Below are 54,341 nucleotides of genomic sequence, written 5' to 3'. Positions count from 1 at the left end.
ACCGACAGCCCAACCCATTGCGTTTGCGCCTAATGCTGATTAATCTCGCATAAACACGCATCAACGAGCAAAAACATGCATAACACCCATGCTGCCATCGACCTGCCCTCCCTGCGCAAACAGAAAATCCTGTTGCTGCTGGAGCGCGACGGTAAAGTCACTGCCTCGGAGTTGGTGGAGCATTTCGCCGTTTCCCAGGACACCATTCGCCGCGACCTTGGCGAACTCGCCTCCGCCGGTCTGCTGCAACGCGTGCATGGAGGTGCGCTGCCACGGCCCAAGGACACCGGCAAGGATTTCTTCACCCGGTTTGGCGAAACCACCGCGACCAAACGCCACCTGGCGCAACTCGCCGCCGATCGCGTGGAGGACGGCCAGATCGTGCTGTTCGACTCCGGTACCACCACCCTGCAAATCGCCCAGTCACTACCGCATTCCATCAAGCTGACCGCCGTCACGCACTCACCGATGATTGCCATCGCGTTGTCCGAACATCCCAATGTGACGGTGATCCTTGCCGGTGGCCAACTCAACCCGGTGACCATGGCCGCCAGCGGGCATGAAGCATTGCGGCTGATCCAGGGCATCAAGGCCGACCTGCTGTTCACGGGCGTGTGCGCACTGCATCCACAGGTCGGTATCAGCTCGTTGCACTTCGAGGAAGTGGCGGTGAAACAGGCTATGCTCGACAGCGCCTCCCACGTGGTGGCAGTCACCCTGGCCGACAAGCTGGGCGCCGTGGAGCCATTCGTAGTGGCACCGTGCAGCCGCATTCATACCCTGATTACCGAGTGGCACGTGCCGCCGGGCAGCGTCGAGGCTTATGAATGCCTGGGGCTGGAGGTGATGCAAGTGGATGCCTGAGGGGCAAGCATCGCTTGAAGGGCAAGCGCATCGACCAGCGCATGACCGCTGGCCGTATTATCGAAAATACACCAGGTCGGAATGCCCTCCTCCAGGGAGGCTCTCAATACCTCGGCCAGCGCGCACAAACGCTCGGTTTCGTAAGCGCTGTGATAGATACGCGGCGAACCATGCAGGCGCCAATAACGCACACCTTGCCAGCCTTTCGGTGCATCCCCATCAGCGATCACCGGCGGGTCGGCGGCGACCCGTCCTATCTGGTAATCCCGCAATAGCCCGTCGGCCTGCGCCCAACTGGCGTGCCGCGGCTCAAGCACCACAGGGCCAGCGAAGCGTTGACGCAAGGCTGTGAAAAAGCCGCCGGCAATGATCGGGTCGTAGCTTAAAGAAGGCGGCAATTGCACCAGCAGGCAGCCCAGGCGGTCGCCCAATTGCAGGCACTGTGCAAGGAACTCATCCAATGCCGTATCGCAGTCACGCAGACGTAATTCATGGGTGATGTGCCGTGGCACCTTGACCGAAAAACCAAAGCCCGACGGCACTGACTGCGCCCATCGTGCGTAGGTCTGCGGGCGATGGGGGCGGTAGAAGGAACTGTTGATTTCAACCGCATTCAAGCACGCGGCATAACGTTGCAGATGAGTGCCCTGCCGGGGAAATCTTGGCCATTGCTCACGAGGCAAGCTCCAACCTGCACAACCGAGAAAAATCGGCATCAGAACAACACCGACGCCGCATCCCTCATGAAAATCTCCACCGTCTTCGGCCCGACGCCCTCGAACGCATTCAAGCGTTTTTCAAACTCCCCACGGTCGGCACTGGCATCGTGGATATGGCTGATCCTGCCCGCGTACTCCGCATTCAACTTGCTGCTGAGGTCGAGCAGGCGTTGCGCGGTGCTTTCGTCGTAACGCACGTAATGCGCCTCACCGAGCATGGCCACCAGTTCGCGGGAGGTGCAGTGTTGCAGTTTGCGCGGGGTGTCCCGGCCATGCTTCACCACAATCACCTGATAGGCCTGCGCCGCGATCTGCGCCTGAATGCGCTTGCCCATCAGGAAGCTGGCGACAAACCACTTGAACAGTGCGTTGTCATCACCGGGCTTGAGCTCAATACCCAGTTCCCCGGCGCTGATGGATCGCCCCATGACTGCCTCCGTTCTTCACTGACCCAGCTTGCGCTCGGCCTTGGCGGCTTGCTCGTTGATCTGCTCGGTTTGCCGTTGTGTGTCCTTGATGGACGTCGGCGTGATCACCTTATCGATGGTTTCTGTCTTGGGATTGGGACGTTGTAAAGAGCTGTCCTGGTCGGCAGCCTGGCGACCTTTCTGCGCCTGTTCAGAGCTGATCGCATCAGGGGTTTTGTCGGCGGTTTTTTCAGTGCCCATGGGGATTCTCCTGCGGTTCAAAGGTCAGGCTCCAGCGCGGAGCCGTTATGCAGCAGAGCCCAAGGTTTTTCGATAGTTCAAGGAAATTGCCTCGGGTGCATGCGCCGAAAAATGGGGCAAATTAATTTAAACCTTTTGCGCTGCCCCCCCTCAACAGTCAGGTAACGGCATCGCGCCACTCTTCAGGAGAAGCATCATGAAGCACTTGCTGATGAAACAAATGGGACTGACCTTCGCGCTGGCCGCGGGCTCGATGGGTGTGGCCATGGCCGCCACTTCCAATGACTTCGTTGACGCCGCAGCCCAGGGCGGCATCACCGAAGTAGAAGCCGGCAAACTGGCGCTGGAAAAGAGCGGTGCCGCTGATATCAAGGCGTTTGCCCAACACATGATCACCGACCACACCAAGGCCAACCAGGAGCTGACGGCCCTGGCGACGAAGCTCGACATCAAGGTGCCCGACGATGCCAGCCTCACCGACAAGGCCAAGAAAATGATCCTGGAAATCCGTGAAGAGTCCTTTGACAAGGCTTACGCCGACAACCAGGTAAAGGCCCACGAAGACACCGTGGCCCTGTTCAAAAAAGAAGCCGCCTCCTCGGATAACGCCGAACTGAAGGCCTTTGCCGAGAAGACCCTGCCGACTCTCGAAACCCATCTGAAGATGGCCAAGGAGTTGCAGTCCCAGCACGCCAATTAATCATTGACCCACTCAGGAGACACTCGACCATGAGTTCGCAACTGCACGGCAAGAAGATTCTGATCATCACCTCCAACACCGGTATCGAGCGCGACGAGTTGCTCAAGCCGCTGGAAGCCCTGCGTGGTTTCGGCGCCACGGTGACCCACGGCTCCAGCAAAGGTGGCAGCACCCAGACCTTTCTCAAGGACACCGAGAAAGACAGGACGGTAGAGTCCGACGCCAAGCTCTCGGACCTGCACGGCAGTGACTTCGATGCACTGGTCATCCCCGGGGGCACCGTCAATGCCGACACCCTGCGCCAGGACGCCGATGCACTGCGGCTGATCAACGACTTCGTCAAGGCCGGGAAAACCGTAGCAGCCATCTGCCATGGCCCTTGGGCCCTGATTGATGCCGGCGTGATCGGCGGCAAGACCCTCACCTCCTACAAAAGCGTGCGCACTGACCTGGTCAATGCCGGCGCAACAAACTGGGTGGATACGCAGGTGAAGGAATGCCCGGCCAATGGCTGGACCCTGATTACCTCGCGCACGCCCGACGACTTGCCGGCGTTCAATGAGGCCATTGCCAAGACACTGGCGGCTTGACGCCCGCCAATGCAAACAGGCGCCCTCGGGCGCCTGTTTTTTTTCGATTCTGTCTTAGCCTTTGCCATGCTCAGTGGCATGTGTCGCCCGGTTCACACCCTTGGGTCCAAACAGCGCCCAGAGGATCAGCCCCAACAGCGGCATGAAGATCAGTACCACCAGCCATAAACCCTTGGTCTCCCAGCCACTGCCACTGCGCAGAACGCTGTTGATCGCCCACAGTTCCAGCAGTACCAGAATCACCGCCAAGCCAATCCAGACATATTCGATTTGCATGATTCATCCTCCTGAGGTCGTATGCGTTAGGTCAAGCAACGCGCCCGAGGGTTCATTAAAATTGCAACGGATGGCTCTCGCCCGACGGTTGCGGCACACGGGCCGTAACCTTCTAGACTCAAATGGACACTACCTTTTACCCCTCGGAGGCCCGGGATGACCGAGCACATCATCCACTTTCACTGCCAGATCGATCAGGGCACCACCGAGCGCTTTCGGGATTGCTGCCTGGACGCCATCGATCAAGGCGCCAGTTCGTTGCTGTTGAACCTGTCGACCACCGGCGGCAGCACCAATTTCGGTTTTACCCTCTACACCTTCCTCAAGTCCCTGCCGGTGCCGCTGTGTGCGATCAATGCGGGCAATATCGAGTCCATGGGCATCATCATGTTCCTGGCGGCAAACCGCCGGATCACCACGCCACACTCGCGCTTCCTGATCCATCCGATGAACTGGTATTTCAACCAGAACTCGGTAGACCACCAGCGCCTGCGGGAATACCTGTCGAGCCTGGACAACGACCTGGCGCGCTACGTGAAAATCTACGAACTGGAAACCGCCAGCGCCGAAACCCACCTGGATATTTTCAAGTGCCTCTCGGCCGAGGAAAAAGTCATCGCCGCCCACGAGTCACTGGCCTACGGGATTGCCCATGAGGTCGAGCAGATCGTGTTTGCCGACGACATCAAGCACTGGAAAGTCAGCGGCGGCTAGGCATGGTTTAATGCATGCCAGCCGCCACTGGACCGTGCAACCTGCACGACCAGCGTCGATATTTATTCGATATAAACTATTGATTTATAAGCCAATAAATATTCCGTTCAACTTGGTACAACTCATGCTGTAGAGGTCTGCACAGGCGGGCAATTCGACCCGCCCTTTCGCTACCCGTGAGGTGTCACCCATGAATGCCATTGATCTTCTCAAGGCCGACCACGAACGCGTCAAAGCCATCCTGAATCAACTCAGTGAATCGACCGAGCGCGGCGTAAAGAAGCGCACTGAGCTCCTGGCCAAGCTGGAAATGGAAATCAGCCTCCACACCCGCCTTGAGGAAGAAATCCTCTACCCGGCTTTTCGCAAGGCCGGCGGCAAGGATCAGGAAATCATGTACCACGAGGCCAAGGAAGAACATCGCACTGTCGACTCCCTCGTCCTTCCGGACCTGAAGCAGACTTCGCCCTCCACCACCGAGTTTTCCGGCCGGGTGAAAGTCGTCAAGGAACTGTTGGAACACCACATCGAGGAAGAAGAAAGCGAGATGTTCCCGCAGGCCAGGAAGCTGCTGGGCAAGGCCTTGCTGGAAGAGCTGGGCGCGGAGATGGAAGCGATGAAAGCCGCGCACAAGAAAGCACCCGGCGCGAAGCCAATGGCGGCTTGATGTCCATTCGTCGCATGCCTGGAAACTATTTCAAACTTTGAATTGGCTGGAGGATTCCCAATTAGGCAACACCATTGATTCGCTCATCATTGAGGGTTTTCAAAATGGCAAATAGTGGAAAAACTACCCCAGGTGCTGGTCACAAAGACCAGAAAGACCCAAACCGTAAAAGCGGCGGCCAGGGTTCAGGCGGCAACTTCGCCAATGACCGCGAGAAGGCTTCTGAAGCGGGCAAAAAAGGCGGGGCTCATAGCCACGCCCCAGGCTCCAGGAAGTCTTGATTGAGGCGTCGCCGAAGCCTGGATGTGCTCCGGGCTTCGGTCCCCATCGCCAAGAGGGATTGAGTCATGAAGACCAGCATTTCCCAAAGGATCGTACTTGTCGCCAGCCTGGCGCTCGTTCTGTATGCCCCCGCCTACGCAGCCTTCGGCGACAACACCGCCCCCGAGGTGCCCGCCCTGAGCGGCAACAGCGCTCCTGGCTCGGCACTGCCGCCCGGCACCTATCCCAGCAGCCCGTCCGGGGCTGACAGCAGTGGCAACAAGGACGCTGAAACGAAAGCACCTGCACCGTCTAAAACCGTGAAGAGCACGCGCCATAAAGGCACCTCGACCCAGCATCCCGGTACCAAGACCGGCAAAAAGGCCGTGCCAGAATCGGGCAGTTGACCGATTAGTTCTCGCTGGGGCCGCCGATAAAGTCCAGGCGCAGGTTCATCCACTGCCGAACGATTTCCCGGGCTGCTTGCCTGGCATCAGCAGCAGAGAAGCCGCGCTCGCGTTGCAGCCAGTCACTCGTCGCTTGCCGTGCGGGCTCAATGGCGGCCAGCGCTTGCTGGCGTTGCCTGGCAGGCCACTGTTTATCCGCGCCCCAGTTGCGCAGGGCTGATTCCGGGTCCTGGGACTGCGCTGCGGTGCCTGGCTGGAGAAACAGCCGAGGCGAAGCGGTGGCCTTGAGGGAAAGCGTGTTCCAGTCGGCGTAGCTGGCAAAGCGGATGGTGCCTTCGTTCTGCGATGCAGTGGACAAAGGCGCGGTAAACGAATCGTCCAGCCGCTTCCAGGCCGGCTGTGCAAACAGATCACCCTGTGGGGCACAAATCGGCGCAAAGCTGTCGCGGGTGGAGCCGTACAACGACCCGAACGACTCATACCCGACCTCACCCTGCCGGCTGAAAACGAAACAGTGCACATACGGGCGTTGGTCGGCGTACATCTCATACTGTTGGCGCTCGATCATCATGCGCAGCAAGGTCAACATCACCCGGTCACGGCTGACAGCAGGATCATTCTGCAGGTCCTGCCAGATCGACCAGGGAAAACTGTCTTCCTTGAGTGCTATGAGAACCTGCTTGCGATTCTCCTCGGCCTCATTCTCCGTAACGCCACTGTCAGGTTCAAAACGCTGCAGGTAGACCAGCCAGGCGGCGGCCAGATCGTTCATCGGGTAGCGCCGAAGCCCTTCAGCTGCCTGGGCCGGATGGTACGGAATACTGGCAATGATTGCGTCAAGGGCTGCGGTGTCTTTGTGAGTGATGGTTCCCACCTCGACCACTCTCTGGCTCAGTTGGGATTGCAGGCAGCCGGGCAATTGTTCGGGGGTACCGGCACACGCGTTGCGAGTCTGCAACCACGTGCGCTGGCCACGGCGCAATTCGTCGCGCTGGTCGGGTGCCAGTTTGGCCATTGCCTGGCTGTAGTACAGGCCCAGCGTAGTGTCGAGTTCGCTTAATTCAGGGCTGGCGCAAATGGCCTTTTCCACCGTGGTGGAGGCCTTTTTACAATCGAAGGACGCGCCACTGGCAGGCATCCCCGCGCCCATCAGCACGCCAGTGAGCAACAACATTGGGTAGGCAGAATGAATACGGCGGGCCATGGCTTTCCTTGGGTGAGTTCCTTTCAAGGCGCTCATTGTGCCGACGCGATTGCCAATGTCCAGTCTGTCGGCACTGTCCTACGAAGCACTCGCCATGGAAGGGCGATCACTTGCCAGTTCACGTTCAATCTGTTCGATGCTGGGCAGGCTGGTTTGCAGCTCTGCCGGCAGGGATTCCACCAGCTGATACTCGGCAACCCCAATAGGACGGGAGCTGTCACGCAGAGCGTATTCGGCCACTACTTCGTTCTTGCTCTTGCACAGCAGCAGGCCGATGGTGGGGCTGTCCTGCGGGTGCTTGAGCTGGGCGTCTACCGCAGCGAGGTAAAAGCCCAACTGCCCCAGATGATCGGGTTTGAATTTACCGGCCTTGAGTTCGATCACCACGTAGCACCTCAGCTTGAGGTGATAAAACAGCAGGTCGACGAAAAACTCCTCGCCCCCTACGTCCAGCAATACTTGCCGTCCCACGAAGGCAAAACCGGCGCCCAGCTCCAGCAGAAAATCGGTGACATGTTTGACCAGGGCGTTTTCGATTTCACGCTCCTGCGCGTCAAGGGACAGGCCCAGGAAGTCGAAACGGTAAGGATCTTTAAGTGATTCGCGAGCCAGGTCGGATTGCGCCTTGGGCAGCAGTCCGTCAAAGTTGCTGACCGCGTTGCCGCTGCGTTCCAGCAGGCGACCTTCGATTTGCATCACCAGGATGTTGCGCGACCAGTTGTGTTCGATGGCCTGTGCAATGTACCAGCGACGGGTTTCGGGGCCGGGCAACCTGTCCAGCAACACCAGATTATGGCCCCAAGGCAATTGTGCAGCAGCCTGTTGCACAAATTCGGAATCCGGCCACGCCTCCGCAAATGCACGCATGTACTTCAGGTTACGCGGCGAAAAACCTTTCATCTCCGGAAACGCTGAACGCAAATCCTGCGCCAGCCGCTCAATCACCTTGGTCCCCCAGCCCTGCCGTGCCTGCCGGGTCAGAATATCCTGGCCGATTTGCCAATACAGCAACACCAACTCGCGGTTTACCGCCAGGGTGGCACGTTGCTGGGCGCAGTGGATTCGACTCTTGAGATCAGTCAGCCAGTCGCTGTATCCCTCGGGTGGTGTGTTCAGGCTATCGGGGGTCTCACTCATTCCTTTTCCCTCGTGGGTTGGGCAGGCGGCCGATAGTAGCGAGGGAAAAATGCGTAATGGGCCAGCAGAATGCTTTCGATACAAATCAACTGGAACCGTACCTTCAGGCGCATCAAGGGGTGCCTCAACATGCGTGCTGTGGTCAAATGAGCCGGTCACTTCCATGGTTATTCCCGATCTATGAACGCCACACCCACCGACGACAGCCAGGCATCCACCGGGGACCGCATCCTGTTCCTGCTCAAGACCCGTGGCCCGCTGAAAACCACGGACCTGGCTGCACTGCTGGAAATCACCTCCGAAGCCGCCCGCCAGCAAATCCAGAAGTTGCAGGTCGCGCAGTTGATCGTCGGTGTATCGGCCCCCATCTCGGGTGCCGGCCGGCCCTCGTTGAAGTGGACATTGACCGAAACCGCCCAAAGCAAATTCCCCGATTCCCACAGCGTACTGACGTTGCACCTGATCGAGTCCATTGAAGGAATTTTTGGCAGCGAAGGCGTGGAAAAAGTCATCGCCAGCATGGAAGCGACGGCCAGGCACGAATACACCCAGGCCTGCTCCGCCGCGTCGACCTTGCGGGAGAAAGTCGAGATCCTGGTACAGATTCGCGAACGCGCCGGGTACATGGCGCAGATGGAGCCGCTGGACGATGGCTGGCTGCTGGTGGAGAACCACTGCCCGATCTGCGTCGCCGCCCGTAAATGCCAGGGGTTCTGCCGCTCGGAACTGCAGATCTTCCAGGCAGCCCTGGGCGATGAGAATGTGGTGGAGCGGCGCGAGCATTTGATTTCCGGGGACCGGCGCTGCGCCTACAGCATCCAGCCCCGCCGCCTGTAAGAAAGAGGCTGCGATGGGCTGCGCAGCAACCGCAATTCCAGCGCCGCAGTGTCCCGGATACACCAACGGTTCAGGATTCACGACCGCTGCGCAGTCCATCGCAGCCTAAGCCTCACGCCGTACTCAAGCCCATTGCAGGAAGGACAGATTCCGGTGTAGTGGCGCAATGCCCACCAATCATATAACCAAGAGAGATCTTGGATAATACGTTGAGCGCTTTGAATTACACAAGCCAATACTTTTTACGGTGCCGTAAACAGCCTAAACCCTGACCCCCAGCATGCCGCTGGTAATGATGATCGTGACTATGGCGCCCATGCCAATCAACAGCCAGGTCAACAGCGAACTGCGTGACTCGCTGACATTGTGATTACGCAATACACCTCGCAAACCACAACCCAGATGCCCAATCAGCAGGAACACCGCCAGCGAGTAATGCGGCAGCAGCCGAATGCTCCATGGATCCGCCAATAACCCTACGGGCTCGGCCACGGCCCAGGCGTAATCGGTGTCGGTGCCGAAGTAACGCGCCAGGGTAAACACCGAGTTGATATGGGACGCGATAAACAGCGAGAGATAGGCGCCGGAGGCGGTTTGTAACGCGTCCAGCAGGTCGGCACGCGTGACGGTCTTCGGGCGAATCAACACCAGCCCGCTGAGAATCTGAAAGAAAAACGTGACAATGATCACCGGCTCCAGCCAGCCATTGCGATACACCCGTCGCAGCACGTCCATCACCGACTTATGCACATCGGTACCCAGTACACCCAGGAGGTGGTTGAACAGGTGCGGCGCGAGAAACACCAACAGGATCGCCACCGAGGCGATGCCGTGGGCGACACGCAGCTTGATATAGGTCTTGTCCAAGGTCACCAAGCTGATGCTCGGGCCCGTTGACGACACCATCGCAAAAAAGCCCGCCAGCGCCAGCCACAGCCCGCTCCATACCGCGATGTCGTGGCCCTCGATTTTCATCAGGTACAGCAAGACGCCCATAAGCGTGTACGCAGGAGGCGCAGCCACCGCCAGGCACGACAAGCGTCGCGCCAGGACCAGGCGTGCGCTCATGACCGGTTGAACACCGGTGACATACACACAGGCAAACGCCAACAGCGGCACCGCATAGGCACTCAGGATCAGCGCCAGGACGACCGGGGTGCCGGCGCCTGCCACATGCGCCTGGTTACTCCACGCCAGCGCCCACGGATAATACAGCGCCGCGGCGAACGGCAGCAGCCACAGCCATTCCAGCCAGGGTTTGATAGCTTTGCTTAACATATTGATTTCCCGGTGATAAATATCACCCGGATAGTGCCCAGCCATCGCCACCCGCGACAATTAGGCACCCAGGCAAAAGCCTTTTACCCAATGGTCATGCCTGGAAGGCTTGCACCATGTAGTCGACGAACAGCTTGACTCGCAGCGGTATCTTGTCGCGCTGCCGATAGCAGATGTAATGCCCCCTGCCCCGCGCCTGCGCCGCATAACCCGGCAGCAAAACGATCAAACGCTGTTGCGCGATCCAGTGCTGCGCCTGATAGCCGGCCAGCTGTGCCACACCACCGCCGGCTACGGCCGCGAGCGCCACTAGCTCCGGGTCATTGAACAACTGGCTGTAAGGCAACGGCAGCCGTATGAACTGCCCGTCGACTTCAAACTCCCACACATGCGGCTTGCCCGACTGCGCCAGGCGAAAGGCGATAGTCTTGTGCGCCGCAAGGTCTTCCAGGGTCTGCGGGTAGCCGGCTGAGTGCAGGTACTCAGGCGCGGCGCAGGTGACGAAACTCATCGGCGCCAGTTGCCTGGCGATCACATCGGCGTCCTCCAGCCGCCCGTTGCGAATCGCGACATCCACGCGACCTTCGGCGAAATCCACATGGCGATCATTCAGATCAAATTCGAGGGTGATGTCCGGGTGGGACTTACAGAACCCAGGCAACAGCGGCGCAATGCACTTGCGCCCAAAACCCACGGTAGAGCTTACGCGCACTACGCCGGACGGCGACTGGGTAGCGTGTTTCAGCGCTTCGGTCGTGCGCAACAGATGCTCGACACTGGGCAGGCACTCTTGAAAAAACCGGCGCCCTTCCTGCGTGACCGCTACGCTGTGGGTCGTGCGTTCCAGCAGCTTAATCGCCAGTTGGGTTTCCAGGCGGGTAATGCTGCGACTCACCGAAGGCACTGAAATGCCCAGGTCGCGTGCTGCCTCGCTGAAGCTTTCGCTGGCCGCGACTTTCATGAAGGCGATGACGCCGGCGAAGTTTTTTCCGATGGACATCGGTGAGGTTTCCTTGAAGGGCGCACGCCAAAAGCATCGACAGTACCCAACCGCAAACCCAAGCGCCCTAGCCAATCCGACGGTTTTTCGGTAGGCCAAACTGCGGCTTTACAGCCCTTTTGATCTGGCACAAAATCCCTCCTTATCTAGAAAATATCGGGATCGCGCCATGCTTGAACACCCATCGATTAAGTTTGGCGCGGCCCCCGTGCAAGGTTTGGTCCGGGAGTATTTGCCCGGCTTGCGTGAACCTCACGTTCACCCGGAACACGCGCAAATCATGTACGCCATCAAAGGTTCGATGACGGTACTGACGGCCGTAGGCATCTGGGTTCTGCCACCGCAGCGGGCGCTCTGGATTCCGCCAGGTGTCAGCCACACCTTCAAGCATTCGCGTCAGGTGTCGATGCGTACCGTATATGTGCGTCAGGGCGCGGCCAGCATTCCACCGTGGGCCCGCTGCGCAGTGTTAAATGTCGGGACGCTGGTGCGCGAGCTGATCCTGGCCTGCGCGCAACTGCCAGGCGAGTACCCCGAGCACAGCCGCGAAAGCCGCCTGGGCACCGTGCTGCTGGACCACCTGGCATTGCTTGAGCAAGACGCCTTTTACCTGCCTGAACCCTCGGATAAACGCGCGGTGCGCGCCGCCAACCTGATCAAGCAAAACCCCAACGACACTCGGCCGCTCAAGGAAATCGCCTTCGAGGTAGGCGCCAGTGCACGCACCCTGGAGCGGCTGTTTGCTGCCCAGACCCGCATGGGCTTCGGCGCCTGGCGCCAACGCTTGCGGATGATGGTGGCCCTGGAAAACCTCGCGGCGGGGGAAAGCGTCAGCAGCACCGCCGCCGCGATTGGCTACGAAAGCTCCAGCAGCTTTATCGCCGTGTTCCGCTCGGTGTTCGGTTGCAGCCCGGCCAGGTATTTCGCCCAGCGTTGAGCCGGCCTACAGCAAAGGAATGCTGTAGCTGACCATCAACCGGGCTTCGTCTTTGTCAGCGCTGTCATTACCCCGCAGCACCGCACCACGCCACATGAACCCAAGCCCCTTGAAGGTGCCGGCAGGAATCACATAGTCAACCCGCACGTCCCGCTCCCACTCGGTATTGTCACGACCTGCCGTGCGGATGTGGCTGCCATGTATGTAGGTGACGCTGGTCTTCAGCCCCGCCACGCCCAGGTTCGCAAAATCATAGGCATAGCTGGCCACCGTGGCCTGTTCCCCGGCGTTGACGAACTTCAACGACTGGGAGTTGGTGATCAAATACACCGAGCGGCCCTGCCCCTGGTTGATATGGGGGAAGTCACTTTCGCCCGTGGTTTTCTGATACCCCAGGCTCACCGAATGGCCTTGCAGCGAATAAGTAAACAAGGCACTCCACAGGTTATTGTCGACCTTGCCATTGTTGACGCCCGGCCCGTAGTAACCCGAGCTGACGTAGCCCTCGGCACGCCCCGCCGCACTGGAGTTCTTACCGTCCGAGGTACTGTGGAAGTAGCGCAGGTCACTCTTGAACTGGCCCACCGGCAACCGCCAGTTGTGCACCAGGCCGAAGAAGTGTTGCTGGTAAAAGTTTTCAAGATTCGCGTAGTAATACTGCAACTGCATCTGCTTGCTTACGGCGTAATCCACACCACCGTAGTAAAACTGATTGCTGGACGTGCCCTTGACCGGATCGTTTGCGCCAGCGATGGACAAGCCCTGGCCGTTGCTGGAGTTACGGTCAAGCACCTGCTCGATTTTGCCGGCGACGAGGTTGAAGTCTTTCAGGTCCTTGGAGTCCACCTGGTAGCCACGAAAAGTCTGGGGCAACAACCGGCCGTCTTCATACATCAGTACCGGCACCCGGGGCATCAGCGTGCCCACTTTCAGTTGGGTCTGGGAGATGCGCACTTTGCCGGTGACCCCGGTCTTGCTGAAATCATTGGCAGCCTTGCCATCAGACAGCGGGAAGACGCTACCGGGTGTGTTGTCCTCCCCCACCTTGCCGGCACGCCCTGACGCATCCAGCCGTACGCCGTACAGCTCTTGCAGATCCAACCCCAGGCCCACCACCCCCTCGGTGAAACCGGACTGATAATTGAACATGAAGGCCTGGCCCCATTCCCGGTCCGAGGCCCCCTTGGCATTGCGCGTGTCCTGGTTGAGATAGAAGTTGCGCAGGTCCAGGGTCGCTTTACTGTCGTCGATAAAACCCGATGCAGCCGCCTGCTGTACAACGCCGAAAGAAACGGCCAGGGCCAGGTAAGTCTTGTGGTTCATGAAGGCTCCGAACAGTGAACACGACTGTCCCGTCGACCCAGTGATGGCAGCCGTTTTTATTGTGTGTTGCAGTGTTTTCATTCGACGGGAGGCGCGCACGATATAGGCCTGGCGGTTGTGAAAACAGCCGCCAAAACGGGCATTCACTTTTCCAGTTTTTGTAACAATGAGGACGACGCGCAGGCGTCTGGAACGGGCTTTCCTCGAGGGTCTTAAGTCAACTGCGAGTACAACGACTCACGCTGCAGTGCCGTCTCGCTCCGACAGCCAGCGGAGCTTTTCCAGCATGGGATCGAACATCGCGCGTACCGCCTCGACTGCCGCGTCTTCATCGCCAAAGATAATCGCCTGGACGACTTGCGCATGGGCTTCAAGCCCCGGCTCATACAACTCGTTGTCGGCAAAAATCGCCAGATACTGGCTGTGGAACGAAGAGCTGAATGCGCGGTACATCGACTGCAAGACCACGTTGTGGGAAGCCACGGCCACCGCACCGTGCAAGGCCTGGTCGCGGTCGACGAAATCGTCGAGTTGATCCCCGAGGTTATATTCGCCACGCCGCGCCAGGGCGTGCCACAACCGGCGGATATCCTCCAGGGTGCGACGGCGCGCAGCGAGTCGGGCGGTTTCGACTTCCAGCAGGTACTGGGCCTCCAGGTGGTCGCGGATCGCGCTACGTTGTTCACGAATGCCATCGATGATCGAGGCGACCCAGGCGTGATTGCAAAGACCGGCGTACATGGGCCACTCCTGAAAGATCATGCCCCTCGAGTATGGAGATTTATGCTCACCCAGACTCCTTCCGGCCCGCCAACTAGTCGCTCGATTGCGCCACTTTTTCTCCCGGCTGGTTGTAGTGGACCAGCGGCGATTGCGGGTCGAGCAGCGAGGTGCGGATGAAGTGCAGGTAGCTTTCCACCCGTCTCAGGGCTGAAGTCTCAAAGTTCCCGGCGAATGGCTCATCGGTCTGTTGCACGCACTCAATGGCGTGCTCGACAGCCTCCAGCGCGCGCTGCAAATAACCGGGCCCAGGCTTGACGAACAACCGCACCAGTGCGCGACCCGTTGCCCGGATGGCGAGGCGCCAGGGCATGCTCTCGGCGTAACAGGCCTGCGCCGGCAACCGGGCCTGCTCGCGGCGCAACTCGATGATCGCGTGCCCCACGTCCAGTACCACGAACGTCCAGCGCAGCAGGCGATGCTGCACCGATGCCCTGCCCGCCGCAAAGTTGTAGGCCTGGTTGAGCAGGTCGCGGGTGCCGCTTTCGAAACCGGAGCCCAGCGCCGGCAACGGCGCGCTGATGGCAACCACCACCTGGCGGCGCAGATCCTGTTCCAGCCGGCGCCACAGCCAAGGGCTGTTGGGTGGCAGGATAATCGCCCCCGCCGCGGCGCACACCAACATGCCAAACACCATGGCGAGATAGTCATTGATCAGCCCGTAGGGGTTGTACAGCGTCAGGTTGGCAGGCACTGAGCTGGTGCCGAAAAACACCAGCATGCCCAGGCCATAGCCGGCCAATTGCGGCCTCGCCAGCCAGAACGAACCCAGTACGATCACCGGCGCCATGACCACGCACAGCAACGGAAAACCGTCGATCATCGGGTACACGAAAAACACTTCGAAAATGCCAATCACCGCTGCCAGTAGCGTACCGCAGGCGATTTGAAACGACATGCGCCTGGGGTTGGCAGAGAACGCCGACAGGCCTACGGTCAGCGCCGACACCAGGGTCATGGCCGCGCCGCTGGGCCAACTGGTGGCAATCCACAACGTACTGAGCACCAGTAACACCACCGCGGCGCGCAACCCGGCCGCAAGGGTCGCCAGCCAGTTGGTCCGAGGTTGAAACGGTTCGTTCCATTGCTCTCGCACATGGTTGTGATCGGCGAGGGACGCATGCGTCTGGGCGTAGCTGTGCAGCTCGTCGACAAAGCGGTAGAGCAGTTCATACGCGGTGTGAAAGTCCAGCAGGTCATCGGCTACGGGAGCGGTATGTTGCAACGCCGCACGCAGGCGCCGGACCCGGTCTGGCAAGCCGGCTTTGTAGACTTTCAGTTCGGTGGACAGCACGGCCGCGTCACGGTCCGTCAATGGGTGCCCGGCGAAGGGTTTGAGCAGCTCGGCCAACGCGATCAACCCCGGATCGACGGCCTGGACCACCTCCACGCCACCGCGCAGGCGAACCCGTTCAAGCAGTTGATGCAGCGCGTTGAAACGCGTGGTGATCGCCATGAACTCGCTGTTGAGGCGGTTGATTCGCCCATTGCGCTGGCGCATGTAAGGGTCTTCGAACACGCTGACGCTGCGCATTACTTCCAGGCCAACGGCCTCGGCGATAAACCCCAGGTTGGCGCTCTCGAAGGCCGCCTGGTCACCGGTATCACGCAGGCGCTGCCGCACAAATCCGGCAAAGCGGCCAAAGCGTTGGTACAACGTGTTGCGCATCGCCACGCTGGAGGTTTTAGGCAATACGGTGGCGCTGATCAGCGTCGCGCAGACGATCCCCAAGGTGATCTCCAGCACTCGCCAGACGGCCGCCATGAATACCTGCTGCGGATGGCCCACCACGGGAAGCCCGACCATCACCGCCGTGTAGCCGGCGAGCACAAATCCATAGGCGCGGAAGTTGCGATTGCGCGCGGCACCACCGGAACACAACCCCACCCACAATGCCAGGCCCGCGAGAAACAGCTCGGTGCTCTGGGCAAACAGGGCCATCAACAGCACCATGAACGATGAGCCCACCAACGTGCCGATGAAGCGATAGATACTCTTGGCGAGGACGTGCCCGCTGTGGGGCTGCATCACGATAAACACAGTGGTGATCGCGGTGCTCGGTTGTGGCAGTTCCAGGCGCATCGCCAGCCACAGGGTCAGGTACGAGGCGATCAATACCTTGCCCAGGTAGATCCACATCACCCCATCGCTGCGGGCCCACTCCATGAAGCCCCGGCGCCAGGGCAGCGACACCAGCCAGCGGCCCGCTCTACCGGCGATATTGAAACGACGAACAGTGAGTCGAGGCACGCGACCTTCCGGCTGACGGGAAATGGGGCGGCGACTCTAGGGGCTTCCATGCGCCCCGGTAAGTCATCAGAAACGTGAATGACTGTTACGTAAAAATCCACAATAAATAGCGTTTACAGCCGTGGATGAGTTCATGCCACACTAAAAAACGTTCCACCTGGAGAGCATCGATGGACATCCTGCAGAACATGCGCATCTTCCGCTGCGTTGCCGAAGTCGGCAGTTTTACTGGCGCGGCAGTGCAGTTGAATAGCAACACCACCCATATTTCGCGCTCCATTTCCAACCTTGAAACCCACCTGCGAACCCGCCTGTTCAACCGCACCACACGCCGTACCGCACTGACCGAATCCGGCAAACGCTACCTGTTGCGTTGCGAGCAAATCCTGCGCTCCGTCGAGGAAGCGGAGCTGGAAGCCGGCGACGCCCACACACGCCCTACCGGCCAGTTGAAAGTGCACTCGATGACAGGCATCGGCCAGCACTACGTGGTGGACGCCATCGCACGCTACCGCAAGAACTACCCCGACGTGACGTTCAACCTGAGCATGAGCAACCGCACGCCGAACCTGGTCAACGAAGGGTTCGACGTGTCGATTGTGTTGGCCATTGACCTGCCCGATTCTAGCCACGTTTCACAGAAACTGGGCACGACCTACAGCATCGTCTGCGCCTCACCGTCCTACATAAAAAACCATGGTGCCGCGCAAACGCCGCAAGACCTGCTCAGCCACGCCTGCCTGCGGCTGGTCAGCCCGGTGATCCCGCTGGAAGACTGGACGTTCGACGGCCCCCGTGGCCAGGAGAGCGTCACCATCAGCAGCTCGCCGTTCCTGGTGGACTCGGTCGACGCCATGAAGACCGCCATCAGCAACGACATGGGCGTGGGCATCCTGCCGGTGCATGCGGCAATCAAGGGGCTGCGCAGCGGCACTCTGGTGCGAGTCCTGCCCGAGTACCGCCTGGAAGAACTGAGCCTGTACGCCATCTACCCTTCCCGGCACTACCTGGATGCAAAAATCAAAACCTGGGTGGAGTACCTGCGCAGTTCACTCCCGGAAGTGCTGGCCGACCATAAGGCTGTGCTGAAGATTCGCGACCGGGTCAGCTACGGCTGATCATCGCTGATAGTGCTGATTCAGCCATCCGAGTGCCCACCGGCGGGCACTGGCGTCGGCCTCCATGACGCCATACAGGTCCGTCACCGCCACCACCGGCTCCTTGTCCAGCACATGCCGGATGCACTCGGCGATCTGCATGAAGCCGATGCGTCCGTCCAGAAAGGCCTGCACCGCGACTTCATTGGCCGCATTGAGCGATGCCGGTGCCGTGCCGCCCACATCCGCCACCTCGCGCGCCAGGGCCAGGCAAGGAAAGCGCTTCTCGTCCGGTACTTCGAAATCCAGCCGGGCCACCTTGAACAAATCCAGTGGTTCAACCCCTGAATCGATCCGTTGCGGCCAGGCCAGGGCATGGCTGATGGGCGTGCGCATGTCCGGGTTCCCCAACTGCGCGAGCATTGAGCCGTCGACGTAATCCACCAGCGAATGGACGACGCTTTGCGGATGGATCACTACCTCGACCTGGGACGGCCTGGCGCCGAATAACCAACAGGCCTCGATCAGTTCGAGTCCCTTGTTCATCAGGGTTGCCGAGTCCACCGAAATCTTGCGGCCCATGGACCATTTCGGGTGAGCGCAGGCTTGGTCCGGCGTTACGTTGTGCAGTTGCGCCATCGGCGTTTGGCGAAACGGCCCGCCGGAGCCAGTCAACAGAATGCGCCGCACGCCCGCGTGGGCCAGGCCGTGTTGAGCATGGGACGGCAGGCACTGAAAGATTGCGTTGTGCTCGCTGTCCAGCGGTAGCAGCACCGCCCCACTGCTGCGCACCGCCTGCATGAACAACGCACCGGACATCACCAGTGCCTCTTTGTTGGCCAGGAGGATTTTCTTGCCGGCCTCGACGGCGGCCATCGTTGCATTCAAGCCCGCCGCACCGACGATAGCGGCCACCACCGTGTCCACATCCCGGTGACCGGCGACGAATTTCAGACCGCTTTCGCCGCCCACTACCTGAGTCTGAGAGCCCTCCTCCAACAGTTGCTTCTGCAGCGTCGCCACGGCTTGCGGCGTGGGCACCACGGCGTAGTCCGGACGGTGCAACAAGCATTGTTTTTTCAACAGCTCCAGTTGGGTGAACCCGCTGAGGGCGAAGACTTTATAGCGCTCGGGGTGACGCGCGATAACGTCCAATACGTTGACGCCCACCGAACCGGTAGCGCCCAGCACGCTGATGGCTTGCAAGCGTTGACGGGTGGCGATCACCTGGCGAATGACTTTTTTGCGCGGAATAAGCGACATGACGTAATGAGCCTGACGTAGAGAAAACAGCCGCCATTAACCAAGGAAAGTGCCAGCGCCGTCATCGCGATAACGCCAACAACTATCGCAAAAAAGCCAAGCCTTCGATCAGCTCGAAAACGGGCCTTGGTCATAACGACTACAGCACGTCATAAGGACTACATAACACTCGTGTCATATCGACTACAAAAAATATATCCAACTGATTTATAGGAACTTTTCATATGGCATGAATCCTGATCAGTGCTGCGCGCCCCTTTGGCAATCTATAAAGAGAACCCCATGAACAATGACTTCAACCACCGCCTTGCCGTAGTGACCGGTGCCAGTTCAGGTATCGGCCTGGCTGTCACCTGCAAGCTGCTTGAACAAGGTGCGCAAGTGGTCGCCATGTCGCGACAGATTGGCGAATTGGGCGCATTGGCGGAGCGTTTTGGCGAGCAGCTCTACTGGCTGGCGGGGGATGTCACCCAGGCTGCCGACCAGGCACGCCTGGCGCAGTTGACGGCGTCCATCGGACCGGTGGATTACCTCGTGCCCAATGCCGGGATCGCACAACTGGCCGATGGCCTGGACCTGGCCGCCTTTGACCGGCAATGGGCCGTCAATGGAGCCGCGGCTCTCAACACCCTCGGCAGCCTACGCGAGCAAATGGCCGCCCAGGCGTCGGTGGTATTTATCGGTACATTCCTGGAGCTGGCGACCTTCCCTGGGCTCGCCGCGTATATTGCTTCGAAGGCCGCCTTGCGGGCGCAAATGCGCACCCTGGCGGTGGAGCTGGCGCCCCATGGCATTCGTCTGAACATGGTATCGCCCGGCCCCACCGCCACGCCGATCTGGAGCACCTTGGGGCTCAGTGACGAAGCGTTGGGCGGCGTTGCCACCACAGTCAATCAGCGCCTGCTCAATGGGCAATTCCTAGAGCCGGGCGCTATTGCCGATGTGATCCTGTTCCAGTTGAGCCAGGGCGCACGCAGTGTGTTTGGCCAGGACTGGGTGGTCGACGGCGGCTACACCCTGCGTTGACCATGGCCCCGCAGGCCTAATGCGCAGCGCACAGGTCTGCGGGCAATGCCTTGGCGCCTCCGAACGCCAAGGCCTTCCACCCAATCACAAGCAATGACAGTGCGGCAAATATCAAGCCGCAGCCGATCACTCCGGTGGTGCCGAATGCATTGATAAACAGCCCGCCCACGGACGCCCCGATCACCACGCCGGCATTCGCCGAGGACACATACAGGCTGGTTGCGAACTCATGCGCCTCGGGCGCCGACGAGGTCAGCCAGACTTGCGTGACCACCAGCCCGCAGGTATGCGCAGCGCCCCACAGCAGCACAATCAAGCTCATCGACCACCACGACGGGCTGCCGAACGCGTACAAGACCACGTACGCCGCCGCCAGCACAATGGGGTACAGCACCACCGTCGCCACCATGCTTTTGCCCAATAACCGGCCCACCAACAGGTTGCCCGTGACACCGCCCACGCCGAAGATCACCAGCATGATGCTGATGGCCTGGCCATCCATGCCGGTCTGGGTCCTGAGGTACTCGGCGGCATAGCTGTAGACCGAAAACATCGTGGTGAACACCAGCACCGTCGCGATGATCGCCAGCCACACCGACAGGCTGCGCAGCACCGCCAGTTGCTTGCCGAAACTCAGCGGCATCGGGCGTTCATGATGGGGCAGTTTCAACAGCAGTCCGACACCTGCCAACCCCGTTGCCAAAGCGCAGAAGAAGAACGATGCCTCATAGGAAATACTCGCGCCCACCCATGTGGTCAGCGGCACCCCAAGCACCAGGCCCAAGGTGGTGCCCACCACGGCCAGGGCCGTGGCATGCGCCGCGCGGTCCTTGGGGTACAAGGACACCGCGGTGGAAAACGCAGCGGCAAAAAACACCGGGTGCAGCATCGCCGGAATTACCCGCAACGCCATCAAGGTTTCGAAGTTCGGCGCAAACGCCGACAGCACGCTGCACACGGAAAAACCAAAGAGCGCGCCCACCAGGATTTTCTTGCGCGCCAGGCGCGACGCCATCAGCACCAGGAAAGGCCCCAGCACCGCCACGATCAGCGCAAACAAGCCCATCAATAACCCGGCCTGAGACACGCTGATGCCGAAACGTTCGACGATCATCGGTAAAATACCGACCACACCAAACTCCAGGGTGTACAGGCCGAAAAGACCCAGAATGATGTAGATCACCGGCCGACCTCGATCACGATCTTGCCAAAGGCACCGCGCCCGAGATGAGCGAAGGCTTCGGGCACTTGCTCGAAGCCGTAGGTGTGATCGATTACCGGCTCGATGCCGTGGCGGTCGATCATGGCAATCAGATCTTCCAATGCGCGGCGCGGCCCCACGGAGATGCCGATGATGGAGGCCCGCTTGCCCAGCAAGGCCATGACCGGAGCATTCAATTGGTCACTCTCCAGCAGGCCGATCACCGAGATGCGCCCACCGTTGGCTACCGCGTGCAGGGAACGCGTGAGGTTGTCACCGCCGGCCATTTCCAGGATATGTTCGGCGCCACGCCCATCGGTCAGCGCTTGCACCGCCGTGTGCCATTCCGGTACCCGGCTGCGGTTGATGCCATGGGTGGCACCCAGCTCTATGGCACGCGCGATCTTTTCATCGCTGCTACTGGTGATGATAACGCGGGCACCATTGGCCGCAGCCAGTTGCACCGCAAACAGCGAGACGCCACCGGTGCCCTGCACCACCACGGTATGGCCGGCGTGCAGGTGGCCCAGTTCGAACAGCGCCATCCACGCCGTCAAGGCGGCCACTGGCAAGGTGCTGGCCTGCCCTGCGGTGAGGCTGAGGGGCGCATGCACGCACCATTCGGCAGGTGTTGCCACGTACTCGGCGAGCATGCCGGGGAGCGGGCCACCCTGAGGCGGCGCTTCACTCCAGGACAGCGGAGCGCCATCGACCCATCCGGCAAAAAACGTCGACAGCAGCTTGTCGCCCACCTTGAAACGCGTAACGCCCTCGCCCACGGCGACCACCGTGCCCGCCATGTCGGAGGCCGGCGTGAATGGGAATGTGAGGTCGGCACCCATGCTGTTTTCGACCACTTCACCGTCGCGGTAATTGAGCGAGACGGCCTCGACGCGCACCAATACCTCCCCGGCCTTCGCGATGGGGCGTGGCACGTCGGCAAGGCGCAGTGTGTGCAGTCCCAATGCAGGTGTTTCCCAGCGTTTCATGGTGTCGGTCATCTTGGTATTCCTCGTGAATGGGCAATGCCACAAGGATATGGGCCTGTCCTCACGGGATTAAGGGGGCGCCGGCTCCACTGTCTACGGAGCTTTTGTTCCGCAATCGGGATAAGGTAGCCAGGCCTCGCCTCAGCCAAACCGGAGCCTCGATGGACAGCCTCAACACCCTGAATGTTTTTGTGCAGGTCGCCGAAACCCGCAGCTTTGTCGCCGCCGGGCGCGTGCTGGGCGTAACGGCCTCGGCAGTCGGCAAGAGCGTGGTACGCCTGGAGGAACGCCTGGGTGTGCGCCTGTTCAACCGCAGCACCCGCAGCGTCACGCTGACTGCCGAGGGCGAGCTGTTTCTGGAGCGCAGCCGGCGCATCCTGATGGAGATCGACGAAGCCGAAGCCGAGCTTTCGCAAACCGTGTCGGCGCCTCGTGGCCGGCTCAAGGTCAGCCTGCCGCTGGTGGGCCATCCGTTCTTGCAGGTGCTCGCGCAATTCAAGAAAGCCTACCCCGAGGTGCAGCTGGACCTGAGCTTTACCGACCGCCGCGTGGACGTGGTGGAAGAAGGTTACGACGCCGTGCTGCGCAGCGGTGAAGCGCCCGACTCGCGCCTCACATCGCGCCTGATCGGCGGCTACCGGATGCTGCTGGTAGCATCACCGGCTTACCTCGCCGAGCGCGGCACGCCGCAACGGCCGGAAGACCTGGCTCAGCATGCATGCATCAAGTTCCGCTACCCCAACACCGGCAAAATGCAGCGCTGGCCCCTGCGCCAGGACGGGGTGGAAGCTGATTTCCCACTGTCCGCCGCGATGGTCTGCAACAACCTGGAAGCGCGCATCTGCTTTGCCGTGCAAGGTATCGGCATCGCCTACCTGGCGGATTTCGCCATTCGTGAATGGCTCGACAGCGGACAATTGGTGCCGGTGCTGGAGGCGTGTTCGGAAGCAGAGAACTTCCGGATCATGTGGCCTTCGGGCCGCCATCCAACGCCCAAGCTGCGGGTGTTTATCGACTACCTGCATGCGCACCTGTTTCCCGAGGATGGGCCTGCGAGCAAACGTGCAGACTGCCGGCCCACGTCTTGATCACAGCGCCTGATCAGCGTCGAACTGCTCCCGGGATCGCCTGAATCCGTCGGCATTTTCCACCACCCACGTCCACAACGGAATCATGTGCACCAGCAGCTGTTTGCCCAACTCCGATAGCTGGTATTCGACCTTGGGCGGCACCTCCTGGAAGTCATGGCGCAGCACCAGGCCATCGCGCTCCAGCTGGCGCAAGGTCCGCGTGAGCATGCGCTGGGTGACGCCCTCCATGCGTCGGCCGATCTCGGCGTGGCGCAGCCGGCCGTTCACGCCCAACAGGTGCACGATGCCCAACGACCAGCGGTTTCCCGCATGGGTCAGCACCTGCCGTTTGAGCCCGTCTTCATCGGCGCTAAGGGCTTCACAGGCGGCTTGTGAGCGCCTGATGATCTCGTCGTTATCCACCTTCTACTCCCGGTATCACTGGTGTGCCTTCTTATGCGCGGTCGGCAATTCTGCAAGCATGGCATGACTTTCACCTGAACCGAGACCCCTATGACTGCTTCGATCCTTGTACTGGGCGCCGGCGAACTGGGCCTGGCGGTACTGCGCCAACTGTCCCGCCTGGCTGCACCGCAAAATGTGTCTGTGACGGTGTTGCTGCGCCCCGCCACACTGAACTCCCCCGACCCGGCCAAACAGCAGGAAATCATCGAACTGCGCGCCTTGGGCATTGAGCTGCTGGCGGGTGACCTGGCCAATGGCTCCGAGGCCGAGCTGGCAACGGTGTTCGCCGACTATCACACCGTGATCAGTTGCATCGGCTTTGCCGCAGGCCCCGGCACTCAGCGCAAGCTGACCCGCGCGGTCATCGCAGGCGGCGTGAAACGTTATGTACCGTGGCAGTTCGGTGTGGACTACGACGTGATCGGCCGCGGTTCGGCCCAGGACCTCTGGGATGAACAGCTTGACGTGCGCGACTTGCTGCGCTCCCAGCAAGGCACGCAATGGGTGATTGTCTCCACCGGGATGTTCACCAGCTTCCTGTTTGAACCGTCCTTCGGCGTCGTCGACCTGGCGCAGAATACCGTGCATGCATTGGGAGATTGGGACACCGCTGTCACCGTCACCACGCCTGAGGACATCGGCCTGCTGACGGCACGCATCCTGTTCAGCACGCCGCCGATCACCAATCAGGTGGTGTACACCGCCGGCGACACCCTGACCTACGGCGAGCTGGCCGATACCGTGGATGCGCAACTGGGGCTCACCCTCAAACGCGAACGCTGGTCGGTGCGCTACCTGGAAGCGGAACTGGCCGCTGCACCCGAGGACAACCTGATGAAATACCGGGTGGCCTTCGCCCAAGGCAACGGCGTGGCCTGGGACCCTGCCATTACCTTCAATGGGCAACAACAGATCGCCGTGACCAGCGTTGCCCAATGGATTGAGCAGAACCTCAAGGCACCGGCAACCACCCGCTGAACTGCCCCTGGCTGTCCAACGTGCACCAGGCGAAATCCCAGGGCAGCGGCGGCAGTCTTTGCAGCGCCACGCCACTGCCCGGCTTCCAGTCCACCACCTGAAGCGGCGCGCCTTGCCAGGCCACAACCACGCCCCGGACCTGGCTGGTGTCATCGCTGACCCAACGGGCCGCGGCCGCTGTCATGAACGCTTCGATGGGCTCTTCATCGATCTGCGTGCGATACACCGAACCGAGCAACCAACGGCACACGTTTACATGGTAGGTCCAGTCAAGGGAGGGACGGTTGCGGTAAGCCCAGGTCATGAAGCTGCGAAACAGGTTCAAGCCCTCCGGCGGGTCGAGCTTGAGCAAACCGGGGCAGATGTCGAACAAGGTGTGCCAATACGGCAGCAACCGTGCATCCAGGTGGACGAAACAGCGGGCGTTACTCGGGTATTCGACAGACGGTAGCAACACGTCGCCGCGGGACGGACGGCGCGACGCCTTGCTGACCAGACGGGCAGCGCCGGAAGGCAGGATAGAGCTCATGGAACGCACTCACACTCGTGACGATAGAACGCCTCCTGGTATCAGGAAGCCCGGGGCACACGTCAGAATGCAGGGGAAGCGCGAGGGTTGGCCGAGGGCCAGGAATACCGTGGAGGGGCCTTGTTGCGCCGCTCATGGGCCGGGCGCGGCTTTTGCCCCAGGCCCAACAGCCAGGCCAGGCAAAACAGGAAGACGATGCCCAGGGTCACGGCGGAGCACACCGGGCAGGCGAAGAAGTTCGACCAGCTGCTGGCCGTCGGATTGCCCAGGCCGGCATCCGAGGCCGGCGCCTTGGTGCCCAGGCTTGAGCAGAACTGACCGCCCAGGCCATTGAGCTCAAGCCCCATCATCTGCCCATGGCCCAAACCGCAGACGAACACATTGAACAGGACGCAAAAATACAGGGTCCAGGCAATGAGTGAGCGGTCCGGGCGGGAGAGTTTCATGGCGGCGACTTTACCATTCCCCCTGTAGGAACTGTCGAGCTTTAGCGAGGCTGCGATGCAGACGCCACGGTCTTGCAGGAATACCGAGGCGATCCCTTCGCAGCCTCGCTCAAGCTCGACAGCTCCCACATTTGGTCTTGCTCGGCAGGGCCTGTGACAGAACGTCGCAGATTACGCCCAGAGGCCCGGGTTGTTAGAATGCCACGCTCTCCTCGCCTGATTTAACGCTTCGTGGTACCCAGGCGCTTCACAGGATGCACAGTTGATGAGTACGTTATTCACCCGCCGCAAAGTCCTCTCCGGCATGGGATTGCTGGGCCTGGGCCTGCTGGCCGGCTGTGACAACAGCCCGAAACTGAACTTCAAGTACGGCAAGGATCTGAGCGACAAGATCATGGGCCGCACCTTCAAGCTCAAGAACACTGACGGCGAGACCGTCACCTTGAGTTCCTTCCGCGGCTTGATGCCGGTGGTGTTCTTCGGCTTCACCCAGTGCCCGGCCGTGTGCCCGACCACACTGGCGCGCATGGCCCAGGCGAAAAAACTGATGGGCCGCGACGGCAAGATCATGCAGGTGGTGTTTATCACCCTGGATCCGGAACGCGACACGCCCAAGATACTCGACGCCTACGTCAAGGCCTTCGACCCCAGCTTCCAGGCGCTGTACGGCACCCCGGAAGAAATCGCCGTGGCCGCCAAGGAATTCGGAATCTTTTATGAAAAGATCCCCGCCGGCGACAGCTACACCCTCTCCCACACCGCCACCAGCTTTGTGTTCGACACCCGGGGCACCCTGCGCCTGGGCTTGTCTGCCTCGCTTAACGCCAAAGAGTGCGCAGAAGACCTGCTCACCGTCATGGAGGTCTGCTAATGACTGCCGTTCAACACCTCAAGCGCTTCGCCCTCGGTCTCTCCCTGCTGGGCCTCGCCGCCCACGCCAGCGCACAGGCAGTGGTCACCGACGCCTGGGTACGCGCCTCGGTACCGGGCCAGCCGTCCAGCGGCGCGTTCATGACCGTCACCGCCGACAGCGACAGCAAACTGCTCAGCGTGGCGTCGCCGGTCGCCAAGACCGTGCAGATCCATGAGATGACCATGAAGGACGACGTGATGCGCATGGGCCCGGTGGACTCGGTGCCATTGCCCGCCGGCAAGGCCGTCAAGCTCGACCCAGATGGCTATCACGTGATGCTGATCGACCTCACCGCCCAGATCAAGGAAGGCGACCAGGTGCCGCTGACCGTCACCGTGGAAAATGCCAAGGGTGAAAAGCAGTCGATCGAAGTGAAGGCCCAAGCCCGTGCGTTGAATGCGACGGAAACCATGGATCACAGCAAGATGCACTAAAGCGCAGATCAAAATGTGGGAGCGGGCTTGTGTGGGAGCGGGCTTGCTCGCGAATGCGGTGTGACAGTCACCGGATGTATTGACTGATCCACCGCTTTCGCGAGCAAGCCCGCTCCCACATTGGCCCTTCAGTGCCTGAAAAATCGGGCGTCCGCTTCATACTTTTTTCGTCTCGCATCAACACTTTCTATATATTTTCAATCTGCAATACAACTCGTTAGCCTGCGCAAGCCGGACGCGTCTCCCTGTCGCCGTCCGGCCAGATAATTCTAAAAATAAGCAGCAGACAACGGGAATAACAATGAACAAATCCCCCATTACCCTGGGCTTGACTTCGGCCACCCTCGGTTTGACCCTCGCCTTCCCAACCTTTGCCGAAGCTGACTTTTTCAAAGACAGCAAGGCCGACCTCGAATTTCGCAACTTCTACTTCAACAGCGATTACCGCCAGCCCAACGCGAGCCAGTCCAAACGCGATGAGTGGGCCCAAGGGCTGATCCTCAATTACCAGTCGGGTTACACCGAAGGCCTAGTGGGCTTTGGCCTCGATGCCATTGGCCTGCAGGGTTTGAAACTGGACTCAAGCCCCGACCGCCAAAACACCGGCCTGCTTCCCGTGGGCGAGGATGGCGCACCGGACAGCTACAGTCGAATGGGCGCCACCGCCAAGGCGCGGATCTCCAAAAGCGTGCTCAAATTCGGCACGCTGATCCCCAAGCTGCCGACCGTACTGCCCAACGATGGCCGGCTGCTGCCCCAGACCTTTCGCGGCACTCAATTGACCAGCCAGGACATCGCCGGCCTGACCTTCGATGCCGGGCGCCTGACCAGCAACACCCTGCGTAACGACAGCGGCCATGCAGACATCGAAGTCGACGGCAAAGGCATCAAGGGCGCCGTGCCCAGCGATAAATTCGACTTCGCCAGTGCCAGCTACGCCTGGACCAAAACCCTCGTCACCGGCTACCACTACGCCAACCTCGAGAACAACTACAAGCAACACATCTTCAACCTGGTCCATACCCTGCCACTGGGTGACGCGCAGTCGTTCAAGACCGACCTGCGTTACGCCGACTCCAGCAAGGAAGGCAACAGCAACATCGACAACCAGGCCTTCGGTGCCAAGTTCACCTACAGCCTCCACGGCCACTCGTTCGGCGCCGCCTACCAGCGCATGAAAGGCACCACCGGCTTCCCCCACCTGGACGGTACCGACTCCTACCTCGTCAACTACGTGATGATCTCGCCGGACTTCGCCAACCCCGAGGAAAAGTCCTGGCAGGCCCGCTACGACTATGACTTCGCCGCCCTCGGCATCCCCGGCCTGACCTTCATGACCCGCTACCTCAAGGGTGACAACTTCGTGCGTACCCGAACCCTGGAAGGCACCGAGTGGGAGCGCAACACCGATATCGGCTACGTGTTCCAGAGCGGTGCCCTGAAGAACCTTGAAGTGAAATGGCGCAATGGCACGTATCGCAGCAATGGCAGCGGCAGCGATATCGACCAGAACCGCTTTATCGTCAGCTACACCCTGCCCTTGCTGTGATTTTTCCCGGAGCGTTGCACATGAATAGCAGAAAAAGCCTGATCCACCTGGCCGTCGCCTTTGCCCTGTTCAGCAGTTACGGCGCCTACGCCGCCGACACCGGCGCGTTGCCCTGCAAAACCACCGAAGAATGCGCCGCCCAGGCGGCCAAAGTCGGCGCCACGCCGGGCTCCTCGCAAAGCGCCCACAAGGCCAAGGGCGACCCGACCCAAACCCAGTTCGCCTGGTTGAACCGCATCAACAAAGCCTCGATCGTGATGCTCACCGAAGAAGGCATCGTCAAGCCGGACATGGGCCACAAGATCGCCGGCGGCGTGCGCTTTGCCATCGACCAGGCCGACCAGCCCGATGGCAAGCGCCCGGAAGACGTGCTGCAACTGGAAAAAATCATGACCGACAAGATCGGTCCGGAAGCGTCGCTGATCCACTCCGGCCGCAGCCGCCAGGACATGCTCGCCACCTACCGCCTGGCCAAACTGCGCTCCCAGGTGCTGGCCTACAGCGAGGCACTGAACGCCACCCGCCAACGTATCCTGAACATCGCCGACAAGAACATCGACACCCTGGTGCCCGCCTACACCAACGGCGTGCAGGCCATGCCCATCAGCTATGCGCACTACCTGCTGGCGTTCGAAGCCGCATTTGATCGCGACGGCCAACGCATCCGTGAACTCTACACCCGCCTCAACCTGAGCCCGATGGGCACCGCGGTACTGGCGAACTCCGCTTACCCGCTGAACCGCGAACGCCTGGCCGAGTTGCTGGGGTTCGACGGCGTGCGGGAAAACTCCCTGGATTCGAGCCAGGTGTCGACCTACGACATCCCGATCGAGGCGGCGAACCTCGCGGCGTCTTCGGCGATCCGCATCGGCGCGATGATTGGCGATATCCATACCCAGTACCATCAGATCCGCCCCTGGTTGCTGCTGGACGAAGAGTCCACCTACACCAGCAGTGCGATGCCGCAAAAACGCAACCCGGGGTTGTTGATGCGCACTCGGGAATCGGCCTCGGACGTGGTGGGCCTGGCGCAAACCGTGACCTTGCGCGCGCATAACGTCACCACCGGCATGACCGACTACAAGTTTGCGTTCGATTCATTGGGGCTGTTCCAGTCCACCGATGACATGTTCAAAAGCATGGATGCCGTGCTGGATGCGCTGCAGATCAACCCGCAGCGAGCGCTGGATGAGCTGGAGTCGGAATGGACCACGTCCATGGAGTTGGCCGACACCCTGGAGCGTCAGTTCAAGGTGCCGTTCCGCATTGGCCACAGCTTCGCCTCGTTGATCGTCACCGAGGCGCGCAGCAATGGCACCACGCCGAAGACCTTCGCGTATGCGGACGCGCAGAAGCTGTACACCCAGGCCGCGGACAAATACAAATGGACGCCGAATACGTTGCCGCTGGATGAGGCCGGTTTCCGGGCTGCACTGTCGCCGACCACGATGGTCAAGACTCGCAAGGGTACGGGTGGGCCGCAGCCGGAAGAGGTCAAGCGGATGCTGGTGGAAGCGCGCAAGAATCTCGACGCGGACCAGAGTTGGTTGAAGGAGCGTCGTGAGAAGTTGAAAGGTGCTGAAGGCAACCTGGACAAGGCCTTCGACAAGTTGCTCAACGCCAAGGGCTGAAATGCGATCTGAATGTGGGAGCGGGCTTGCTCGCGAAGGCGGTGTATCAGTTAGCAGATTTATTGGCTGACCCACCGCATTCGCGAGCAAGCCCGCTCCCACATTTGGTTGGATTGCCAGGTACAGAGTCTCTTCAGCGCTGAAAATGCAGCGGCAGCCCCTGGCAACTGTCGTGCACGCGCCCGTCGTGCCAGGCCAGGTGGCCGGACACAAGCGTGGTGCTGACGCTGTGCCGGAAACTGCGCCCGGCAAACGGCGTCCAGCCGCAGCGGGCCAGGATCGGCTGGCTGCTGACGGGCTTGCCGTGAGGCTCGGGTTGGATCAGCACCAGGTCGGCCCAATAGCCTTCGCGCAGGTAGCCACGGTCGGGGATCGCAAACAGGTCCGCGACCCGATGGCTGGTTTTCGCCACCAGCGTGGTCAGCGGCAGCAGGCCGTCGGCGACCAATTCCAGCAGCGCCGGCAGGGCGTGTTGCACCAGCGGCAAGCCTGACGGCGCTTCGCGATAGGGCAGCTGTTTTTGCGCCCAGGTGTGCGGCGCATGGTCACTGCCAATTACATCCAGACGATCACTCAACAATGCCAGGCGCAAGGCGTTGCGGTCGGCGCGTGTCTTGATCGCCGGGTTGCATTTGATCTGGTGGCCGAGGCGGGCGTAGTCGCGGTCATCGAACAAGAGGTGATGCAGGCAGACTTCCGCCGTGATGTGTTTTTGCGCCAGGGGTTTGTCTTCGAACAGCACCAACTCCCGTGCGCTGGTGATGTGCAGCACATGCAGGCGCGTGCCGTGCCGCTTGGCCAGTTCCACCGCCAGGGACGAGGAGCGATAGCAGGCCTCGGCATCGCGGATCAGCGGGTGCGCCACGGCAGGAATGTGCTCACCGAAACGCTCGCGCATCCTTTGCTCGCGGGCCAGGATGCTGGGGGTGTGCTCGCAGTGGGCCAGGAGAATGGTCGGCACCTCGGCGAACAGACGCTCGAGGATCTTCGGATCATCCACCAGCATATTGCCGGTAGACGCACCCATGAACACTTTGACCCCGGCGACTTCCCGCGGGTCCAGCGCGGCGACGGTGTCGAGGTTGTCGTTGCTCACTCCGAAGTGAAAGCCATAGTTGGCCACCGAATGCAGCGCCGCGCGGCGCTTCTTGTCGGCCAGGGCATCCAGGTTCAGGGTCGCCGGGTTGGTGTTGGGCATGTCCATGAAACTGGTGATTCCACCCGCCACCGCCGCGCGGGACTCACTGTAGAAGCTGCCTTTGTCCGGCGCGCCGGGCTCTCGGAAGTGCACCTGGTCGTCGATCATTCCCGGCAGCAGCCACTGGCCTTGGGCGTCGATTTCCACGGTGGCGTTGGCATTGTCGATGCTGCCGGCGATCTTCTCGATACGGCCATTGGCGACCAGCAGGTCAGCCTCGAATTCCTCGCCTTCGTTCACCAGGCGGGCGTTGCGGATCAGCAGGCGGCTCATGGTCAGAACTCGTTTTGCAGGGCTTTGTAACCCAGTACCAGGTCGACGTTGGTGCGTGCCACGTCTTCGGAAAACTCCGAAGCGCTGACACTCACCGGCGGGAACTGGGACAGGTCGGTGTTGGGGCCGATGCGGGTGGTGGAGGGCACGTAGAACGCGTCGGGCAAATCGCGGCCGTCGACTACAGAGTTGTGCCGCACCACGCAGCCATCGCCGACGACGCAGTTGAACAGCACGCTGTTGAAGCCGATGAACACCCGGTCACCAACGGTGCAGGGCCCGTGGACGATGGAGCGGTGGGCGATGGAGGTGAACTCGCCGATGGTTACGGCGGCGCCGGATTTGGAGTGGATCACCACGCCGTCCTGGATATTCGAATTGGCCCCAATGGTGATCGGGTCCATGTCACCGTTGGCGTCGACTTCGTCGGCGCGGATCACCGCGTAAGGGCCGACAAATACGTTTTCGCCGATGATCACCTTGCCGCAGATGATTGCGGTTTTGTCGACGTAGGCCGATTCGGCAATCACGGGCAGATCGCCGGAAGGGTTCTTGCGGATCATGGGTCAGGTTCCTTGAGAGGCGCGGTGATGATGTTTACGTGGCGGCCGTCGATGGCGTTGTAGAAACAGGTGGGCCGGCCGGTGTGGCAGGCCGGGCCTTGCTGGTCGACGATCAGCAATACCGCGTCGCCGTCGCAATCCAGACGGGCCTCCACCAGCAGTTGCCGGTGGCCGGAGGTTTCGCCCTTGCGCCACAGTTGCTGGCGCGAACGGGACCAGTAGCAGACGTGCCTGGTGGCCAGGGTTTCGTCGAGGGCCTGGCGGTTCATCCAGGCCAGCATCAACACTTCGCCGCTGCCGTGTTGCTGAGCGATGGCGGCGATCAGTCCATCGCTGTTCCACGGCAGGGCGTCGAGCACGCTATCGAGTGGAAAGCGGCTGCCGATGGCAGCCTCTTCCAGGTCAAGCATGCTCAGGCTCATGGCTTGCTCAGGGCCGCGCACAGGGTGTTGAGGTTGTATTCGAACAGGCCGGTAAAGGTGCTGGCCGGACCTTCTGCGGCCAGGGCGTCCGAATACAGCGTGCCGCCGATCTGCGCGCCGCTTTCGTCAGCGATCTGCTGGAGCAGACGCGAGTCCTTGATGTTTTCCATGAACACGGCCTTGACCTTGTCCTTGCGGATCTGGGTGATCAGCGTGGCGACTTCGGCGGCCGACGGTTCACGTTCGGTGGACAGGCCTTGAGGCGACAGGAACTCGATACCGTAGGCCTGGCCCAGGTAGCCGAAGGCGTCATGAGAGGTGACGATGCGACGGTTACCCGGTGGCAGCGCGCCAAACTTGGCCTTGGCTTCAGCCAGCAGGCGGTAGATTTCTTTCAGGTACACCTGGCTGTTGTGCTCGTAGTCGGCCTTGTTGACCGGGTCGGCAGCGATCAGCGCCTTGGTGATGTTGTTCACGTAGATAACGGTGTTGGCCAGGTTGTGCCAGGCGTGCGGGTCGGGGATGGTTTCGCCGTCCTCTTCCATGGTGTGGGAGAGCACGCCTTTGCTCGCAGTGACCACAGTGGCCTTGGTCTCGGTGCTGGTGACCAGGCGATCCAGCCACGGCTCGAAGCCCAAGCCGTTCTTGATGATCACCTTGGCCTTGAGCAGGGCCTTGGCATCGTCCGGTGTTGGTTCGTAGGTGTGGGCGTCGGCGTCGGGGCCGACCATGTTGCTGATCTGGATATGATCGCCACCGACCTGGTGGGCCATGTCGTCAAGAATACTGAAGCTGGTAACCACCTGAAGCTTGTCGGCAGCCTGGGCCGTCGCGAACGACAGCGGCAGCAACACACTGAACAGCACGAGTAGAGCGCGCATCGGGAAACACCTCATTGGGATGTAAGCAAAGGCGGGCGGCGCAGCAAGCCGTGCACCGGACCGAAGACCACGGACAGCAGGTACCAGCCGCCAGCCACCAGCACAATTGCCGGGCCGCTGGGCAGCGAGTAGTAGAACGACAGCAACAAGCCAAGCCATACCGACAGGCATCCCAGCACCGCTGATATGGCGATCAACACCGGCAGGCGCCGGCTCCAGAAACGTGAAGCAATCGCCGGCAACATCATCAGGCCGACCACCATCAACGCGCCGATGGCCTGGAAACCGATCACCAGGTTCAGCACCACCAGCGTCAGGAACAGGCCGTGGGCCAGCGGGCCGAGGCGGCTGACGGTTTGCAGGAACAGCGGGTCGAGGGTGTCCAGCAGCAGCGGTTTGTAGATCACCACCATGGCAACCAGGCTGAAGCCCGAGACCCAGAGCATGCCGGTGAGGGTCGGGCCGTCTACCGCCAGGGCCGAGCCGAACAGCAGGTGCAGCAGGTCCAGGCGTTTGCCGGCGAGGCCGAGGATCAGCACGCCGCTGGCCAGGGAGATCGGGTAGATGGCGGCGAGGCTGGCGTCTTCCTTCAGCCCGGTGCGACGGGTAATCCAGGCGGCGAGGCCGGCCATGCTCAGGCCGGCGCCCAGGCCGCCGATGGTCAGCGCGGGCAAACTCAGTCCGGCAAACCAGAAGCCCAGTGCGGCGCCGGGCAGGATGCCGTGGGACACCGCGTCACCGATCAGGCTCATGCGGCGCAGGATCAGGAACACCCCAAGCGGCGCCGTGCTGCATGCCAATACCAGACCGCCGACGAGCGCGCGGCGCATGAAAACGAAATCGAGAAACGGCATCCACAGGTGGGCGGCGAAGTGCATCAGGCCACCTGCATTTGCGGCTGCGGGCGGATCAGTTCTTTGCTGGAGCCGAACACGCAGCCACTGCTTTTGATCTGCACCACTTGCTGGGTGTGTTGGCGTACGGAACCGAGGTCATGGCACACCACGACCACCGTGCGGCCTGCGTCGTGCCAGGCGTGGATGTGTTTCCAGCACAGCGCCTGGCCGTCTTCGTCGAGGGCGGCGTGGGGTTCGTCCAGGAGCAGTATCGGCGACTCGGCCAAACTCATGCGGGCGAGCAGGGCGCGTTGCAGTTCGCCGCCCGACAAGGCCATCAACGGCCGATGCTCCAGGCCGCTGAGGCACCAGTCTTCGAGCACGGCGCTCAGGCGTTCGGTACGTTGTTGCGGGGTTTGCCTGCTGCCCCAAAAACCGGCGGCCACCAATTCTTCAAGGCTGATAGGAAACTGGCGGTCGAGGTTCTGTTGCTGGGGCAAAAACGACAGGCCACCTCGGCGTGGAACATCGATCGTCACTTTCCCCGCCAGTGGCTTCTGCAATCCGGCGATAACTTTCAGCAGGCTGCTTTTGCCGGTGCCGTTGGCGCCGATGATGCCGGTAAGGCTGCCTTTTTCCAGGGTGAAATCCACGGCGGGGGTCAGTGGTTGGCCGGGGGCGCCCCAGCGCAAAGCGGTGCAGGTGATCATTCGGAAGGTCTCGTCCAGCGGCTTTCGGCCACGGCATCGTGCGCGTGAAGGCTTTCGGCGTGGATCACTCTCAAGTGGAAGGCATTGACCGCATCCGAGCGTTTCAAGGCGAGGTTCAGGCGGCGGGCGGCGTCTTCGCAGAACATCAGGTTCTGCCCGTTGGCCAGGGCGAAGGCTTGTTCGTCTGCACGCTTTACGGCGGTTTGCACGGCAGTGCCGAGGGCGGCTTCGGTTTCGTCGATCAACTGGGTCAGCGGCAGTGTTGGCTGATCGCCTTGAAGCCGGACCTGCAACAGCGCGCTGCTGCGCTGGCTGTGGGGCGTGGCGACGATGCCGTTTGCGCTGCCGAGCCAGGTCAGTACGTCTTCGTGCTGCAGCGGTGTGCCGGCAAAGTCCTCGATAAATTGCTGCTGAATCAATTGCCTGGCGAGGGCAGCGGAGCAAGGGCAGGTTGAAGAGTAAGTAACGTCAATTTTTAGTTCCACGTGGAACATCTGGTTTTCCAGGCGCGCCTCGATGCTCACCGGGTAGCTTTTCCAGCCGGCCAACGGGCTGACCAGCGCCGGACGTTTCAGCAGCAGACCTGCATGAATTCGCAGGTAGGCATTTGTGGATAAACCTTCATGACTGTCGAGAAAACGTTGCAATACACTGCGCAGCAGTGCTGGCTTAAGCGGCTGCTGTTCAAGCATTTCCAGCGCCAGGTAAAGCCGTGACATATGAATGCCACGGGCCTCGCCGTCGTCCAGGCTGACGCCGGCATCAGCCGTGGCGCTAAGGCTTTGGCCGTCGATCAGAATGGGCAGGGCAATGCCGCACATGCCCACCCAATCGAGCGGCAAGGCTTGGCGTGAAGCCTGCGCGGCGATATCGGGCAGAGTCAGCGCGTTCATGAGCAGGTCCATCGTTGGAAATAAAAAGACATGTTATATTATTACAATTGAAACGACGAAAGTTTTTCTGTTCTGTCTTTTATTCAGTCATGTCGAGTACGGAAGCTCCTTTATTTGCGGTGTAAGTCATGCACAGACGTCAACTCCTCAACCTGCTGCTGGCCAGTGCGGTGTTCACCTTGCCCTTGGGCGTGTCTGCCGCGCAGATCCGCAATGCACGGCTGTGGCGGTCGGATAACAAGCTGCGGCTGGTGCTGGACCTCAGCGGCCCGGTGCAATACAAGACCTTCACCCTGACCGCGCCGGAGCGGTTGATCATCGATTTGAGCGGCGCGAAGCTGACCGGTGATTTCAGCCAACTGGCCCTGACCAACAGCGGCATTACCTCGATTCGCTCGGGGCATTTCGGGCAGGGCGATACGCGGATCGTGCTGGATTTGAAGGCGCCGATGCAGCTCAACAGCTTTCTCCTGCCGCCGCAGGATGGCCAGGGCCACCGCCTCGTGCTGGACCTGACAAGCGCCACTCATGCGCCTATGCAAATCGCTGCGGCACCGGCCGCGTTGGCTGCACCCGTGCCGGCGCCGGTGGACAGGGCTCATCCGAAACGCGACATCATCGTGGTGGTCGACCCTGGGCACGGCGGCAAGGATCCCGGCGCGATTGGCTCAAAGGGCCAGCGCGAAAAAGACGTGGTGCTGTCCATCGCCCAGTTGCTGGCCAAGCGTCTGAAGCGCGAGAAGGGCTTCGATGTGAAGCTGGTGCGCAACGACGACTTCTTCGTGCCGCTGCGTAAACGTGTGGACATCGCCCGTCAGCACAAGGCCGACATGTTTATCTCGGTACACGCCGATGCCGCGCCACGGCTTACGGCGTCCGGCGCCTCTGTCTATGCGCTGTCTGAAGGCGGCGCCACCTCCGCCACTGCACGGTTCATGGCGCAGCGGGAAAACGGCGCCGACCTGTTGGGCGCCACCACCTTGCTCAATCTCAAGGACAAGGACCCGATGCTCGCCGGGGTGATTCTCGACATGTCGATGAACGCCACCATCGCCTCCAGCCTGCAACTGGGCAGCTCGGTACTGGGCAGCCTGCAAAGCATCACCACGCTGCATCAAAAACGCGTGGAACAGGCCGGCTTTGCGGTGCTCAAGTCGCCGGACGTGCCGTCGATCCTGGTGGAAACCGGGTTTATCTCCAACACCCAGGACGCCCAGCGACTGGTCACCGCGCGCCATCAACAGGCGGTGGCAGACGGTTTATTTGAAGGGTTGAAAAATTACTTCCAGAAGAACCCGCCGATGAACAGCTACATGGCCTGGGTTCAGGAACAAAAAACCGGCCAGGTCTAACAGCCGGTGATTCGACTACAGGTGAACTTGGCGCTGGCACCACCGGAACTGGAAAACCGGTTGAGGGTGGTCCAGCCCACTCGCCGCGTGTAGCCCACCCACGCCTCACCATCGGATGCCAACCCGGTAAAGAACGTCAGTTGCCCGTAGCGGCTGCTGGTTTGTGCCCAATAGCGTTTTCCGATCACTTCAAAGCCCCGCAAATACGTAGTGCTGCCTGCCGTCGCGACGCTGTAGGCATTGCCCTGGGCGTCGACGCACGCCAGCAGGTTGGCGCTGCGGGTGCAGTTGGCCAGCAGGCTGGGCACCTGGGCGTTGGCCAGGCTCGCCAGCATCAGCAACACAGCACACAGCAGGTATTTCATAGAGGCTCTCGGGGCGTTATTCGGCTGCCAGCATTGCGCCCTTCGTCGTCACGAGCAAGGGGGATTGGCTTATTTGCATTGTTATACTATAACATTAAAAGACAGCCTGACCCGTGAACCACCTCCGATGACCGAACAAGACCTTCTCGACCAACCCTGCGCCGACTACATGAATGAAGCCCAGCAAGGTTTCTTCCGCGAGCTGCTGCTGGCCCAGCGCAACGAGCTGCAAGCGCGTATCGACGCTGAATTCATGGTGCTGCGCGAACAGGAGCCCAACAGCGATCCCGCCGATGTCGGCAGCGCAGAAGAACAGCGCCAATGGCAACTGCGCCTGCTGGAGCGCGAAAAAAAGCTGTTGGACAAGATCGACGAAGCCCTGGAACGCCTGGCCCGCGGTGAATACGGCTGGTGCCGTGAAACCTGCGAACCCATCGGCCTCAAGCGCCTGCTGCTGCGCCCCACGGCCACCCTGTGTATCGAAGCCAAAGAACGTGAAGAGCTGCGCGAACGCCATCAACGGGCGATTTGACCGGCCAACCCTGATGAGGAATACCTGATGCCCAATCGTCTCCCCGTTACTGTGCTGTCCGGATTTCTCGGCGCCGGCAAAAGCACGCTGCTCAACTACGTCCTGCGCAACCGCGAAAACCTGCGGGTGGCGGTGATCGTCAACGACATGAGCGAAATCAACATCGATGGCAGTGAGGTCCAGCGCGACGTCACCCTCAATCGCTCCGAAGAAAAACTGGTGGAGATGAGCAACGGCTGCATCTGCTGCACCTTGCGCGAAGACTTGCTGGAAGAAGTCGGAAAGCTCGCCAAGGAAGGTCGGTTCGATTACCTGTTGATCGAGTCCACCGGTATCTCCGAGCCGCTGCCAGTGGCCGAAACCTTCACCTTCCGCGATGAAGAAGGCCAAAGCCTGGCGGACATTGCCCGGCTCGACACCATGGTCACCGTGGTCGACGGCATGAACTTCCTGCTCGACTACCAGGCTGCCGAAAGCCTGGCGTCCCGGGGCGAAACCCTCGGTGAAGAGGACGAGCGCTCGATCACCGACCTGCTGATCGAGCAGATCGAATTTGCGGATGTGATCCTCATCAGCAAGATCGACCTGATCAGCAGCAGTGAGCGCGAGGAGTTGATGGCGATCCTGGAGCGCTTGAACTCCCAGGCTGAAATCATCCCGATGGTCATGGGCGAAGTGCCGTTGGCGAAGATCCTCAACACCGGCCGTTTCGACTTCGAGCGTGCTTCCCAGGCGCCGGGCTGGTTGCAGGAACTGCGTGGCGAACACCTGCCGGAAACCGAAGAGTACGGCATCGCCTCCACCGCCTATCGCGCCCGCCGCCCGTTCCACCCGCAGCGGTTTTTCGACTTTATCGACCGGCCTTGGGTGAATGGAAAACTGCTGCGCTCCAAGGGCTTTTTCTGGCTGGCCAGCAAACACCAGGACGCCGGTAGCTGGTCCCAGGCTGGCGGCCTGATGCGCCATGGGTTTGCCGGGCGCTGGTGGCGTTTCGTGCCGAAAACCCAGTGGCCCCAGGACGAGGAAGGCATCGCCGCAATCATGAAAAACTGGCAACTGAGCACCGGCGATTGCCGGCAGGAGCTGGTGTTTATCGGCCAGAACATCGACTTCGCCCAGATGACCGCCGAGCTGGACGCTTGTTTGCTGACCGACGATGAAATGGCCACGGGTGTCGAAGGCTGGCGCTTGTTGGCCGATCCCTTTGGCCCTTGGTTCGAAGAGGCTGCCTGATGCTGGCACCGACCCTGAAACTGCGCCCGGCGGTACGCCAGACCCACGGCGAAACCCCGGCCGTGCTCACCGATATCCTTGAGGACGGCGTGAACCTAGCGGTGTGGCAGCGTCAGTTGCCCCTGCACATCGCCGAGTTCGGCGCGTTACTGGTGGCACTCAATGAGCCATTGGCCGAGTCGCTGGTGGTTGAACTGAACAGCGAAGACGCCGAGCCAAACCTGCAGGACTTTGCATCGGGTTGCCGTGACCTTGAAGGCTACGAAGGCTTTATCGCCGATGTGTCGTGGCTGGTCAGCGCCTTTGCCTGTTTGCTGGGAGCCAAGCGTATCGGCGTGCGTTTGCGGCTATTGGACAAGGCCATGTGCCCGCGTTTTCATGTGGATCATGTGCCGGTGCGGCTGATCACGACCTACGCCGGCATCGGCAGCCAGTGGTTGCGCGAGGGGGTTATGGAGCGGCGACACCTGAGCCAGGCGAGTGCTGAGCCGGAAGAACGCATTGAGCAAATCCACTGCGGCGAAGTGGCGTTGCTCAAGGGCGAAAAATGGCACGGCAACGAAGGCTTTGGCCTGATCCACCGCTCGCCGCCGCTGCAAGCGGATCAACGACGGTTGATTCTGACGCTGGATTGGTCGGCGTAACCGGGTAGGATCGAACCTCTCTACACGGTCTGAATGATGTCCACCATGCTGCAGAACATTCCCACCCACGTGATTGCCGGGCCCCTGGGTGCCGGCAAGACCAGCTTGATCAAGCACCTGCTGGCCCAGCGCCCGGCCAACGAGCGTTGGGCGGTGTTGATCAATGAGTTCGGGCAGATTGGCCTGGATGCCGCGTTGCTCACCCGTGATGACGACGGGATTGCCCTTGGTGAAGTGGCGGGTGGCTGCCTGTGTTGCGTCAATGGTGCGCCGTTCCAGGTAGGGCTGGGGCGTTTGTTGCGTAAGGCAAAGCCCGATCGGCTGTTTATCGAGCCGTCCGGGCTTGGGCACCCGGCTCAATTGCTCAAGCAACTGCGGGAAGCGCCCTGGCAGCAGGTACTGGCGGTGCAGCCGTGCGTACTCGTACTGGACGCCCAGGCGTTGGCGGCGGGCAAACCTTTACCCAATGCCCAACGGGAGGCATTAGCCAGCGCCGGGCTGTTGGTATTGAACAAGAATGAAGCCTTAAGTGATGCGCAGCGCCTGTTGATTCAAGGGCAACTGCCCGACCGGCCGATCTATTGGACGCAGCAGGCGCAACTGCCCTTGGCCCGGTTACCGGGTGTGAATGCTCAAGCGGCAGCGGCTGTGGATAACTTCGAGTTGCCCAAAGGCCTGGGGCAAATGCCGGCCATCTGGACGGATCCGGCATCGCCGATCTGCCTCAGCCAGGGCCAGGAGGATGGCTGGAGCATTGGCTGGCGCTGGCATCCGAGTCAGCGATTCGACGCGCGGCGCATTCAGCAATGGCTGCAATCGTTGGACTGGCGACGGGCAAAACTGGTTATCCACAGCCTGGATGGCTGGGTATCGGCCAACGCTGTGGATAACGCCGCATTGGCCTGGCAGCCCAGCGAATGGCGGCGGGATTCGCGTATCGAATTGATCTTCAGCGAAGTGCAGGACGTTGCGCAGTTACAGGGTGGGTTAACCGCTTGCCGTCAGTGACGGGTCTTGCTGTTGCCATGCTCCTGGCGCCACTGGCTTAGCTCAATGATCTCGGCGCTGGGCAATGGCGTCTTGATCTCGAACGGGTAGGGCGCCAACTCGATTTGTGCACTGTGGGCGCCGAATTGGGTGATGGTCCCCGGGTGCCGCGTTTCGCCGGTCACGGTGAATTCGAAGTTGTAGATCCGTGCCAGGCGCCGCCGCCCGCTGGCATCTTTCACAAAACCGATGCGCTTCAACGCCACGGCGCCATCGAGCAGCTCGATGTCGAGCTTGGCGCAGTGCTGCTTGACCCGTTCCAGCGCCCGCTCGCGCAGGCCGTGGTTGTGCCACAGCCAGGCGGCACCGGTCGCCAGCAGCATCAGCACGAAGATATTTCCGAGGGTCAGCATTCGATGAACTCCAACAAAGTAGGGCCAGCTTAACTGCGTCTCCGGTCTGTCGTACAGGCCGCGTTTAGTCGCATACTGCGCAGCCAGAATATCAACGGCTTTACGGAAATCCCCTGCATGAAACGTACGCCCCATCTGCTTGCGATCCAGTCTCATGTGGTCTTCGGCCACGCCGGAAACAGCGCCGCCGTGTTCCCCATGCAACGGGTCGGGGTGAACGTGTGGCCGCTCAATACGGTGCAGTTCTCCAACCACACTCAGTATGGTCAGTGGGCGGGAGAAGTGTTGGCGCCGCAGCAAATTCCTGCGCTGGTGGAAGGCATCGCGGCGATTGGCGAGCTGGGCAACTGTGATGCAGTGCTGTCGGGCTACCTGGGCAGTGCGGCCCAGGGCCGGGCGATCCTCACCGGCGTGGCGCGGATCAAGGCGATCAACCCCAAGGCTCTTTACCTGTGTGACCCGGTGATGGGGCATCCGGAAAAAGGCTGCATCGTGCCCCAGGAGGTCAGCAACTTCCTGCTGGAGGAAGCGGCGGCGATGGCCGACTTCCTGTGCCCCAACCAGATGGAGCTGGACAGCTTTGCCGGGCGCAAGCCGCAGTCGCTGTTCGATTGCCTGGGGATGGCCCGTGCGTTACTGGCCCGCGGGCCGAAAGCGGTGTTGGTCAAGCACCTGGATTATCCCGGCAAGCTGCCGGACGGCTTCGAAATGCTGTTGGTGACGGCTGAAGGCAGCTGGCACCTGCGTCGGCCACTGCTGGCATTCCCGCGTCAGCCGGTGGGCGTGGGCGACCTGACGTCGGGCCTGTTCCTGGCGCGGGTGTTGTTGGGGGATAGCCTGGTGGCGGCCTTTGAGTTCACTGCTGCAGCGGTGCATGAAGTACTGCTGGAAACCCAGGCGTGCGCCAGCTATGAGCTGGAACTGGTGCGCGCCCAGGACCGGATTGCCCATCCGCGAGTTCGCTTCGAGGCAACCCCGATAGGGCTTTAAGGCCCGTCTGCCTTGATTTCCTGATAGCGCTTTTCCAGCTCCTGGCGAATCTGCCGGCGCTGTTGAGCCTGCACAAACCGCCGCTTGTCTTCGCTGTTCTGCGGTTGCAGCGGCGGCACGGCGGCCGGTTTGCGCTGGTCATCCACCGCGACCATCGTGAAGAAGCAGCTATTGGTGTGGCGTACCGAACGCTCACGGATGTTCTCGGTGACCACCTTGATCCCCACTTCCATCGACGTGTTGCCGGTGTAGTTGACCGAGGCCAGGAAGGTCACCAGCTCGCCGACATGGATCGGCTCGCGAAAAATCACCTGGTCCACCGACAACGTCACCACATAGCGCCCGGCATAACGGCTGGCGCAGGCGTAGGCCACTTCGTCGAGGTACTTGAGCAGCGTGCCGCCGTGCACATTGCCAGAGAAGTTGGCCATGTCAGGGGTCATCAATACTGTCATCGACAGCTGGGCGTTTCCGGGTTCCATAGCACACTCACGGGTTGTAGGCATTGGGTGGGGAGGCACCTCTGCGGGTGCTGGAATCTTTGCAGAGCCATTCATAACGGGACGCTGGCCCCCGGCTTGCCGTCACGCCCGGGGCGATCTGTTTCCATATATTGCACCGGCTTTCTGCCGCAAGTCGCGGTGTTACCCTTCAAAAGCCCGTCTCAAAGGCAATTCTTACGATCAAGGCAGACTTTTCTTTCCGTTCATTGCGACCTTTCGGGGTGCATGCGTGGAAATGGGAAAAGCGCCAGTACCCCTCAAGGAGCCCCTCGCCATGCACGCCATCAGCTTTATCCAGGACCTGGCCGTGATCATGCTGGTGGCCGGGGTGGTGACGATCCTGTTCCATCGGCTCAAGCAGCCGGTGGTGTTGGGGTATATCGTCGCCGGCTTCATCATCGGCCCGCACACCCCACCGTTTGGCCTGATCCACGACGAAGACACGATCAAGACCCTGGCCGAGCTTGGGGTGATCTTCCTGATGTTCTGCCTGGGCCTTGAGTTCAGCCTGCGCAAGCTGTTCAAGGTTGGCGCCACCGCATTTATCGCGGCGTTCCTCGAAATCATCCTGATGATCTGGATCGGCTACGAAATCGGCCGCTGGTTCGACTGGAACACCATGGACTCGCTGTTCCTGGGCGCGATCCTGGCGATTTCCTCGACCACCATCATCGTCAAGGCGCTCAATGACCTGAAGATGAAAAACCAGCGCTTTGCCCAGCTGATTTTCGGGGTGCTGATCGTCGAAGACATCCTCGGCATCGGCATCATCGCCTTGCTGTCGAGCATTGCCGTCAGCGGCACGGTCAGCTCCGGCGAGGTGTTCTCCACCGTCGGCAAGCTCTCGCTGTTCATGATTGTCGCGCTGGTGATCGGGATTTTGCTGGTGCCACGCCTGCTGGAATACGTGGCCAAATTCGAAAGCAATGAGATGCTGCTGATCACCGTGCTGGGCCTGTGTTTCGGTTTCTGTCTGCTGGTGGTCAAGCTGGAATACAGCATGGTGCTGGGGGCATTCCTGATCGGCGCGATCATGGCTGAATCCCGGCAATTGCTGAAGATTGAGCGCCTGATCGAACCGGTTCGCGACATGTTCAGCGCGATCTTCTTTGTCGCCATTGGCTTGATGATCGACCCGCAGATCCTCCTGCAATACGCCTGGCCGATTGCGGTGATTACCGTGGCCGTGGTGCTGGGCAAGATGTTGTCCTGTGGGTTGGGGGCGTTCATTGCGGGTAACGATGGCCGCACTTCATTGCGAGTGGGGATGGGGCTGTCACAGATCGGCGAATTTTCATTCATCATCGCCGCGCTGGGGATGACGTTGCAGGTCACCAGCGACTTCCTGTATCCGGTGGCGGTGGCTGTTTCTGCGATTACCACACTGCTCACACCCTATCTGATCCGTGGCGCAGACCCGCTGTCGCTGAAGATTGCCGCAGTGATGCCCAAGCGCATGAGCCGGGTGTTCGGGATGTATGGCGAGTGGCTGCGCAGCATTCAGCCCCAGGGCGAGGGTGCGATGCTGGCGTCGATGATCCGCAAGATCATTCTGCAGGTGGGGGTGAACCTGGCGCTGGTGGTGGCGATCTTCTTTGCCGGCAGCTTTTTCGCGGCGCGTATTGGCAGCTACCTGGAAGGCTGGGTCAGCGATCCGAGCTGGCAGAAGGCATTGATCTGGGGTGGGGCGTTGCTGCTGTCGCTGCCGTTTTTGATTGCGGCGTACCGCAAGCTCAAGGCGCTGTCGATGCTGCTGGCGGAGATGAGCGTGAAGCCGGAAATGGCCGGGCGCCACACTCAGCGCGTGCGCCGGGTGATCGCCGAAGTGATCCCGATTCTTTCGCTGCTGGTGATTTTCCTGCTATTGGCAGCCTTGTCGGCCAGTATCCTGCCGACCAACAAGTTGCTGGTGCTGATCGCCGTGGTGACGGCCGCGGTGGCCGCCGTGCTGTGGCGCTGGTTCATCCGCGTGCATACGCGGATGCAGGTCGCCTTGCTGGAGACCCTGGATAACCATAAGGATACGCCGGAGCACTGAGTGGGTCGCAGAGGGCTGCTTCGCAGCCCAGCGCGAGCAAGCTCGCTCGCCACAACAAGCGCCCTCGGCACACAGGGGTCTCAGCTTTCCAGCCAGACGTCCCGTGCCCAGTGCCACACCGATTCCCAGGTTTCTTCGGTGACGAGTTCTTCTTCGCCGGACCACAGCACCACGGTGCCGTCTTCCTCGACGCAGTAGTAGTCGTCGCCGTCCTGGCAGATCGGGATCATGCTGCGGTCAACACCGGCATCCCAGGCGTTGGCGGCAACGTCCGGCAGGTAGGTGTGGGACTGTGGGTCGGTGACGGTCACCGGCTCCAGGCTGCCGTAGACCACATCGCTGACGGTCAGCAGAAATTCACGGAAGACGAACGGAATATCGATGAACAGTTGCTCCTCGATTTCCACCAGTTGATCTTCGTCAGGCAGCTCCAGAGGAACCGGTACCGGTTCGTTGGCTTCACGCAATTGTTCGATAACTTCTTCCACGGCCGGGATCCTCTTGCTAGATGGCGCGGTTTATAGGGGCGTTTTATACAGTAGCTCGCTATAAGTGCAACCGTGAAATAGAAAACCCCGGACAAGTCCGGGGTTTTTGTTACTGCGTACTCAAAGCGGGCAGGGATCAGCCGTTCTGGCGGATACCGGCGACCAGCCAAGGCTGGTTTTCGCCTTGTGGGCGCTCCATGTTCCAGCTTTCGCTGAACACTTCGCCCTGGTCGAAACGCGAGGTCTTCGACACACCGCTGAAGGTCAGGGTGGCGATGGTCTTGTCGGCGCGGTCATCCACACCTTCAAGCTGCACTTTCAGGTCGTCGATGTAGGTCGACTGGAAGCCGTCGCCCAGGTCGGCACGTTCGCGCTTGAGGAACTCCAGCAGTTGCGGGGTCACGAACTCGGCGATCTTGTCCATTTCGTTGGCGTCCCAGTGTTGCTGCAGGGACTGGAAGTGGCTGCGGGCCGCTTCGACGAAGCGCTCTTCGTTGAACCAGGCGGGTGCGTTGATCACCGGACGAGCGGCGGCAGGAGCAGCCGAACCGCCGAAGATCGAACCCATGGCAGCAGGCTTTTGCTCGAACACTTCACGCTGCATCGGCGCGCCGGCTGGAGCCATGTGCTCCTGTTGCTTGCGGCGACGGGCGGCGATAAAGCGGAAGATCAGGAAGGCGATGACCGCCATGATCAGGATGTCGAAGATCTGCATGCCCTGGAAGCCGCCGCCCATGAACATGGAGGCGAGCAGGCCGCCGGCCGCGATACCGGCCAGAGGGCCCAACCAGCGCGAAGCACCGCCAGCCTTGGCAGCAGCGCCTGCGGCACCGGCAGCGCCAGCGGTCGCAGCTGCGCCGCCCATGCCGCCGCCGGATGGGGCCATTTGGCTGGTCTGGTGGCTCGGCGCCGAGCCCATGGATTTGCCGCCACCGAAGCGCTTGGCGTTGGCGTCGAGGCTCATCGTCAGGCCGATGCACAACGCCATGGCGATGCTAAGAAAACGTTTCATAAAGGGAATTCCCATTTGTGGATTGCACGCGCGCCATGTTGCACAGGTGTGATGTCAGTGGCTAGCGGCATAGTGTTTCGGGCTTTTGCGTAGGGCCAATACCGAATCGTCTGTAGGACTTATTACAGATATTGGCCCCACCGCTGCCAAATACAAGGGTGGGGCAACATCCTTCATGTTCTACAGTTGTTTCAGATTGCTTCGAGCTTGGCGTAGCCCATCATCAGCCACTTGCTGCCTTCGGCGAAGTTCACCTGCACCCTGGCCTGGGCACCGGCGCCTTCGAAGTTGAGGATCACGCCTTCGCCGAAGATCGCGTGCTTGACCTGCTGGCCAAGGCTGAACGGCGTCTCGGGGATTTCCGAACCAGCGAACATGCTGCTGGAGTTCTGCTGCTGGCCGCCGCCGAACGGTCGGCTGACGCTGTTGGACAGGCGCACTTCCTGAATCAGCCCTTTCGGCACTTCACGTACGAAGCGCGACACCTTGTTGTAGGTCTCGCTGCCGTACAGGCGCCGGGTTTCGGCGTAGGTCATCACCAGGTTCTGCATCGCCCGGGTGATGCCCACGTAGGCCAGGCGGCGTTCCTCCTCAAGGCGGCCGGGTTCTTCCAGGCTCATCTTGTGGGGGAACAGGCCTTCTTCCATGCCCACCAGGAACACGTAGGGGAATTCCAGGCCCTTGGCACTGTGCAAGGTCATCAGCTGAATGCTGTCTTCATGCTCATCAGCCTGGGTGTCGCCGGCTTCCAGGGAAGCGTGGCCGAGGAATGCCGCCAGTGGCGTCAGGTCTTCGTCTTCTTCGGTGTTTTCGAACGCGCGGGCGGCGCTGACCAGTTCCTCAAGGTTTTCTACCCGGGCCTGGCCTTTCTCGCCTTTTTCCGCTTCGTGGTAGGCGATCAGGCCGGACTGCTCGATCACGGTCTGGGTCATCAGGTGCAGGGGCATTTCCATGCACTTGGCGGCCAGGTTCTCGATCAGCTCGACAAACACGCTCAAGGCACCGGCCGCACGGCCGGTCAGGCCCTTGTTGGCGATCAGCAGGCGCATCGCTTCCCACATCGACACATCGCTGTGGCGTGCGTGGTCGCGAATCGCCTCGACGGTCTTCTCGCCGATGCCACGGGCCGGAATGTTGATCACCCGTTCCAGCGCCGCATCGTTGCCGCGACCTTCCAGCAAGCGCAGGTAGGCCATGGCGTTCTTGATTTCGGCACGTTCGAAGAAGCGCTGGCCACCATAGATGCGATACGGAATGCGCTCGCGCAGCAGGGCCTCTTCCAATACCCGTGATTGGGCGTTGGAGCGGTAGAGAATCGCGATATCGCTGCGGGCCAGGCCGGTTTTCAGGGCGCTTTCGATGGTTTCCACCACGTAGCGCGCTTCATCGTGTTCGTTGAAGGCGGCGTACAGGTTGATCGCTTCGCCTTCGCCGCCGTCGGTCCACAGCTCTTTGCCCAGGCGCCCGGTGTTGTTGGCGATCAAGGCGTTGGCGGCCTTGAGGATCCCGGCGGTGGAGCGGTAGTTCTGTTCCAGGCGGATGGTTTCGGCGTCCGGGAAGTCGTCGCTGTACTGGTAGATGTTCTCGATTTTCGCGCCGCGCCAGCCGTAGATCGACTGGTCGTCGTCGCCCACCACCATCAGGCTGTCGCCGCCCTTGGCCAGCAGGCGCAACCAGGCGTACTGCACGGCGTTGGTATCCTGGAACTCGTCCACCAGGATGTGGCGGAAGCGTTTCTGGTAGTGCGCCAGCAAGCCCGGGTTGTCGCGCCACAAGTCGAGGGCGCGCAGCAGCAGTTCGGAGAAGTCGATGACGCCGGCGCGCTGGCAGGCCACTTCATAGGCTTCATAAATGCTGCGCATGGTGGCCAGGAACAGGTCGCCGCTGGCCTGGATATGTTGCGGGCGCAGGCCTTCATCTTTCTGGCCATTGATGAACCACTGGGCCTGACGGACCGGCCAGCGTTGTTCATCCAGGCCCAGCTCGCGGATTACCCGCTTGACCAGGCGTTGCTGGTCGTCGCTGTCGAGAATCTGGAAGGTCTGGCTCAGGCCGGCTTCCTGCCAATGCGCTCGCAACAGGCGGTGCGCCAGGCCGTGGAAGGTGCCCACCCACATGCCGGCCGGGCTGATGCCCATCAACTGCTCGATGCGATGACGCATCTCGGCAGCGGCCTTGTTGGTGAAAGTCACCGACAGGATGGAATGCGGTGAGGCGTTCTCGACCTGGATCAACCAGGCGATACGGTGCACCAGCACTCGGGTTTTACCGGAGCCAGCACCGGCCAGGACCAACTGACGGCCAACGGGGGCCGCTACGGCCTGGCGTTGGGCATCGTTGAGGGAGTTCAGCAAAAGAGAGAGATCATCGCGCATCGGCGCATTCTAGGGTGCCCGGGGGAGTCGGGCAAATCCCAATGCCGGGTGGTCACGGGAAAACTTCTGCGTCGACACAGGATAAGGCAACAATCTATTCACGGTGATGACCGGTCGGTCATCGCCCACAGCCCGCGCCCTGTCTCACTCAAGCTGTCTGGCTCCAAGGTTTGCGCCTGATTGTCGCGCTGTTTTTATGACTTGGGGCAGTTTGGCCCGAGCGTTTGCTTGTGTATGCTCCGTCGACGTTTCGGGCTCACCATTATAAGAACACTGCCTATGACCCTTAGCATTGACCTGGCGGGACCCTCCGTGGCGCCGGCGCAGGTTATCCGCAAGCACTACGCCATGGAGATGGCGGTGGAGCGCACGCGCCTGCTTTACCAAGGCTCCCTGCTGCCTACTTTATTAATGCTGGTGAATGGACTGGTCTGCGCCTGGTTGCTCTGGAGCCCGCAGCGCTATCTGCTGGACAGCATTTGGCTGGTATGGCTGCTGGCGCTGGTGGCCTTGCGGGTAATTCAGGTGGCGGCGTTCGATTCCGCCATGCCCAGCCGCCAAGCGCAGCCGATCTGGCGACGCATGTTCATGCTGGGCTCGGCCGTCAGCGGCTTGACGCTGGCCAGTGCTGCCATCGCCCTGGTCCCTGTGGACAGTTTTGCGCAACAGGCCTGGGTGTTCGGCCTGCTCGGCGCGGCGACCTTGTCCGCCAGTGTGGCCTATGCCGTCAGTCTGCCGGCTTTCCTGTCGTTTGCCGTGCCCTGCCTGGTGCCGGCCATCCTCTATTTATTCTGGAGCGGCGACCCGCAACAGCAAGGCTGGGGTTGCCTGGGCCTGATTCTGCTGGCATCCCTGAGCCTGGTGGCATGGCAGGTCAATCGCCTGATCCAGCGCGGGCTGCTCAGGCGCTTCCAGAACCAGGCGTTGATCGAGCATCTGCAGCAAGCGCAGCAACGCAGCGAGCAACTGAACCAGGAACTGGTGCGTGAGGTGGAGCAGCGGCGCCAGGTCGAACAAGAGTTGCGCGAAGCACAGATCGGCCTGCAGCAACGCGTCGATCAGCGCAGTCAGGAACTGGACGCGGCGAGCCTGGCCCTGAGCAAAAGCGAGGCGCGTCTGGCCATGGCGTTGCAGGCCAGCGAACTGGGTCTGTGGGACTGGAACCTGCAAACCGATGAGGTCCACCATACCCAGCTCAAGGAGTTGTTCGGCCTGGAGCCGGAATACGTCACGGCGATGCTCAGCCACCTCAAGCCACGCCTGCACCCGGACGACTTGCCGCTGCTCAAGCGCGCGCTGGTGGAGCACCTTAAAGGCCGCAGCGAGGACTACCTGGTGGAATACCGGGTGCGCCATGGCGATGGCCATTGGGTATGGATCCAGGACCGTGGCCGCGCCGTGGAGCGCTCGGCAGGCGGGCGCGTCACGCGGATGCTCGGTACCCGCCGCGACATCAGCGCCGGCAAGGTCCTGGAAGAACAGCAGCGCCTGGCATCGACGGTGTTTGAGGCGGCCAGCGAAGGCATTGTGATCCTCGACCCGGACTACGTGCTGATAGCCGTCAACCAGGCATTCAGCCGCGTTACCGGCTTCGACATTGACGACATGATCGGGCGCAATGTCGTGGAGCTGCCCAGCAGCCGCGACGCACGGCGCCACTTCCCGGTGATCCGCCAGGCGTTGCTCAGCCACGGCACCTGGCAGGGCGAGCTCGTGGAAACCCGCAAGAACGGCGAACTCTACCCGCAATGGCTACAACTGAATGTAGTGCGGGATATTCGGGGAAATGTCAGCCATATCGTGGGTTTCTTCGCTGATCTGTCCGCGCGGCGCGAATCCGAAGAGCGCATGCGCTATCTCACGCACTACGACGAATTGACCGGGCTGGCCAACCGCTCGCTGTTCCGCGAGCGGTTGCGCGAAGCCCATCAGCGGGTGCGCCAGGGTGGCCGCAGCCTGGCTTTACTGCATATCAACCTGGACCGTTTCAAGCTGCTCAACGACAGCCTCGGGCATGAAGTGGCCGACCAGTTGTTGCAGAAAATGGCCCGCCGCTTGATCAACGCCTTGCCTGAGGCCGACACCATCGCGCGGCTCTCTGGCGATGAATTCGCCGTGCTGTTCGACGCCTACGGCAACCTGTCGAGCCTGGCGCGGGTGGCCACGCGGTTGCTGGCCAAGTTGCGGGTGCCGGTGACGGTGGAAGGGCACGAGCTGGTGGTCAGTGCCTCAATGGGCGTCAGCCTGTTGCCCGACAATGCGCGGGAAATATCCGCGCTGGTCAGCCAGTCGAACATGGCCATGCAGCACGCCAAGCACCTGGGCGGTAATAACTTCCAGTTCTACACCGACAGCCTGCAGGCCAGCACCCTGGAACGTTTGCAGCTGGAAAACCAGCTGCGCAAGGCGATTGATGAGCGCCAGCTTACGGTGTTCTACCAACCCAAACTGTGCCTGGCCAGTGGCAAGCTGAATGCGGCCGAAGCATTGATTCGCTGGGAACATCCGCAGTGGGGCATGGTGCCGCCCGGCGACTTTATCGGGCTGGCCGAAGAAACCGGCCTGATCGTGCCGCTGGGGGAGTTCGTGTTGCGCCAGGCGTGCTGGCAGGCTTGTGAATGGCAACGCCAGGGGCTGGCGCCGATTCGGGTGTCGGTCAACCTGTCGGTGCACCAACTGCGCCAGGGCAAGCTGATCAGCCTGGTGCGCCAGGTGCTGGAAGAAACCGGGCTTGATCCGCAATACCTGGAGCTGGAACTGACCGAAAGCCAGCTGCTCGACAGCGTCGAGCACATCATCTCGACCTTCCAGCAACTGCGCGACCTGGGGGTGAAGCTGGCGATTGATGATTTTGGCACCGGCTACTCATCCCTCAGTTACCTCAAGCGCATCCCCGTGGACTACGTGAAGATCGACCAGACGTTCATTCGCGGCCTGGGCCAGGGACGCGAAGATGCCTCGATCACCCGCGCAATCATTGCCATGGCCCACGGGCTGTCGCTCAAGGTGGTGGCCGAGGGTGTGGAAGATCAGCAGCAGCTGGACTTTTTGCGGGATGAGCAATGCGACGAGGTGCAAGGCTATTTGATCAGTCGGCCGGTGGAAGCGGATGGCTTGGCGGATTTGTTACGAAAAAATGCCGATTTTCCATAGTTGAGCCCAAGCCGCACGCGGGGCTACATCGAGCCTGCCCGCTGAATCAGCGGGCAGCAGCGTGATTAAGTGATGCATCGAACGGGCAAATCGGTAATTCTTGTAGTATAACTACAAGCTTGCTACATCCCTGGCGTCTGCCAATAACAAGAGTCCAGCCCTTTGAACCTGTTGCAACATATCGCCCAGTCGCGCCACCTGTTACGCAAATCGGAACTCAAGGTTGCCGATCACGTGCTGCTTGACCCTGCGGCCGTGATGCACAGTTCCATGGCCGACCTGGCCCACAGCGTGGGCATCAGCGAGCCGACCATCGTGCGCTTCTGCCGCGCCATCGGTTGCTCCGGTTTCCAGGACTTGAAGCTCAAGCTGGCCCAGAGCCTGGCGGCCGGTGCGAGCTTTGGCCAGTTTGCGATCCACGAAGACGATTCCGTCGCCGACTACAGCCTGAAAATCTTCGACACCACCCTGCACACCCTGATGGAAGTGCGCGAAAAGCTCGACCCGGTGGAGCTGCAAAAAGCCGTGACCGCCATGTCCCAGGCCCAGCGCGTGGAGTTCTATGGTTTCGGCGCGTCCGGCGCGGTGGCGGCGGATGCCCAGCACAAGTTCTTCCGTTTGCTGCTGACGGCGGCGGCCTACAGCGACCCGCACATGCAGGCGATGTCGGCGGTGACGTTGAAGCCCAGCGACGTGGCGATCTGCATTTCCCAATCCGGCCGCTCCAAGGATTTGCTGATCACCGCCAACCTGGTGCGTGAAAGCGGCGCGACCCTGATTACCCTGTGCCCGAGCCAGACGCCATTGGCAGAGCTGTCGACCGTCAACCTGGCGATCGATGTGCACGAGGACACCGAGATCTACACGCCGCTGACCTCGCGTATCGCCCACCTGGTGGTGATCGACGTGCTGGCGATGGGCGTGGCCATGGCGCGCGGCCCGAGCCTGGTCAACCACCTCAAGAGCGTGAAGCGCAGCTTGCGCAGCCTTCGGTTGTCACCCAAGTCCGTAAAAGCCCTCGACGACTGATAGTTTGTACGCGGACCCATTGTGGGAGCGGGCTTGCTCGCGAATGCGGAGTGTCAGTCACTGAATATGCTGGCTGGCCCACCGCATTCGCGAGCAAGCCCGCTCCCACATTTTGATTGGGTCCTGCCCCGCAAGATTCATCGTCCTGTCATCCCCATGCCGCTAAACCGTCATTGCCCGAGCCCATCCTGAACTCCCCTTACTCGCATTGGGAGACTCGAAATGGCTCGGCAATACGAAGAAAGCAACAGCACCGTCAAGACCCGCCGCCAGCAGGAAGACCAGCGCCGCATGGCCTTCCGTCGCGCAATTGAAGACCGCTGCGATCAGCGTCAATTGCAACAGAGCATCAGTGACTATCCGGAACTCCACTGGCAGGCACCCGCGGCTGCCCAGCGAAGCGTTCAGCCAGCGCGCTGATCTGCAGCCGCTCGCTGCGGATAAAGCCCAGGAATGCATGGGCCACCGGTGACAGGCGCTTGGCCTTGGCCTGCACCAGGCACCAACTGCGGTAAAGCGGCAGTTCTTCCACCGGCAGCTCCCTGAGCCCGCCGGTGGCCAGTTCCAGGTTGACCGCGTGGCGCGTCAGCAGCGCCACGCCCAACCCAGCGGTCACGCACTCGCGCTGCGCCTCGGCCGAAGACACTTCCACCGTCTGGGTGAAGTGCACGCGCTTCTCCTTGAAATACTCTTCGCACGCCATCCGCGTCCCGGACCCCGGCTCGCGCAACAGCAGCGTGTAAGGCTCAAGGTCCTGCAGGCGCAACGGCCCTTGATGGCTCAGCGGATGATCGTGGGGTGCCACCGCGACAATCGGGTTGTTCAGGAACGGCAGGAATTCCAGGCCCATGTCCTGGGGCACCATCGACATGATCACCAGGTCGTCGCGGTTGTCTGAAAGCCGGCGAATCACCTGGGCGCGGTTGACCACCGTCAGGTGCAGGTTGACCTCTGGATGCTGGCGCTTGAAGGCGGCAAACAGGTGCGGCACGAAGTACTTGGCGCTGGATTCCACCGCCAGTTTCAGCTGGCCCTGCAACGAGCCCTGCATGTCGGAGAGCTGCATATCGAGGTTTTCCAGGCGGCCGAAAATGTCCCGGCTGGCCCGTTGCAAGGCTTCAGCAGCTTCAGTCATATAGAGCTTTTTGCCGACGTAATCGAACAATGGCTGGCCCAGCAGCTCCTCCAGCTGCTTGATTTGTAGGCTAACGGCCGGTTGCGTGAGGGACATTTCCTCGGCTGCGCGG

General features: G+C 61.0%; 58 protein-coding genes (1 of these 58 only partly in view). 27 read left to right on the top strand and 31 right to left on the bottom strand.

Translation table 11 applies throughout. The annotated features are described in order from the left end of the window. Positions 1–75: 75 nt before the first annotated feature. The gene (locus tag HX869_RS05535; RefSeq protein WP_003207411.1) at positions 76–864 is read left to right on the top strand and encodes a DeoR/GlpR family DNA-binding transcription regulator; all 789 of its coding nucleotides are present in this window, start codon (positions 76–78) and stop codon (positions 862–864) included. On the opposite strand, the gene HX869_RS05530 is transcribed toward HX869_RS05535, so the two are convergent. Genes HX869_RS05530 through HX869_RS05520 form a run of 3 tightly spaced genes read right to left on the bottom strand, consistent with a single transcriptional unit; the run spans position 822 to position 2,251 of the window. After that, positions 822–1,580, bottom strand: a complete 759-nt coding sequence (locus HX869_RS05530; RefSeq protein WP_178902843.1) for a DUF72 domain-containing protein — start codon at positions 1,578–1,580, stop codon at positions 822–824. The two genes, HX869_RS05535 and HX869_RS05530, sit on opposite strands and share 43 nt — an antisense overlap. Further along, positions 1,580–2,011: a hypothetical protein gene (locus tag HX869_RS05525; protein WP_003207407.1), complete on the bottom strand. Its 432-nt coding sequence runs from the start codon at positions 2,009–2,011 to the stop codon at positions 1,580–1,582. Before HX869_RS05525 ends, HX869_RS05530 begins: the two co-directional genes overlap by 1 nt. 15 nt (positions 2,012–2,026) lie before the next feature. After that, complete coding sequence (locus HX869_RS05520; protein WP_003207405.1) at positions 2,027–2,251, bottom strand: hypothetical protein; 225 nt, start codon at positions 2,249–2,251, stop codon at positions 2,027–2,029. Between the two features lie 196 nt (positions 2,252–2,447). Here HX869_RS05520 and HX869_RS05515 point away from each other — a divergent pair, with 196 nt between their 5' ends. Both HX869_RS05515 and HX869_RS05510 read left to right on the top strand, forming a co-directional pair. Further along, positions 2,448–2,951 (top strand): DUF4142 domain-containing protein, encoded by a 504-nt coding sequence (locus tag HX869_RS05515; RefSeq protein WP_003207404.1) that lies wholly within the window; start codon positions 2,448–2,450, stop codon positions 2,949–2,951. 29 nt (positions 2,952–2,980) lie between these two features. Beyond that, positions 2,981–3,541 (top strand): type 1 glutamine amidotransferase domain-containing protein, encoded by a 561-nt coding sequence (locus HX869_RS05510; RefSeq protein WP_178902842.1) that lies wholly within the window; start codon positions 2,981–2,983, stop codon positions 3,539–3,541. A 54-nt stretch (positions 3,542–3,595) separates the two neighbouring features. Here HX869_RS05510 and HX869_RS05505 read toward each other — a convergent pair whose 3' ends face one another. Further along, a complete protein-coding gene (locus HX869_RS05505; protein WP_003207401.1) occupies positions 3,596–3,817 on the bottom strand; it encodes a PLD nuclease N-terminal domain-containing protein in 222 nt (73 codons plus the stop codon). A gap of 156 nt (positions 3,818–3,973) precedes the next feature. On the opposite strand from HX869_RS05505, the gene HX869_RS05500 reads away from it, so the two are divergent. From HX869_RS05500 to HX869_RS05485, 4 genes are all read left to right on the top strand, one after another. Beyond that, the gene (locus HX869_RS05500) at positions 3,974–4,531 is read left to right on the top strand and encodes an ATP-dependent Clp protease proteolytic subunit (RefSeq protein WP_008435011.1); all 558 of its coding nucleotides are present in this window, start codon (positions 3,974–3,976) and stop codon (positions 4,529–4,531) included. A 190-nt stretch (positions 4,532–4,721) separates the two neighbouring features. Continuing rightward, complete coding sequence (locus tag HX869_RS05495; RefSeq protein ID WP_008435010.1) at positions 4,722–5,198, top strand: hemerythrin domain-containing protein; 477 nt, start codon at positions 4,722–4,724, stop codon at positions 5,196–5,198. A 104-nt stretch (positions 5,199–5,302) separates the two neighbouring features. Further along, the gene (locus HX869_RS31780) at positions 5,303–5,479 is read left to right on the top strand and encodes a KGG domain-containing protein (RefSeq protein WP_177039985.1); all 177 of its coding nucleotides are present in this window, start codon (positions 5,303–5,305) and stop codon (positions 5,477–5,479) included. 66 nt (positions 5,480–5,545) lie between these two features. Beyond that, positions 5,546–5,866, top strand: coding sequence for a hypothetical protein (locus HX869_RS05485; RefSeq protein WP_178902841.1), 321 nt, complete (start codon positions 5,546–5,548; stop codon positions 5,864–5,866). A 4-nt stretch (positions 5,867–5,870) separates the two neighbouring features. Here the strand turns inward: HX869_RS05485 and HX869_RS05480 are convergent, their stop codons facing one another. Together HX869_RS05480 and HX869_RS05475 are read right to left on the bottom strand one after the other, a co-directional pair. Beyond that, positions 5,871–7,070, bottom strand: coding sequence for a lysozyme inhibitor LprI family protein (locus HX869_RS05480; RefSeq protein ID WP_178902840.1), 1,200 nt, complete (start codon positions 7,068–7,070; stop codon positions 5,871–5,873). Between the two features lie 78 nt (positions 7,071–7,148). After that, the gene (locus tag HX869_RS05475) at positions 7,149–8,207 is read right to left on the bottom strand and encodes a YhcG family protein (protein ID WP_087692415.1); all 1,059 of its coding nucleotides are present in this window, start codon (positions 8,205–8,207) and stop codon (positions 7,149–7,151) included. 180 nt (positions 8,208–8,387) lie between these two features. Between HX869_RS05475 and HX869_RS05470 the strand changes: the two genes are divergently transcribed. Beyond that, positions 8,388–9,044 carry a metalloregulator ArsR/SmtB family transcription factor gene (locus HX869_RS05470; protein ID WP_003207391.1) on the top strand — a complete coding sequence of 219 codons (657 nt, stop codon included), beginning with the start codon at positions 8,388–8,390 and terminating at the stop codon, positions 9,042–9,044. Positions 9,045–9,305: 261 nt separating this feature from the next. On the opposite strand, the gene HX869_RS05465 is transcribed toward HX869_RS05470, so the two are convergent. Then, positions 9,306–10,322, bottom strand: a complete 1,017-nt coding sequence (locus tag HX869_RS05465) for a hypothetical protein (RefSeq protein ID WP_177122354.1) — start codon at positions 10,320–10,322, stop codon at positions 9,306–9,308. A gap of 94 nt (positions 10,323–10,416) precedes the next feature. Then, entirely contained in the window at positions 10,417–11,322 is a 906-nt protein-coding gene (locus HX869_RS05460) for a LysR family transcriptional regulator (protein WP_003207388.1), read from the bottom strand. A gap of 208 nt (positions 11,323–11,530) precedes the next feature. Here HX869_RS05460 and HX869_RS05455 point away from each other — a divergent pair, with 208 nt between their 5' ends. Beyond that, positions 11,531–12,259, top strand: a complete 729-nt coding sequence (locus tag HX869_RS05455; RefSeq protein WP_178902839.1) for a helix-turn-helix domain-containing protein — start codon at positions 11,531–11,533, stop codon at positions 12,257–12,259. 6 nt (positions 12,260–12,265) lie between these two features. Here HX869_RS05455 and HX869_RS05450 read toward each other — a convergent pair whose 3' ends face one another. The 3 genes from HX869_RS05450 to HX869_RS05440 form a co-directional block, all read right to left on the bottom strand. Continuing rightward, the gene (locus tag HX869_RS05450; protein ID WP_177008592.1) at positions 12,266–13,582 is read right to left on the bottom strand and encodes an OprD family outer membrane porin; all 1,317 of its coding nucleotides are present in this window, start codon (positions 13,580–13,582) and stop codon (positions 12,266–12,268) included. Positions 13,583–13,819: 237 nt separating this feature from the next. Continuing rightward, positions 13,820–14,323 carry a FadR/GntR family transcriptional regulator gene (locus HX869_RS05445; protein WP_003207381.1) on the bottom strand — a complete coding sequence of 168 codons (504 nt, stop codon included), beginning with the start codon at positions 14,321–14,323 and terminating at the stop codon, positions 13,820–13,822. Positions 14,324–14,396: 73 nt separating this feature from the next. Further along, positions 14,397–16,529, bottom strand: coding sequence for an FUSC family protein (locus HX869_RS05440; protein WP_178902846.1), 2,133 nt, complete (start codon positions 16,527–16,529; stop codon positions 14,397–14,399). 254 nt (positions 16,530–16,783) lie between these two features. Between HX869_RS05440 and HX869_RS05435 the strand changes: the two genes are divergently transcribed. Continuing rightward, a complete protein-coding gene (locus tag HX869_RS05435; RefSeq protein ID WP_003207376.1) occupies positions 16,784–17,731 on the top strand; it encodes a LysR family transcriptional regulator in 948 nt (315 codons plus the stop codon). Here the strand turns inward: HX869_RS05435 and ispC are convergent, their stop codons facing one another. Then, positions 17,732–18,973 carry a 1-deoxy-D-xylulose-5-phosphate reductoisomerase gene (ispC, locus tag HX869_RS05430; RefSeq protein WP_087692420.1) on the bottom strand — a complete coding sequence of 414 codons (1,242 nt, stop codon included), beginning with the start codon at positions 18,971–18,973 and terminating at the stop codon, positions 17,732–17,734. A gap of 282 nt (positions 18,974–19,255) precedes the next feature. On the opposite strand from ispC, the gene HX869_RS05425 reads away from it, so the two are divergent. Beyond that, entirely contained in the window at positions 19,256–19,999 is a 744-nt protein-coding gene (locus HX869_RS05425) for an SDR family NAD(P)-dependent oxidoreductase (RefSeq protein WP_003207372.1), read from the top strand. Between the two features lie 16 nt (positions 20,000–20,015). Here the strand turns inward: HX869_RS05425 and HX869_RS05420 are convergent, their stop codons facing one another. Further along, complete coding sequence (locus HX869_RS05420; RefSeq protein ID WP_003207370.1) at positions 20,016–21,182, bottom strand: MFS transporter; 1,167 nt, start codon at positions 21,180–21,182, stop codon at positions 20,016–20,018. Then, positions 21,179–22,201, bottom strand: a complete 1,023-nt coding sequence (locus HX869_RS05415) for an NAD(P)-dependent alcohol dehydrogenase (RefSeq protein ID WP_003207368.1) — start codon at positions 22,199–22,201, stop codon at positions 21,179–21,181. Before HX869_RS05415 ends, HX869_RS05420 begins: the two co-directional genes overlap by 4 nt. Before the next feature lie 149 nt (positions 22,202–22,350). On the opposite strand from HX869_RS05415, the gene HX869_RS05410 reads away from it, so the two are divergent. After that, complete coding sequence (locus HX869_RS05410) at positions 22,351–23,277, top strand: LysR family transcriptional regulator (RefSeq protein WP_178902838.1); 927 nt, start codon at positions 22,351–22,353, stop codon at positions 23,275–23,277. Here HX869_RS05410 and HX869_RS05405 read toward each other — a convergent pair whose 3' ends face one another. Next, entirely contained in the window at positions 23,278–23,682 is a 405-nt protein-coding gene (locus HX869_RS05405) for a helix-turn-helix domain-containing protein (protein ID WP_003207365.1), read from the bottom strand. 90 nt (positions 23,683–23,772) lie between these two features. On the opposite strand from HX869_RS05405, the gene HX869_RS05400 reads away from it, so the two are divergent. After that, positions 23,773–24,702 carry an aromatic alcohol reductase gene (locus HX869_RS05400; protein WP_177028169.1) on the top strand — a complete coding sequence of 310 codons (930 nt, stop codon included), beginning with the start codon at positions 23,773–23,775 and terminating at the stop codon, positions 24,700–24,702. Here the strand turns inward: HX869_RS05400 and HX869_RS05395 are convergent. Together HX869_RS05395 and HX869_RS05390 are read right to left on the bottom strand one after the other, a co-directional pair. Continuing rightward, the gene (locus HX869_RS05395; protein WP_003207361.1) at positions 24,677–25,231 is read right to left on the bottom strand and encodes a putative natural product biosynthesis protein; all 555 of its coding nucleotides are present in this window, start codon (positions 25,229–25,231) and stop codon (positions 24,677–24,679) included. The two genes, HX869_RS05400 and HX869_RS05395, sit on opposite strands and share 26 nt — an antisense overlap. 62 nt (positions 25,232–25,293) lie before the next feature. Next, positions 25,294–25,677 (bottom strand): DUF2946 domain-containing protein, encoded by a 384-nt coding sequence (locus HX869_RS05390; protein WP_003207359.1) that lies wholly within the window; start codon positions 25,675–25,677, stop codon positions 25,294–25,296. A 265-nt stretch (positions 25,678–25,942) separates the two neighbouring features. On the opposite strand from HX869_RS05390, the gene HX869_RS05385 reads away from it, so the two are divergent. From HX869_RS05385 to HX869_RS05370, 4 genes are all read left to right on the top strand, one after another. Continuing rightward, complete coding sequence (locus HX869_RS05385) at positions 25,943–26,548, top strand: SCO family protein (protein ID WP_003207358.1); 606 nt, start codon at positions 25,943–25,945, stop codon at positions 26,546–26,548. After that, on the top strand, positions 26,548–27,024 hold the full coding sequence (locus tag HX869_RS05380) for a copper chaperone PCu(A)C (RefSeq protein WP_003207356.1): 477 nt from the start codon (positions 26,548–26,550) through the stop codon (positions 27,022–27,024). The genes HX869_RS05385 and HX869_RS05380 overlap by 1 nt, the downstream gene beginning before the upstream one ends. A gap of 301 nt (positions 27,025–27,325) precedes the next feature. Further along, the gene (locus HX869_RS05375) at positions 27,326–28,573 is read left to right on the top strand and encodes an OprD family porin (protein ID WP_177008597.1); all 1,248 of its coding nucleotides are present in this window, start codon (positions 27,326–27,328) and stop codon (positions 28,571–28,573) included. 20 nt (positions 28,574–28,593) lie between these two features. Beyond that, positions 28,594–30,204 (top strand): argininosuccinate lyase, encoded by a 1,611-nt coding sequence (locus HX869_RS05370; protein ID WP_003207353.1) that lies wholly within the window; start codon positions 28,594–28,596, stop codon positions 30,202–30,204. Positions 30,205–30,337: 133 nt separating this feature from the next. Here HX869_RS05370 and HX869_RS05365 read toward each other — a convergent pair whose 3' ends face one another. From HX869_RS05365 to folE2, 7 genes are read right to left on the bottom strand one after another with little or no spacing between them, the layout of a single operon-like run. Then, on the bottom strand, positions 30,338–31,675 hold the full coding sequence (locus HX869_RS05365; protein ID WP_178902837.1) for a dihydroorotase: 1,338 nt from the start codon (positions 31,673–31,675) through the stop codon (positions 30,338–30,340). 2 nt (positions 31,676–31,677) lie between these two features. Further along, positions 31,678–32,238 carry a DapH/DapD/GlmU-related protein gene (locus HX869_RS05360; protein ID WP_087694587.1) on the bottom strand — a complete coding sequence of 187 codons (561 nt, stop codon included), beginning with the start codon at positions 32,236–32,238 and terminating at the stop codon, positions 31,678–31,680. Then, entirely contained in the window at positions 32,235–32,660 is a 426-nt protein-coding gene (gene hisI / locus HX869_RS05355) for a phosphoribosyl-AMP cyclohydrolase (RefSeq protein ID WP_178902836.1), read from the bottom strand. The genes HX869_RS05360 and hisI overlap by 4 nt, the downstream gene beginning before the upstream one ends. After that, positions 32,657–33,541 (bottom strand): metal ABC transporter substrate-binding protein, encoded by an 885-nt coding sequence (locus HX869_RS05350; RefSeq protein WP_178902835.1) that lies wholly within the window; start codon positions 33,539–33,541, stop codon positions 32,657–32,659. Before HX869_RS05350 ends, hisI begins: the two co-directional genes overlap by 4 nt. A gap of 11 nt (positions 33,542–33,552) precedes the next feature. After that, positions 33,553–34,419 (bottom strand): metal ABC transporter permease, encoded by an 867-nt coding sequence (locus HX869_RS05345; protein ID WP_134327559.1) that lies wholly within the window; start codon positions 34,417–34,419, stop codon positions 33,553–33,555. Then, positions 34,419–35,087 (bottom strand): metal ABC transporter ATP-binding protein, encoded by a 669-nt coding sequence (locus tag HX869_RS05340; RefSeq protein ID WP_008439505.1) that lies wholly within the window; start codon positions 35,085–35,087, stop codon positions 34,419–34,421. Before HX869_RS05340 ends, HX869_RS05345 begins: the two co-directional genes overlap by 1 nt. Then, a complete protein-coding gene (gene folE2 / locus HX869_RS05335; protein WP_178902834.1) occupies positions 35,084–35,980 on the bottom strand; it encodes a GTP cyclohydrolase FolE2 in 897 nt (298 codons plus the stop codon). The genes HX869_RS05340 and folE2 overlap by 4 nt, the downstream gene beginning before the upstream one ends. 128 nt (positions 35,981–36,108) lie before the next feature. On the opposite strand from folE2, the gene HX869_RS05330 reads away from it, so the two are divergent. Further along, on the top strand, positions 36,109–37,332 hold the full coding sequence (locus tag HX869_RS05330) for an N-acetylmuramoyl-L-alanine amidase (RefSeq protein ID WP_003213478.1): 1,224 nt from the start codon (positions 36,109–36,111) through the stop codon (positions 37,330–37,332). Here HX869_RS05330 and HX869_RS05325 read toward each other — a convergent pair. Then, complete coding sequence (locus HX869_RS05325) at positions 37,329–37,697, bottom strand: hypothetical protein (protein ID WP_003213476.1); 369 nt, start codon at positions 37,695–37,697, stop codon at positions 37,329–37,331. The genes HX869_RS05330 and HX869_RS05325 overlap by 4 nt on opposite strands. A 127-nt stretch (positions 37,698–37,824) precedes the next feature. Between HX869_RS05325 and dksA the strand changes: the two genes are divergently transcribed. From dksA to HX869_RS05305, 4 genes are read left to right on the top strand one after another with little or no spacing between them, the layout of a single operon-like run. Beyond that, positions 37,825–38,229: an RNA polymerase-binding protein DksA gene (gene dksA / locus HX869_RS05320; RefSeq protein ID WP_008439502.1), complete on the top strand. Its 405-nt coding sequence runs from the start codon at positions 37,825–37,827 to the stop codon at positions 38,227–38,229. A gap of 27 nt (positions 38,230–38,256) precedes the next feature. Next, on the top strand, positions 38,257–39,462 hold the full coding sequence (gene zigA, locus HX869_RS05315; RefSeq protein ID WP_003213472.1) for a zinc metallochaperone GTPase ZigA: 1,206 nt from the start codon (positions 38,257–38,259) through the stop codon (positions 39,460–39,462). Further along, positions 39,462–40,106 carry a DUF1826 domain-containing protein gene (locus HX869_RS05310; RefSeq protein ID WP_178902833.1) on the top strand — a complete coding sequence of 215 codons (645 nt, stop codon included), beginning with the start codon at positions 39,462–39,464 and terminating at the stop codon, positions 40,104–40,106. Before zigA ends, HX869_RS05310 begins: the two co-directional genes overlap by 1 nt. A 45-nt stretch (positions 40,107–40,151) precedes the next feature. Continuing rightward, positions 40,152–41,114: a GTP-binding protein gene (locus tag HX869_RS05305; protein WP_178902845.1), complete on the top strand. Its 963-nt coding sequence runs from the start codon at positions 40,152–40,154 to the stop codon at positions 41,112–41,114. On the opposite strand, the gene HX869_RS05300 is transcribed toward HX869_RS05305, so the two are convergent. Further along, a complete protein-coding gene (locus HX869_RS05300; protein ID WP_003213466.1) occupies positions 41,108–41,506 on the bottom strand; it encodes a DUF3301 domain-containing protein in 399 nt (132 codons plus the stop codon). The two genes, HX869_RS05305 and HX869_RS05300, sit on opposite strands and share 7 nt — an antisense overlap. A gap of 117 nt (positions 41,507–41,623) precedes the next feature. On the opposite strand from HX869_RS05300, the gene pdxY reads away from it, so the two are divergent. Continuing rightward, complete coding sequence (pdxY, locus tag HX869_RS05295) at positions 41,624–42,496, top strand: pyridoxal kinase PdxY (protein ID WP_178902832.1); 873 nt, start codon at positions 41,624–41,626, stop codon at positions 42,494–42,496. On the opposite strand, the gene HX869_RS05290 is transcribed toward pdxY, so the two are convergent. Beyond that, entirely contained in the window at positions 42,493–42,978 is a 486-nt protein-coding gene (locus tag HX869_RS05290; RefSeq protein ID WP_003213461.1) for an acyl-CoA thioesterase, read from the bottom strand. The genes pdxY and HX869_RS05290 overlap by 4 nt on opposite strands. 295 nt (positions 42,979–43,273) lie before the next feature. On the opposite strand from HX869_RS05290, the gene HX869_RS05285 reads away from it, so the two are divergent. Continuing rightward, the gene (locus tag HX869_RS05285; protein WP_003213459.1) at positions 43,274–45,037 is read left to right on the top strand and encodes a cation:proton antiporter; all 1,764 of its coding nucleotides are present in this window, start codon (positions 43,274–43,276) and stop codon (positions 45,035–45,037) included. Positions 45,038–45,117: 80 nt separating this feature from the next. Here the strand turns inward: HX869_RS05285 and HX869_RS05280 are convergent, their stop codons facing one another. From HX869_RS05280 to uvrD, 3 genes are all read right to left on the bottom strand, one after another. Continuing rightward, entirely contained in the window at positions 45,118–45,525 is a 408-nt protein-coding gene (locus tag HX869_RS05280) for an SMI1/KNR4 family protein (RefSeq protein ID WP_003213456.1), read from the bottom strand. A 136-nt stretch (positions 45,526–45,661) separates the two neighbouring features. Further along, a complete protein-coding gene (locus tag HX869_RS05275) occupies positions 45,662–46,537 on the bottom strand; it encodes a Tim44 domain-containing protein (protein WP_003213454.1) in 876 nt (291 codons plus the stop codon). Positions 46,538–46,728: 191 nt separating this feature from the next. Further along, positions 46,729–48,912: a DNA helicase II gene (gene uvrD / locus HX869_RS05270; protein WP_003213452.1), complete on the bottom strand. Its 2,184-nt coding sequence runs from the start codon at positions 48,910–48,912 to the stop codon at positions 46,729–46,731. A 279-nt stretch (positions 48,913–49,191) separates the two neighbouring features. On the opposite strand from uvrD, the gene HX869_RS05265 reads away from it, so the two are divergent. The 3 genes from HX869_RS05265 (at position 49,192) to HX869_RS31505 (ending at position 53,514) form a co-directional block, all read left to right on the top strand. Further along, positions 49,192–52,065: a GGDEF domain-containing phosphodiesterase gene (locus HX869_RS05265; RefSeq protein WP_177022400.1), complete on the top strand. Its 2,874-nt coding sequence runs from the start codon at positions 49,192–49,194 to the stop codon at positions 52,063–52,065. Between the two features lie 162 nt (positions 52,066–52,227). Beyond that, positions 52,228–53,094 carry a transcriptional regulator HexR gene (hexR, locus tag HX869_RS05260; protein WP_003213447.1) on the top strand — a complete coding sequence of 289 codons (867 nt, stop codon included), beginning with the start codon at positions 52,228–52,230 and terminating at the stop codon, positions 53,092–53,094. Positions 53,095–53,316: 222 nt separating this feature from the next. Continuing rightward, positions 53,317–53,514 (top strand): PA3496 family putative envelope integrity protein, encoded by a 198-nt coding sequence (locus HX869_RS31505; protein WP_003213445.1) that lies wholly within the window; start codon positions 53,317–53,319, stop codon positions 53,512–53,514. Here the strand turns inward: HX869_RS31505 and HX869_RS05255 are convergent. Further along, on the bottom strand, positions 53,444–54,341 hold the 3' portion of the coding sequence (locus HX869_RS05255) for a LysR family transcriptional regulator (RefSeq protein ID WP_003213443.1). It continues 77 nt past the right edge of the window; 898 of the gene's 975 nt are visible here — the last part of the coding sequence; its start codon lies off the right edge, out of view; it ends in the stop codon at positions 53,444–53,446. The genes HX869_RS31505 and HX869_RS05255 overlap by 71 nt on opposite strands.

Origin of the sequence: Pseudomonas sp. P7779 (genome assembly GCF_013386315.1) — a bacterium.
Lineage (GTDB): Bacteria > Pseudomonadota > Gammaproteobacteria > Pseudomonadales > Pseudomonadaceae > Aquipseudomonas.
Note: the sequence above shows the minus strand (reverse complement) of the source record. Positions and strands in the feature narration are given on the sequence as shown.

Excerpts from the sequence above, each read along its gene's own strand:
- HX869_RS05535 (WP_003207411.1), top strand. The coding sequence starts at position 76 with ATGCATAACACCCATGCTGCCATCGACCTGCCCTCCCTGCGCAAACAG.
- HX869_RS05530 (WP_178902843.1), bottom strand. The coding sequence starts at position 1,580 with ATGCCGATTTTTCTCGGTTGTGCAGGTTGGAGCTTGCCTCGTGAGCAA.
- HX869_RS05525 (WP_003207407.1), bottom strand. The coding sequence starts at position 2,011 with ATGGGGCGATCCATCAGCGCCGGGGAACTGGGTATTGAGCTCAAGCCC.
- HX869_RS05520 (WP_003207405.1), bottom strand. The coding sequence starts at position 2,251 with ATGGGCACTGAAAAAACCGCCGACAAAACCCCTGATGCGATCAGCTCT.
- HX869_RS05515 (WP_003207404.1), top strand. The coding sequence starts at position 2,448 with ATGAAGCACTTGCTGATGAAACAAATGGGACTGACCTTCGCGCTGGCC.
- HX869_RS05510 (WP_178902842.1), top strand. The coding sequence starts at position 2,981 with ATGAGTTCGCAACTGCACGGCAAGAAGATTCTGATCATCACCTCCAAC.
- HX869_RS05505 (WP_003207401.1), bottom strand. The coding sequence starts at position 3,817 with ATGCAAATCGAATATGTCTGGATTGGCTTGGCGGTGATTCTGGTACTG.
- HX869_RS05500 (WP_008435011.1), top strand. The coding sequence starts at position 3,974 with ATGACCGAGCACATCATCCACTTTCACTGCCAGATCGATCAGGGCACC.
- HX869_RS05495 (WP_008435010.1), top strand. The coding sequence starts at position 4,722 with ATGAATGCCATTGATCTTCTCAAGGCCGACCACGAACGCGTCAAAGCC.
- HX869_RS31780 (WP_177039985.1), top strand. The coding sequence starts at position 5,303 with ATGGCAAATAGTGGAAAAACTACCCCAGGTGCTGGTCACAAAGACCAG.
- HX869_RS05485 (WP_178902841.1), top strand. The coding sequence starts at position 5,546 with ATGAAGACCAGCATTTCCCAAAGGATCGTACTTGTCGCCAGCCTGGCG.
- HX869_RS05480 (WP_178902840.1), bottom strand. The coding sequence starts at position 7,070 with ATGGCCCGCCGTATTCATTCTGCCTACCCAATGTTGTTGCTCACTGGC.
- HX869_RS05475 (WP_087692415.1), bottom strand. The coding sequence starts at position 8,207 with ATGAGTGAGACCCCCGATAGCCTGAACACACCACCCGAGGGATACAGC.
- HX869_RS05470 (WP_003207391.1), top strand. The coding sequence starts at position 8,388 with ATGAACGCCACACCCACCGACGACAGCCAGGCATCCACCGGGGACCGC.
- HX869_RS05465 (WP_177122354.1), bottom strand. The coding sequence starts at position 10,322 with ATGTTAAGCAAAGCTATCAAACCCTGGCTGGAATGGCTGTGGCTGCTG.
- HX869_RS05460 (WP_003207388.1), bottom strand. The coding sequence starts at position 11,322 with ATGTCCATCGGAAAAAACTTCGCCGGCGTCATCGCCTTCATGAAAGTC.
- HX869_RS05450 (WP_177008592.1), bottom strand. The coding sequence starts at position 13,582 with ATGAACCACAAGACTTACCTGGCCCTGGCCGTTTCTTTCGGCGTTGTA.
- HX869_RS05445 (WP_003207381.1), bottom strand. The coding sequence starts at position 14,323 with ATGTACGCCGGTCTTTGCAATCACGCCTGGGTCGCCTCGATCATCGAT.
- HX869_RS05440 (WP_178902846.1), bottom strand. The coding sequence starts at position 16,529 with ATGGAGTGGGCCCGCAGCGATGGGGTGATGTGGATCTACCTGGGCAAG.
- HX869_RS05435 (WP_003207376.1), top strand. The coding sequence starts at position 16,784 with ATGGACATCCTGCAGAACATGCGCATCTTCCGCTGCGTTGCCGAAGTC.
- ispC (WP_087692420.1), bottom strand. The coding sequence starts at position 18,973 with ATGTCGCTTATTCCGCGCAAAAAAGTCATTCGCCAGGTGATCGCCACC.
- HX869_RS05425 (WP_003207372.1), top strand. The coding sequence starts at position 19,256 with ATGAACAATGACTTCAACCACCGCCTTGCCGTAGTGACCGGTGCCAGT.
- HX869_RS05415 (WP_003207368.1), bottom strand. The coding sequence starts at position 22,201 with ATGACCGACACCATGAAACGCTGGGAAACACCTGCATTGGGACTGCAC.
- HX869_RS05410 (WP_178902838.1), top strand. The coding sequence starts at position 22,351 with ATGGACAGCCTCAACACCCTGAATGTTTTTGTGCAGGTCGCCGAAACC.
- HX869_RS05400 (WP_177028169.1), top strand. The coding sequence starts at position 23,773 with ATGACTGCTTCGATCCTTGTACTGGGCGCCGGCGAACTGGGCCTGGCG.
- HX869_RS05395 (WP_003207361.1), bottom strand. The coding sequence starts at position 25,231 with ATGAGCTCTATCCTGCCTTCCGGCGCTGCCCGTCTGGTCAGCAAGGCG.
- HX869_RS05390 (WP_003207359.1), bottom strand. The coding sequence starts at position 25,677 with ATGAAACTCTCCCGCCCGGACCGCTCACTCATTGCCTGGACCCTGTAT.
- HX869_RS05385 (WP_003207358.1), top strand. The coding sequence starts at position 25,943 with ATGAGTACGTTATTCACCCGCCGCAAAGTCCTCTCCGGCATGGGATTG.
- HX869_RS05380 (WP_003207356.1), top strand. The coding sequence starts at position 26,548 with ATGACTGCCGTTCAACACCTCAAGCGCTTCGCCCTCGGTCTCTCCCTG.
- HX869_RS05375 (WP_177008597.1), top strand. The coding sequence starts at position 27,326 with ATGAACAAATCCCCCATTACCCTGGGCTTGACTTCGGCCACCCTCGGT.
- HX869_RS05370 (WP_003207353.1), top strand. The coding sequence starts at position 28,594 with ATGAATAGCAGAAAAAGCCTGATCCACCTGGCCGTCGCCTTTGCCCTG.
- HX869_RS05365 (WP_178902837.1), bottom strand. The coding sequence starts at position 31,675 with ATGAGCCGCCTGCTGATCCGCAACGCCCGCCTGGTGAACGAAGGCGAG.
- HX869_RS05360 (WP_087694587.1), bottom strand. The coding sequence starts at position 32,238 with ATGATCCGCAAGAACCCTTCCGGCGATCTGCCCGTGATTGCCGAATCG.
- hisI (WP_178902836.1), bottom strand. The coding sequence starts at position 32,660 with ATGAGCCTGAGCATGCTTGACCTGGAAGAGGCTGCCATCGGCAGCCGC.
- HX869_RS05350 (WP_178902835.1), bottom strand. The coding sequence starts at position 33,541 with ATGCGCGCTCTACTCGTGCTGTTCAGTGTGTTGCTGCCGCTGTCGTTC.
- HX869_RS05345 (WP_134327559.1), bottom strand. The coding sequence starts at position 34,419 with ATGCACTTCGCCGCCCACCTGTGGATGCCGTTTCTCGATTTCGTTTTC.
- HX869_RS05340 (WP_008439505.1), bottom strand. The coding sequence starts at position 35,087 with ATGATCACCTGCACCGCTTTGCGCTGGGGCGCCCCCGGCCAACCACTG.
- folE2 (WP_178902834.1), bottom strand. The coding sequence starts at position 35,980 with ATGAACGCGCTGACTCTGCCCGATATCGCCGCGCAGGCTTCACGCCAA.
- HX869_RS05330 (WP_003213478.1), top strand. The coding sequence starts at position 36,109 with ATGCACAGACGTCAACTCCTCAACCTGCTGCTGGCCAGTGCGGTGTTC.
- HX869_RS05325 (WP_003213476.1), bottom strand. The coding sequence starts at position 37,697 with ATGAAATACCTGCTGTGTGCTGTGTTGCTGATGCTGGCGAGCCTGGCC.
- dksA (WP_008439502.1), top strand. The coding sequence starts at position 37,825 with ATGACCGAACAAGACCTTCTCGACCAACCCTGCGCCGACTACATGAAT.
- zigA (WP_003213472.1), top strand. The coding sequence starts at position 38,257 with ATGCCCAATCGTCTCCCCGTTACTGTGCTGTCCGGATTTCTCGGCGCC.
- HX869_RS05310 (WP_178902833.1), top strand. The coding sequence starts at position 39,462 with ATGCTGGCACCGACCCTGAAACTGCGCCCGGCGGTACGCCAGACCCAC.
- HX869_RS05305 (WP_178902845.1), top strand. The coding sequence starts at position 40,152 with ATGCTGCAGAACATTCCCACCCACGTGATTGCCGGGCCCCTGGGTGCC.
- HX869_RS05300 (WP_003213466.1), bottom strand. The coding sequence starts at position 41,506 with ATGCTGACCCTCGGAAATATCTTCGTGCTGATGCTGCTGGCGACCGGT.
- pdxY (WP_178902832.1), top strand. The coding sequence starts at position 41,624 with ATGAAACGTACGCCCCATCTGCTTGCGATCCAGTCTCATGTGGTCTTC.
- HX869_RS05290 (WP_003213461.1), bottom strand. The coding sequence starts at position 42,978 with ATGGAACCCGGAAACGCCCAGCTGTCGATGACAGTATTGATGACCCCT.
- HX869_RS05285 (WP_003213459.1), top strand. The coding sequence starts at position 43,274 with ATGCACGCCATCAGCTTTATCCAGGACCTGGCCGTGATCATGCTGGTG.
- HX869_RS05275 (WP_003213454.1), bottom strand. The coding sequence starts at position 46,537 with ATGAAACGTTTTCTTAGCATCGCCATGGCGTTGTGCATCGGCCTGACG.
- uvrD (WP_003213452.1), bottom strand. The coding sequence starts at position 48,912 with ATGCGCGATGATCTCTCTCTTTTGCTGAACTCCCTCAACGATGCCCAA.
- HX869_RS05265 (WP_177022400.1), top strand. The coding sequence starts at position 49,192 with ATGACCCTTAGCATTGACCTGGCGGGACCCTCCGTGGCGCCGGCGCAG.
- HX869_RS31505 (WP_003213445.1), top strand. The coding sequence starts at position 53,317 with ATGGCTCGGCAATACGAAGAAAGCAACAGCACCGTCAAGACCCGCCGC.